Origin of the sequence: Cryobacterium melibiosiphilum (assembly GCF_003602235.1) — a bacterium.
Lineage (GTDB): Bacteria > Actinomycetota > Actinomycetes > Actinomycetales > Microbacteriaceae > Cryobacterium > Cryobacterium melibiosiphilum.
The window spans coordinates 1-43,025 of the sequence record NZ_QZVS01000060.1 but is presented as its reverse complement, the minus strand read 5'-3'; the positions used below and the strand labels follow the sequence as shown (position 1 = coordinate 43,025).

The following is a 43,025-nucleotide window of genomic DNA, read 5'->3' as shown; positions in this document are numbered from 1 at the left end:
AAATGAACCCTAAGTAAGTTCTATTTTTCCTGATCCGAGTGGCATTCTCGGTTTAACGCGCCGCTACAACCTCAACTCGACCGGTGGATCGAGGCTTAGGGCGGGGAATGCCATGGGGGTTCAAGCGCGGCAGCGGAATCCGTGGCAAGGGGTTGGGTGCGTTAGCGTCCAGCCCCGAGGCAGGCTTGTACCTGAGGGATCTCGAAATGCCGCGGGTAGCGTTCCTCAGTCCGAGGATCGGCTCGAGGGGTTTCGACCGGTCGCAAGCTCCCGGCTCAACCAGCGGAAGCTAACCCCCCGCTGGTCGAGGAGCCGGCACGCCTTTCGCCGGCGTCTCGAGACCGGGTGCGCCGACCTTGAGGGTCGGCCTGCGAGGTTTTGACCAGCGCGCTTTGCGCGCAGGCTCAACCAGCGAGATTGGCGCTACTCGCGGAGGGAGTCGGCGTGGGCTCGGTACCAGTCGACCGTGGAGGCCAGTCCCTCGTCGAGCCCGATCTGAGCCGTCCACCCGGCCTCGGCCAGCTTCGACACGTCGAGCAGCTTTTGCGGGGTGCCGTCGGGCTTCGACGTGTCCCACTCCGTCACACCGCTGAAGCCGACCACCCGGGCGATCGACTCCGCGATCTGCCGAATCGTCACATCCGTGCCGGTGCCCACGTTCACCTGCTCCGGCCCGTCATAGTGTTCCATGAGGTGCAGGCAGGCATCCGCCATATCGTCCACGTGCAAGAACTCGCGCCGAGGCGTTCCGGTCCCCCAGTTCGTGACCGATGCCGCCCCCGACCGCGCCGCCTCGTCATACCGGCGAATCAGCGCGGGCAGCACATGCGACCCGGTCGGCGAGAAATTATCCCCGGGACCGTACAGGTTGGTCGGCATCGCCGAGATCCACGGCAGCCCGTACTGCCGCCGCACCGCCTGGATCTGCAGAATCCCCGCGATCTTCGCGATCGCGTAGGCATCATTCGTCGGCTCCAGATGCCCGGTCAGCAGCGAATCCTCCCGGATCGGCTGATCAGCCAGCCGCGGGTAGATGCACGACGACCCCAGAAACAGCAGACGCTCAACCCCGTACTTCAGCGCAGCGTCGAGCACGTTCACCTGGATACGCAGATTGTCGCTCAGAAAATCGACCGGGTAGGTGTTGTTGGCCAAAATCCCGCCGACCTTCGCCGCAGCCAACACCACATACCGCGGCCGAACCGAGCCGAAGAACGCGAACACCGCGTCGCGATCTTTCAGATCCAATTCAGCGGATGTCCGCCCCACCAGATCCGTAAACCCCTCGCCCTGAAGTCGTCTCCAGATCGCCGACCCTACGAGTCCTCGATGTCCGGCCACATAAAACCGGCCATCCCGGTCGAGCGCCGCCGGGGTGAACTCGACCTGGTCCCGAGCATCCACCGTCACTTCGTGCCCCAGCTGGCGAGCGTGACCGTGTCGATCCAGTCCCGTCCGGCATGCTCGAGCAGCTTGATGTCGGCATCCACCATGATCCGGGCGAGCTCGGCGGTGTCCACGGTCGCCTTCCACCCGAGCTTCTCCGCAGCGTGCGATGCATCCCCGACCAGGGCGTCGACCTCGGTCGGACGCAGATACCGCTCGTCGAACCGCACGTGCTCCTCCCAGTCCAGCCCGGCGTGCTCGAACGAGGTCTGCACAAAATCCCGCACCGTGAAGTTGCCGCCGGTGGCGAGAACGAAGTCGTCCGGTTCGTCGACCTGGAGCATCCGCCACATGCCTTCGACGTATTCCGCCGCATACCCCCAGTCTCGAATCGAGTCGAGGTTGCCCAGATACACGTGCTTCTGCGTGCCGGCCTTGATCGCCGCGACCGCGCGGGTGATTTTGCGCGTGACGAACGTCTCGCCGCGGCGCGGCGATTCATGATTGAAGAGGATGCCGTTCACCGCGAACATGCCGTAGGCCTCGCGGTAATTCTTGGTGATCTAGTAGCTGTAGACCTTGGCGGCGCCATACGGCGAGCGCGGGTAGAACGGGGTGGCTTCGTTCTGCGGAGGCGGCGTTGCGCCGAACATCTCCGAGGATGACGCCTGATAGAAGCGCGTGGTGATGCCGGACATCCGCACCGCTTCGAGCAGACGCACGGTGCCCATGCCCGTGGTGTCGCCGGTGTGCTCGGGTTCGTCAAAGGACACCCGCACGTGCGACTGCGCGGCGAGGTTGTAGACCTCGTCGGGCCGAATCTCGGCGAGCAGGGTCGTCAGGCGCGACCCGTCGCTCAGGTCGCCGTAGTGCAGAAACAGCCTCGCTGCGGGGTCGTGCGGGTCCACGTAGAGGTGATCGATGCGCGAGGTGTTGAACGTCGACGCCCGGCGGATCAGCCCGTGCACCTCGTAGCCCTTCGACAGCAGCAGCTCCGCCAGATAGGAGCCGTCCTGCCCGGTGATGCCGGTGATGAGTGCGCGCTTGGTCATGAGAATCCCTGGGTGCAATCGGTGTAAGCGACCCGTCGTCGCCGGCTGCGCTTTCGTGTCCATCGAGCCTAACCGCCGCGACGTGCTTCCCGACAGGGCGATCGCCCACCGATTTGCGCAGCCACCGACGGTGACGGATGCCGCCCTCCGCGTCCATCCCGTTCTGCACAATTCGCGCGAACTCCCCCCGACGTGGCCGATTCAGGAAGATCGCGTACCCGCCACGCACACCGTGGCACAGTTCCGCGCCGACGGATGCCGCCCGGCCACGTTTTGCCTGAATTCGCCACCAACAACGCCCCGACGCGCGGTCAGCCCAGCCCACCGGCAGATTCCTGTCGATGAGTGCTAGCTGTCAGCGCGCCACATCGCTAGACGGGGCTTCCTCGCTCACAGCTGTCACGTATCGACAAGGGGTTCGCATAGACGCGGCGACCTAGGCCCTGAGCCGAAGGCCGTTTCGGGTCTTGTCTGAGTCAAGCGTCGACCCCACAATAGCTGCAGGCCCAGAGAGCTTGTCTGCGACACCGACGACGACTGACCCTCCTCCGGCATTCGCACAACACGCGCCGGCAGCGATCCCGGTGCATCCGGATGCTGAGATGCGGCCGGTCAGGCTTTACCGAACGACCCCGAATTCGGCGCAGACCGCCGAGCCGACTCCGAGGCCGGGTCACCGCGTTTCGACCAGCGCGAGACATCCGCTGGTCGAGGAGCCGGCACGCACTTCGCCGGCGTCTCGAGACCCGTTGGGCCGACTCCGAGGGCCGGGTCACCGCGTCGACCAGCGCGAGACATCCGCTGGTCGAGGAGCCGGCACGCACTTCGCCGGCGTCTCGAGACCCGGTGGGCCGACTCCGAGGGCCTGCCCACCGGGTTCCGACCAGCGCGCTTTGCGCGCAGGGTCAACCAGCGGGTCCGAGGGGCGGCGCGCAGGCTCAACCCGCGGGAGGCCACACCGCGGGGTCGGTGTGGTCCCCCTCTGCGAGGTAGCGAACCCATCCGCCGTAGGCGCTGATGTCTTCAGCGCCATCGGAGTTCGAGCATTGAAACCCCAGAACCTGCTCGCCATCCTCCAGCTGGATCGGCCCAATACTCATTCCCGGGGGCAGACAGGTCAGAAAGTCGGCGAGCGCACTCTTGGTCAGTGTCCACCTCTCGCCCACGAGCGCCGTTCCGCCGCTGCCCACCGGGCTCACACCCGGTCGGGCCGGTTCACCGGGCAGGCGCACCATGCGATAGGCCGTCGCGGTGCGGACGTCGCCGGCAAGCCGTGCGCCGAGATCCGTGAGCTGCCAGTTCAGTGGCTGCCCGCGCAGGTGGGCGCCGAAGACGACCAAATCGAGGGTGTCGGTCGGAAGAAGCGCCGGGCGCGAATCCTGGCCGAGAAATTTGGCCGCAATGTCGATGATCACCTGGTCTGCAAAAGCCGGCGCGATGAAGCTGACGCCAAAGGGCGAGCCGTCTGCCGTGCCGGCGGGCACGGCGATGGCGCTCAGGTCGAACAGGTTCACGAAGTTCGTGAAGGTGCCCATGCGCGCATTGATCGCCACGGGGTCGGCCGCGACGGCGGCCAGGGTCGGATGCTCGGTGGTCGTCGGCAACACAAGCGCGTCGATACCGCTCTTCACGCCCTGGTAGTCGTCGAAAACCCGCAGCGCCTGGGTGCGCAGGGTATCCAGCAGTGCCCGGTCTTCGACCAGGCGATGGGCGGGAATCGTGCCAGCGGCTCGCACGATCTGCGCCACCACGGGGTCCAGCCCGGGTTCGCCTGCCGCAACGGATGCGCCCGCCGCTTCATACCGTTCGGCGACAAGAGCCCCGTCGTACAGCAGCACAGCGGCACGCAGGAACGGGGCCAGGTCCACGGTCACGGTCTGCATGCCGCGCTGCACGACGCTGTCGACCGCGGCGGTAAAGGCCGCCTGGGCGTCGGCCGAAAGAAGTTTCAGATCGGCCGGTGCGGGGATCCCGATGCGCGTGATCCCGCGCGGGGCCAGACGGGTGGTCGACGGCCAGGACCTGCTAGAAGGGTCGGCGCGATCCGGGCCGACGATCACGGCCAGGGCCCGTTGGGCCAGGCCGAGATCCTGAGCAAATACGGTGACGCTGTCATACGAACGGCAGGCAGGAACCACGCCGATGGTCGGGATGAGTCCGAGGGTCGGTTTGATGCCCACCAGTCCGTGCAGGGCCGCGGGCACTCGCCCTGAACCGGCGGTGTCCGTGCCCAGGGCGATGTCCACTATCCCCAACGCCACCGCGACGGCAGAGCCGGAGCTGGAGCCGCCGGAAATGTACTCCGGGCGGGTCGCGTGTCGCACGGCTCCGTACGGGCTTCTTGTACCGACCAGACCGGTCGCGAATTGATCCATGTTGGTCTTACCCAGCACGATCGCGCCGGCGGCCTGCAGCCGTGCGACCGCCGGCGATGACACCGTCGGGCTGAAGACGAAGGAGGGCAGGGCCGCCGCCGTCGGCAACCCCGCGACGTCCATGTTGTCCTTGACGGCGACCAGCAATCCGGCGAGCGGAATCTCGGTGGCCGAGCCCCGTCGCATCCGCTCGTCGAGTACGGCGGCCTGCGCGAAGACCGCGTCTCGATTCTCGAGGGTGATCCAGACTTCGGGTCGATCGACGGCGTCGATGACGTCGTAGGCCGCGCGTACCCGGTCGGTGACGAGGTGCGCCGTCATCGGTCGCCGCCCAGTCCCTCGAGGGCAGCGAGCACATCGTTCGACGTCGCGACGGCGCCGAAGACGCCGCCCTGCATCGTGACCATGCTGAGGGCTGCGGCGTGGTGGCCGGGGTCGGTCGCCCCGGTGCAGGCCGAGAGGATCAGGCATTCGTAGCCGCGGTCGTTGGCTTCGCGCATCGTGGTGGACACGCACACATCGGTGGTGATTCCGTTCAGGATGAGATGGTCGATGCCTCTGGAACGCAACACGAGGTCGAGGTCGGTGGCGTAGAAGGCGCCCTTGCCGGGTTTGTCGATGATCGGCTCTCCCGGCAGCGGAGCGACCTCGGGCACAATCTGCCACCCCGGTTCCTCGCGCACGAGAATGCGGCCACGCGGACCCACGCTGCCGATCTCCGCGCCGGCACGTTCGGAGCGCCATCGTTTGTTGGCCGGCAGGTCGGACAGGTCGGGTCGATGTCCCTCGCGGGTGTGGATGACGAGCATCCCCAGCTCGCGAACGCGCGTGAGCAGGCGGGCCGTGGGCGCCAGGCCCGACCGGGTCAGAGCGAGGTCGTAGCCCATTGCGTGCACGTACCCTCCCTCGCCACAGAAATCGACCTGCCAGTCGACGCAGAGAACGGCCGTGCGAGTGGGATCGATCGAGCCGCCATAGGGCCAGGGATAGGGGCTGGCGGCGACAGTGGATGCGACGGTGCTGGTCACGAGCGGGGTGTTCCTTCGGTTGTGGAGCGGGCAGGGGCGGAGTCTGGGCGGGTGGCGCGTGAGCCGACGTGAAACGCGAGCGTGACAGCGCCGGCGACGACGATGCCGACGACAACGGTAGAGAGGAAGTCCGCATAGGCGCGAGTGAACGCAGACGACGTGGCGCGGCGCATGCAGACCAGTCACATCCCGGTGCGCGAGGCGCTTCGTGCGTTGGAGGCCGAAGGCTGGGTCGTGCATCGCCCGCATCAGGGCGCATCCGTGCGCAAGCGCGAGCTCACCGAACTCGTCGATCTGTTTGAAGCTCGGTCGCTGATCGAACCGCACGCCGTGAGCCTCGCGGCCGAGCGCCGCACTGAGCAAGACCTTCAGGCTCTGAGAACAGTTCTCGCGGAACAGGAAAAAGCGACCTCGCCGGAGATCCTGGCTCGGATCAACTATGACTTTCACGTGTCCCTCGCTGCCGCAGCCCATAACAGCACGCTGCTGGCCACGATCTCTTCGATGAGCAAGAGGGTCCGCTTCTACTACGTGCCCGCGGCCACGGCGCGAAAGGTGGACTCCTTTGCCGACCACCAAAACTGTATGAGCTGGTCGAGCAACGAGACAGCGAGGGTGCGTTTGCGCTTGTCAGTCATCACATCGAGAGCACTCGCGTCGACGCGTGTGCGGCGTTGTCCCGTCTCACTGCCCCCTGATCGCCACCCGTGCCCAGGCCCGAACCTGTTCTGTCGATACGTGATAGCTGGGAGCGCGCAAGACCGCTATACGGGCCTTCCTCGCCCACAGCTGTCATTCATCGACAAAAAGGGGTGCGCAACACGCCTCCTCCCGGCCAAGCTCCGCCCAGCACTGGCGCGTTCTGGCCCGGGTGGGCGCAGCCCGAGACGTTGCGCGGCTTCCCTAAGGTTGAAGGATGACGCTCAACCAACTCCGCGTGTTCCTGGCCGCGGCCCGCCTCGGGTCTTTCACCGCCGCGGCCGATGCGCTGGAGATGGCCCAACCGTCGGTATCCGAGCTCGTCAAGCGCCTCGAGGAGACCTACGGCACCCGGCTGTTCGTGCGCGGCGGCCGCCGCCTCATTCTCACCTCTGCCGGCCGCGAACTCCTCCCGCTCGCCGAACAGACCGTGGCCTGCGCGTCCGCCGCCGATCGAGCCCTGCGCGCCGTGAACGCCCTCACCGGGGGCGTCGCGTCGTTCGGGCTCCTGCGCAATGCGAACTATTACGCGCTCTCCACCCTGTTGACCCAGTTTCACGAGGCACACCCGAGCGTGCGCATCCGTGTGGTCGGCGTGAACTCGGTTGAGGTCGCCCACATGGTGCAGGTCGGCGAGCTCGAAGCCGGCCTCGTCGTGCTCCCGGTCGACACGACCGAACTCACGGTGCTGCCGCTGCGGCGCGACGAGGTGCTCTACGCGAGCACCAACCCCGAGCACGTCGCTCGGCCCGTCACCATCACCGACCTGGCCGAACGCAACCTCATTCTCTACGACGCCCACTACGGCTGGCGTGACCCCACCAGGCGCCAGCTCGCCGACCGAGCCCAGATTGAGGGCGTCACCCTCGAGGCCCGCATCGAAGTCGAACAGACAAGTTCCGCCCTCGACCTGGTGGCGGCCGGCGCGGGCGACACCTTCATCTCCAAGACCATCGTCGACAGCGGCACCTGTCCGAGTGAAATCCGGTTCACCTCATTCGCCGACCCGTTCTTCGAGACGGTTGCCCTCGTTCAGCGCGAGGACACCGTGCTCTCCCCCGCGACCGCCGAGCTGGCACGGCTAGCCCGGCTGATGCTCTCCGATTCCGCCAACCTGTAACCAGACGGTCGTCGACGGCTCGAGCACCGTCGAAGCGGATGCGCTCCCCAGGCACACGCGCCCCTCCGGCAGGGCGATCGCGACGACGCCGAAGTTCGTGACCGAGGTGAACCCATCAGACCGGGTGATGTAGAGCACTTCCCCGTCGGCGCGCACGTCCACGACCGCATCCCGCTGCATCGAGCGCCGCAGGGCCAGGGCCTCCCGGTACATCGACAGCGTCGATCCGTGCACGCCCGACTGGGCCTCGACGCTCAGCGATCCGAACCAGTCCGGTTGCGGCAGCACCGCCGGCGTCACCCCGAAACCGAACGACGGCCCCGACCGTGTCCACGGCAGCGCAACCCGGGACCCGTCCCGGCCCTTACGCACGCCATTCGTACGCGACCAGATGGGATCCTGCAGCGCGGCAACAGGCAGGTCCGCAACCTCGGGCAGCCCCAGCTCCTCGCCCTGGTACAGGTAGCTCGAGCCGGGCAGCGCCAGCGTCAGCAATGTCGCGGCCCGCGCCCGCCGCACACCGAGCCCCAGGTCCTCCACCGGCGTCAGCCCGTTCGACATCAGCCAGGCCGGCAGGTCGGACCCGTTCGGCAGGCCGTAGCGACTGGCATGCCGCACCACGTCGTGGTTCGACAGAACCCAGGTGGATGACGACCCCACCGACGCCGACAGCGCCAGATTCTCGCGAATGGCCGTCTCAAAGGCTGCTGCCGACCACGGTGCCTCGAGCAACGCGAATTCGAACGCCTGCCCCAGCTCGCTGGGTCGCGCGTACAGAGCCCGCCGGTGCGGCGCCACCCACGCTTCGGCGACCGCGCTGCGCGGCGGCGTGTAGGTGTCGAACAGCTGCCGCCACTCGGCGAAGATCGCGTGCACGTCGTCGCGGTCGAAGAGCGGATCGGTGCCGTCCGAGCGTCGCGCCGGTTCGGCAGCGTCCACGGCACCGACCGGCCCCATGCTCACTGCTCCGAGCGATTCCCGGGGCGAGAGATCTTTGGCCAACCCGTGCGCGACATCCACTCGAAAGCCGTCGACTCCGCGATCGGCCCAGAACGCCAGGGTGGTGAGAAACTCGTCGCGAACCTCGCGGTTGCTCCAGTCGAAATCGGGCTGCTCCACCGCGAACAGGTGCAGATACCAGTCACCATCGCCCACCGGCTGCCAGGCGCTGCCGCCGAACAGCGACTGCCAGCCGTTCGGCGGCAACCGGGATCCCTCACCGAGACCCGGCCGAAAGATGTACCGCGCCCGGGCTGCAGACCCGGGAGTCGACGCCAGCGCCTCGCGAAACCACACGTGACGGCTCGAGGAATGGTTCGGCACGATATCCACGATCACACGCAGCCCGGCCGCGTGCGCGTCACGAACGAGGGCGTCGAAGGTCGCGAGAGAGCCGAGTGACGGATCCACGTCGCGGTAGTCGTCCACGTCATACCCGCCGTCGACCAGGCGCGACGGGTAGAACGGGCTCAACCAGAGCGCGTCCACGCCGAGATCGCGCAGGTACCCGATGCGTGAGCGCACTCCCTCCAGGTCGCCGATGCCCGACCCGGTCGAATCGACGAACGCGCGCGGGTAGACCTGGTACACCACGGCGTCTCGCCACCAGTCGGGGTCGACCAGCAAGTCGGGGTCGACCAGAAAAGTGTGGGGGTCAGGGCGCATGGTGGTTCTCCAAACGGATGCGGGCCGTGCGTTTCGTGAAACGCCCGTGGCGTGGGTGGTGGGTCAGGCCGGAACGTGGGAGGTGCGCAGCACGACCGTAGTCGGCACGAGCAGCCGACGCACCGGCGGGATGATGCCGTGGCTGAGCTGCTCGATGCGTTCCACGAGCAGGGCGCTGGCCAAGCGTGCCATCTCGGCGAGGTGGGTGTCGACGGTGGTGAGAGAGAAGACCGGCCAGCCCGAGATGGGGCTGTTGTCGAAGCCGATGACCGCGGGCCGGTGGGCGCGTTCGCCCTGTTCGGCGATGGCGTTGAGCAGGCCGATCGCCACGGCGTCGGCGCTGCAGAACACGGCGGTGGGCCGGTTGCGCATCGAGACCAGTTGCGCCCAGCCCAGGCGCCCGGCCTCATAGGTGAGATCACCGCGGACGACCGGGCGCATCAGTGCTTCGATGCCGTCCTTACGCAGGGCGGTGGTGAATCCGCGCTCCCGATCGGCCGCGCTGCTCAGGTCACTCGGGCCGGCGAGCATGGCTATGTTGGTGTGCCCGTCGCCGAGCAACAGTTGGGCGATTGAACGAGCTCCCCCGGCGTTGTCTGCCGTCACGCTGTCGGCCTCAATGCCGCGAGTGGTGCGGTTGAGAAAAACGAAGGGGATGTTGCGCTTCTGCAGCCGGGCGGGCAGCTCGGAATTCTGGTGCGAGGTCGTGAGAATCACGCCGTCGACCGAACCGTCGAAGAGTATGGCGTGGTCGCTGTCGCGCGTCGGGTGCTCGGAGATGAGCAGCATGCCATAGCCACGGTTGTGCAGCTCGTCGTGCATGGCCGGGATCGTGTCGGGGTAGGTGAGGTTGCCGAGCTCGGTCACGACGGCGATCTGCCCGGTCGCCCGCCGGCTGAGACTGCGTCCCACGCTGCTGGGCACATAGCCGAGGCGTTCCGAGGCTGCCGTCACCCGTTCGATCGTCGCGGCCGAGATCTGCGGGTCCCCGCGCAGCGCACGGGACACGGTGGCCTGCGACACCTGGGCCTCGCGGGCCACATCGTGGCTGGTGATGCGCGACACGGTCACCCCTTGACCGCTCCGCCGCCCAGCCCCGCCACCAGATACTTGCGAGCGAAGATAGCGATGAACACAACGGGAATGACCAACAGGATGCTGGCGGCTGCGAGTGTCTGGTAGGTGGACACGTCGTCGGCTCCCTTCTGTGCGGCGATGAAGACGGGAATGGTGACCGCGCTGTTCTGCGTCAGGGTCAGCGCCACCAGATACTCCTGAAAAGCCACGAGTAGTGTGAACACCCCGGCCGTCACGAGCCCGGGGCCCATGAGCGGAATGATCACGCGGCGGAATGCACCGAAGTGGCTGCACCCATCGATCATGGCAGCCTCGTCGAGTTCCTTGGGGATATCGCGAAAGAATCCGATCAGCAGCAGCAGGGTGAACGGCATGTTCACGGCCACGAGAGCCGCGACCAGCGCGAAGTTCGTGTCGTATATTCCGAGCATCTGCGACGCCTCGTAGAACGGCAGCACGATGGCGAAGCGCGGAATGGTGCGCAGCACGACGGCGAGAATGAGCAGAATCGGGCCGATGACGCCCGCATATCGGGCGAAGGCGTAGGCCGCAGGGGCCCCCACGCAGAGTGCCACGATCACGGTGAGTACCGCCACCAGAAAAGTGTTTCCCAGAACGGATGCGAACTGGGTTCCGCGCCAGAGTTCGACGAACGCGTCGAACTGGGGCTCGAAGACCCAGGTGGGCGGGTTGGTGAATGCGGCCTGGAACGGCTTCACGGCCGTGAGGAAGGCCCAGACGAAGGGGCTGAGCGACATGACGACCACGAAGGTGAGCACCAGACCGAGGGTCACGCTCAGGTTGCGGTCACGGTTCTTCTTCGCCCGGCGGGTGCGTTCACGTTCGGCGGTGCGGGGCGCGCTCTGTCCGGCTGACATGTTGGTGGTCGGGGATTCGAGTGTGGTGGTCATGCTGAGCGCGCCTCTTTCCAGGTCATTCGCAGGAATGGGATGAGCAGAACGACGGTGAGGATGATGGTCAGCACGTTCACGGCGCTGGCGATCCCCAGTCGATACGATTCGCCGAGCGCCACCTGGTAGACGAAAGCCATCAGCGACTCGGTGCCGAGGCTGGTCGCGGCGGGGGTGATGATGCGAATGGAGTCGAAGACCTTGAGGCTGTCCATGATGCTGATCAGCAGCACGAACGAGAAGAGCGGGCCGAGGAGGGGAACCACGACGTAGCGCTGGCGCTGCCACCAGTTCGCGCCGTCGAGCTGCGCGGCTTCCAGCGGTTCCTCGGGCAGGGTGGCCAGGCCGGCCAGCAACACCATGATCACGAACGGTGTTTCGTGCCACAGCGCGTGCAGTCCGATGAGAACGCGGGCGGGGCCCACCTCGGTGAGCCAGTTGATGTTCAACCCGATCAGGGCGAGGCCCTGGTTGACGACGCCGCCGAAGATGTCGTTGAACAGCCAGGAGAAGTTGAGTGCACCGATCACGGTGGGCACGACGTACGACGCCATGAGCAGCCCCAGGATGATCATGCGACCGCGTTTGATGCGATTAAGCATGAGGGCGATCCCGTAGCCGCAGATGATCTTGGCCAGGGTGACGACGATCGTGAACCCGATGGTGAACTGGGTGGCGGCGCCGAAGCGGGGACTGCTGAAGATTTCGGCATAGTTCGCCAGCCCGTTGAAGACGCCGGGTTGGCCGACGGGCACGTTCTGGAAGCTCCAGACCAGGGTTGTGATCAGCGGAATCATGAGCAGACCGAGCATCAACAGCAGGGCGGGCGCCGAAAAGGCGACGAAGTGTTTGAGTTTCATAGAAGTCTCCGGTCGAAGGCGCACGCCCAGGGGGATCGAGATGGTTGCCTGCGTGGGAGGCGCGCATTGGCGCGCCTCCCACGGTCGGCGGCGGGTTACGGCGTGTAACCGGCGGCGGCGATTGCTGTGACGGCGGCGGCCTGTAGCTGCGCCGCGCCCTCGGTCGACGAGATGGTTCCGTTGACGACCTGCGTCAGGATGGGTGCCATCCCCGCGTACACATCGGACATGTACGGGAGGTGCGGCAGACCGTTCGGGCGTTCGCTTTCGAGCACCGCGCGAGCGGCCGGTTCGAACGGAAGGTCGGCGGCCTGGGCCTGGGTGTTGCGGGCCGGGATGGTGGCTCCGGCCGCTTCGGCGGCGGCGTCAGCACCGGTTGCCACGCCGAGCAGTTCGAACATCAGGTCTTTGTCGACCTCGGTGTTGCTGGCGATGGAGAAGCCGTCCACCGAGAGGCTGGTCGACGGCGTGCCGCCGGCGATGACCGACGGGGGAACGGCGAAACCGAAGTCGGCGAAGAGGTCGGTCTGGTCAGCGTCGAGCAGGGCCGAGACGCGGCCGGCGAAGAGCATCGACATGGCGGCCTGGCCGGTCTGCAGCTGGGTGATCACTTCGGGCGACGACCACGAGGTGGACTGCTCGTTCATGGCGAGGTAGGTGGAACGCAGGGTGTCGAGCGCCGCGATCGATTCCGGGGTGTCGATGGTGGGCGTCGCTTCGCCGTCGGCGAACCAGTTGCCGCCGAGCGAACCGAGCGCCTGGTTGTAGGCGGTCGAGATGTCGCCGGCCGAGTTGAAGGGCAGCGCGAGGGGGTCGACCATGCCGGTCTCGGCGGTGATGGCCTCGGCCGCCGCGATCATCTCGGCGTAGGTCGTGGGCACGTCGAGTCCCAGGTCATCGAAGATGTCCTGGCGGTAGACGAAGATGATGGTTCCCCAGAAGGTGGGGATGCCGAATTGCTCGCCCTCGTACTGAAGCTGCTCCATGAGCACCGGGTCGACGTCGTCGAGGCCGAGGGCGTCACCGTTCGCGGCGATCTGGTCGTCGAGCGAGTCGATCCAGCCGTGCTCCGCGTAGAGCGGGTAGACGGTGCCGTAGACCTCGATGAGGTCGTAGCTGGGGCTGGTGCCCGACATCGACTGGGTTGCCCGCTGGTTCTGGCCGGCGAAGTCGGTGGCCGGCGCGTTCACGGTGAGGGTTCCGGTGGTGCATCCGCTGGCGACCGCGTTGGTGAAGGGGTCGGTCGACGGGCTGTTGTAGGAGAGCACGTTCACGGTGGTGTTCGACTCGGGCATCGGAATGTCGCAGGCGACTCCGACGCCACCCATATCACTGCCGGCCCCGCACGCCGTGAGGGCGAGAGCTGCCGTAGCGGTGCCGAGCGCCAGGACCGTGCGCAGATTTCGCCGCGTTCTGGGTGTGGATTGTGGGGCTGTGAAACGTGACATCAAAAAAACTCCTCAACGACCTTGTTATCGAACTTTCGCTTGTTATACGTATACGCGCCCCAGCCTTCGTTTGTCGAGTTTTTTGGCACATTGAAACCAAATCGACTTTTAGAAAGCCCACGTTCGAGGGCGTTCTCGGGCCATCAAAAAGCGGATGCATATAGAGGTACGCGCAGCGCGCCCGACCCCGGTCCAGGCATCCGCCCGGTTGTTATTGTGACGGAAACATACATAGCTAAAAGCTATGGGAGTCACGTCTTATCTGGCATTGTCCTTTGTCTGGGCGGCTTCTAGACTCCGAACCATGCTCTTCACACCCTCAGTCCTCCAGTCCCTCGCCGGTTCGTTCACCACCGTGAAAGCGCCGGCCGTCAACGCACCTGCTGCCCAGCGCGATCCCGCGGTGGCCGAGACCGTCAGCCGCATGCTGCTCGACATCGAAAAGCGCGGCATGGACGCCATCGGCGACTACGCGAAAAAGCTTGACCGCTGGGACGGCCGTTCCTTCGAGCTCGACGCCCAGACCATCCGCACGAGCGGTGAACGCCTCGCTCCCGACCTGCGTGCGGCGATCGACCTCGGCTCCGAGCGCACCCGGGCGTTCGCCCTCGAACAGCGCAACCGCCTGGTCGACTTCGAGACCGAGCCGATTCCCGGACTGGTGACCGGTGTCAAGTACGTTCCGGTCACCCGCGTCGGCGCCTACCTTCCGGCCGGACGCTTTCCGCTCACTGCGAGCGCCTTCATGACCGTCGGCGTGGCCAAGGCCGCCGGCGTCGACACCGTTCTCGCCTGCAGCCCGCCGCAGCCCGATGGCGGCGCCAACGACGCCGTCGTCTACGCCGCCTACGTGAGCGGCGTCGACCGCGTCTTCGTGCTCGGCGGCGTGCAGGCGCTGGCCGCCATGGCCTTCGGCCTGCTCGGTGAACTGCCCGTCGACATGCTCGTCGGCGCCGGAAACGCTTTCGTGGCCGAGGCCAAGCGTCAGCTGTTCGGCACGGCCGCGATCGACCTGCTCGCCGGGCCGAGCGAGGTTGCGGTGCTCGCCGACGAGACCGCCGACCCCGAGATCGTGGCCGCCGATCTGCTCGGACAGGCCGAGCACGGACCCAACTCGCCGGCCGCACTCGTGACGACCTCCCCGGAACTCGCCGAGGCCGTGAACGTCGCGATCCTGCGCCAGATCGCCGGCCTGTCCACCGAGGAGATCCTCACGGCGGCGTGGCGGGACTTCGGTTCCATCACCGTCGCCCAGGACCGCGAGACCGCGGTCACCCTGATGGACGACCTGGCGCCGGAGCACCTCGAAATCATCACGAGCGATGACGAGTGGTACCACGAGAAGCTGCGCAACTACGGCTCCCTCTTCATCGGTGCGTGGAGCACCGTGGCATACTCCGATAAGGGAATGGCGGGCACGAACCACACGCTGCCCACGGCCGGCGGCGCCAAGCACAGCGCCGGCTTGTCGGCGTCACGGTTCGTGAAGCCCCTGACCTACCAGCGCATTTCGAAGGAGGCCACCCCCGAACTCGCCGTTGCGGTGCAGGTCATCAGTGACTCCGAGGGAATGAGCGCCCACAGCGCCACCGCCACGATGCGCCTGGCCCGCTATGAATTGCCGGAGGCGGCACTGCTCGAGCACAGCCTCTGATCGCGTCCACCGGTACCGCACGCTTGAACCGAAAGTAGTCATCCCGCCATGAGTTCCGCTCCACAACTGCCCGTTCCGACGCACACCGACACCAAGCCCGTCGTGAAGTCCCCGGTCCAATCCACGGTGGACTCCCCCGCCTCACGCACCGCCACCGAGTTCCGCCTGCCCGACGTACCGACCACGCTGGTGCAGGCATCCGTACCCACCTGGTCCAGCCAGGCGCCGGCGCCGACGGCGCCCGAGGGTTCAGCGACCCCGCCGCCGCGCACCATGCCGCGGGACTTCGCCATCGCCATCGCCCCGGGCACCGGCAAGCCCAAGCGCGGACTGGTGCCCGGCCGCCGTCGTCAGCCCATGCGCGGTTACGAAGACCGGTTCACCGACATCGTGGACTACTGCATCGACGTCACCGACCGCATCTGGGAAGACCAGGACGTGGGCTACATCTATGACACCTACGCCAATGGGGTGCGCATCCACGACGACCGCGGCTGGAAGTACGGCGTCGAGGCCGTCGTCGAAGGAACCATCGCCACGATCAACGCCTTCCCCGACTCCCGGCACTACGCCGACGACGTCATCTGGGCCGGAGACGAAGACCAGGGCTTCGTCACCTCGCACCGGGCACTCAACATCGGCCACCAGACCGGCCCCTATAAATGGGCGCCCCAGCCGACCGGCAAAGAGATTCGCATCTGGGTCATCGCCAACTGCGTCTCCAAGGAGAACCTCTTCTATGAGGAATGGGTGCTCTACAACACGGCGGCCCGCCTGTTGCAGCTCGGTGTGAACGTGACCGAGGCCGCCCAGACGTACGCCATCGCGGGAGGAGCACGCCTCGACGACCACCAGCTCAGCGAGGTTGACCGTCTGCTCGCGGGACGCAAACCCACCCGCTACGAATTGCCGCCGGCCGGGGCCTTCAACGTGGAGCACGCCGTGCGCGCGTTGTTCCACGACGTCTACAACCGCCGCGACTTCAGCGCCATCGACCGCCTCTACGCGCAGTCGGTGCGCTGGCACGGCACCTCCAACCGCGAGGGCCGCGGCCGTTCCGCGGTGCGCGGCATGGCCCGCAACCTGCTCGCCACCTTCCCCGACCTCGGTCTCTCGGTCGACGAGGTCTACTGGATGGGCAACGACGACGACGGGTACAGCGTCTCCGTGCGCTGGTCTGCCGCCGGCACGCACCGCGGGCTCGGCCTCTATGGCGCGCCCACCAACCGGCGCGCCTTCGTCTGGGGCATCTCGCAGCTCTACTTCCAGCAGGGTCGCATCGTTGAGGACTGGTCGCTGTTCAACGAGTTCGACGTGATCGCCCAGCTGGTGGGCGAGCCCGGAGCCGTCTCCTTCGCATGATGATCGGCCGTGAAGCGGATGCCGTGCCGCTGGCCGATACCGTCATCGTCGCGGCCCCGTCGGTGCGGCCGCGCATCGGCTGGCTGAACGACAATCTGCGCGAGGCGAGCGGGAACATCCGTGCTGCAGCAGCGGCCGGCGCGCGACTCATCGTGCTGCCGGAACTGGCGACGAGCGGCTATGTCTTCGCCAGCCCCGAAGAGGCCCGGGCCTCGTCGATTCGCGCCGACGATCCCCGGCTGCGGGCGCTCGGCCGGCACCTGCCGAGCGACGCGATCGCCGTCGTCGGGTTCGCTGAGGTCTCGGGCGACCGCCTGTTCTCCAGCGCTGCCGTGCTCGGGCGCGCGGGAGTGATCGCCACCTATCGCAAGACGCATTTATGGGGTGACGAACCGCGTTTCTTCACGGCAGGCAGCTCCGCGCCGCCGGTGGTGTCGACGGCGGTGGGGCGCATCGGCCTGGCCATTTGTTATGACCTCGAGTTTCCCGAGGTTCCGCGCTCACTCGCCCTGGCCGGCGCTGATGTGATCGTGGCACCGGTGAACTGGCCGGTCGTCAGCCGCCCCCGCGGGGAGCGAATCCCGGAAATCATGCTGGCGATGGCGGCCGCACGCGCGTCGAGCGTGCCGATCGTCATCTCCGACCGCGGCGACGCCGAACGCGGGGTGGCCTTCGCCGGCGGCAGTTGCGTCATCGGTCATGAGGGGTGGCTGCTCTCGACGGAGCCGCCGCAGGCCGAGACCATGGTGATGGCCACGATCGACCTCGCAGCCGGACGGTCGAAAGCCCTGGGCACGTCGAACAACGTGTTCACCGATCGCCGCCCGGAGCTGTATCGACGTATCGGCGACCGGTAGCCGCCTGGTCTGAACCGTTGATGTGTGTGCGGACGGGGCCACCGATAAACATTCCTCAAAATTTCGCATACGTATGCACTATTTCGGCAAACGGGGTAGGTTTGCAGCATTGATCACACTGGAGGTCTTTCACTCATGACGTTGAGTCCGCAGGCGTACGCACCCTTTGAGACCGTCGAGCAGTACATTCTCGACTGGACCGAGCTCATCTGGGCTGCGGGCGGTATCGGTGCCATTCCCGGCATGTATCACGACGACATCGTCGTGCGTGGGGCGGCCGGGGTCGCGACGGGAGTGGCCGGCGTCGTGCGCGGCTCGCTCGCCAAGAAGGCCTCGTTCATCGACCGCGTCGGTGTCGGCGAAGACGTCATTTGGGAACCCCGCGGTGACTCCTCGTTCGTCAGCCACCACCGGGTGCTGCACTCCGGCGGGCAGAGCGAGGTCTGCAGCTACGGGCCGGCGCTCGGCGAGACCGCCGTCTCGCGCAATCTGCCCGTCTGTCTCGTCGTCGATGGGCTCGTCACCGAGGAATGGGTGGTGCGTGACGAGTGGGCCGTCGTGGCCGGACTCGGGCATGACCCCGCCGCGGTGGCCGCCGCCGCACCCGTCGACCTGTCGCCCCTCGGTGCCGGTGGGCTGTTCGGCCGCCCCGCACCCGTGAACCCCGTCGTCTGTGGTGACTCGGGACCGCGACCCGAGGCCCACACCGAAGAGGCCGAATTTCTGGTCGCGCTCTGGCGCGACGTGATCCAGGCCCGCCGGTTCGACCGCGTGGCAAACTTCTATTCCCGGGACGCGATCGTGCACACCAGCCGGAACCGCACCGTCACCCGCCTCGAGGGAGTACGCGCCGATCTTCTGGGCTTTCTGGCACCCTTTCCCGACGCCACGGTGGAGGTACGCGATATCGCCGTGCACGCGTCGCCGTCGCGGGGGCTGCGCGCATCCGTTCTGTGGCGAATGAAGGGCACCTATTCCGGGTTGCCGCTCTACGGGCCCGTGACCGGTTCGCCGGTCGAAATCATGGGCGTCTCGCAGTATGACCTCGAGGCCGGCCGGGTGCGCCAGGAATATCGCATCTTCGATGAGGTGGCGGTGCTGGCACAGATCGAGGCCGCACGGCAACGCTGATGCGACTCCCTGTCGGTCCGCGGGCCGGGCGCACGACGGCGCTCCTGGGCGTGAGCATCGTGCTCACGGCGATCAATCTTCGGTCCGCGGTGAGCAGCGTCGGAGCACTGCTGCCCGATATCCAGCACGCCCTGCAGATCGCACCCAGCCTCGTGGGTGTGCTCACGGCCCTTCCTGTTCTGGTCTTCGCGATCGTCGGGCCGCTCGCCCCGCGTCTGGAGCGGCGGTGGGGACTGGCCGCCGTGTCGTCGGTCGGACTCATCATGATGGCCGTCGGCACTCTGCTGCGCCCCGTGGCCGCCGAGGCCGTCGCCTTCTTCGCGGCAAGCCTGATGGCCTACGCGGGCTGTGCCATCGTCAACGTGCTACTGCCCGCCATTGTGCAGCGGCAATTTGCGCACCGGGTCGGAATGATGACCGCGCTGTACTCGGCCGCCATCGCCGTGGGCGTGGCCGCCGCGAGCACCTTCTCCGTTCCCCTGGCGCAGGTGAGCGAGTACGCCTGGCGAGCCGGCCTCGGTGTCTGGGCGTTGCCGATGATCGTGGCGGTGGGGGTGTGGCTGGGTGTGCGGCCGGCCGGCGGCCGACGTGACGTGGAGCTTGTGGTCGGTAGCCGGGGCGCCGTTCGGCACCAGAAGACTGCCGCCCCCGCACAGGCCATGCGCCTCTCCCGCAACGCGGGCGCGTGGGCGACCGCCGTCTACTTCGGCACCCAGGGCCTGCAGTCCTATGTCGCCATTAGCTGGCTGCCACGCTTCTTTCAGGACGAAGGCATGTCGGCTTCGGCGGCGGGGGCACTCGTAGGTCTATTGCTCATCATCGCCGTGCCGATCTCCCTGATCGTGCCCTCCCTGGTCGCGCGGATCTCCTCGCCGCGCTCGGCTGTTCTGGTGCTCGCGGGGTCTTATTTTGCCGGCTATGTCTGCCTCGCCATCGACGGTCAGTCCCTCGCGCTGCTCGGAGTCATCTTCATCGGCATCGGTGCCGGAGCGTTTCCGCTGGCCCTGACCGTCATCGGAAGCTGGTCACCCGACAGCTCAGAGACCTCGCGCTTCTCCGGATTCGTGCAGGCGGTCGGCTACCTCGTCGCCGCGTTCGGCCCGGTCATCGCCGGCATCGTCTACGGCGGCACGAGCCCGGCCATCGGCCTCCTGACCCTGCTGCTGTGCGCCTGCGGCGTTCAGGTCGTGGCCGGCCTCATCATGGCGCACCGGGTGAGCGCCCGCTGGCGCGCGGCCTGAACACTGCCGCACGTCAACCTGCAACTCCGGTTCGGTGCTGATGATGCCTGAGCCCGGTGCAGAGTGCCAGAAGATGCGGTCGGGCATGGAGATGATCTGGTGCCGAGATGGTTCGAGCCGGGCCAGAGCAGCGCAGTCGGCGAGGGATTTCCCGACGCTGAGACTGCCGAGTGTCAACACTGCCTCTCGTCATAACTCCTGCTCGCTGTCGTCAGCGTGGCAAGCGTGCCCGTAGTTCCGGGCCGGTCGCCACGATCAGCAGGAGTTGTGCCGGCGCGCTCAGCGGAAGGGTGCATCGGGTCGGCCGGCGGGAGGGCGCGTGGCCCCTGAACTCCGCTCCCCGAGCGGGGCCGGGTCGGTTTCGATGCTTGCTCGTGATGAGCAAAGCCCGTATAGTTGCATTAGGTGCAACGGTGTTGCGCCGTACGCAACATAAACGAAAAGACAATGATGTCAACTCACAAGAGTCGTACGACGCGCACCCTCGGTGCCGTCGCCGTCGTTTCCGTGGCCCTCGCCCTCACCGCCTGCGCCAACCGCTCCGATGTCGCGGCCACGGGCGACGTGTTCCCCAGCAAGACCATCACCTTTCTCACGCCGACCTCTGCGGGTGGCGCAACCGACCTCACGGCCCGCACGCTGGCCAAAGAGCTGGAAGACGAATTCGGCGTGTCCGTCGTCGTCGAGAATCGTCCGGGCGGCGCGGGCAGTGTCGGCATCCAGTACCTGGCCGGAACCGCGGCAGACGGCTACACGATCGCCGTCTTGCCGGTCGAGGTCAGCCTTCTCGGCCATCAGGGCTATGACATCGACCCGGCGGACTTCGATTTCATCGCGCAGGCGAATTCGCAGCCCGGCAGCATCGCGGTTCCCGTCGACAGCCCCTTCCAGACTCTCGACGAACTCATCGTGGCCGCGGAAGCCGACCCGGGCAGCATCTCCATCTCCAACGCTGGTCCCGGCTCGATCTGGAATCTCGGCGCTACCGACCTCGGCCTCGCCGCCGGGGTGGAATTCACCCACGTTCCCTTCGATGGCGGCGCACCGGCTGTCACTGCCGCGGTCGGCGGACAGGTCAATGCTGTCGTCGCCGGAATCGGTGAGACAGCTCCCGCCCAGAAAGACGGGCGACTTCGCGTTCTGGCCGTGCTCACCGACGACCGGGTTCCGGCATTGCCGGACGTGCCGACCGCAACCGAGTTGGGTTTCGACGTGGTGATCGGCAGCTGGGCCGCCATCGGGGCACCTGCCGGTGTGCCCACAGATGTCGTGGCCACGCTGGAAGCAGCGCTGAAGAACGCCATTGCCGCCCCTGCCTATGTCGAGTTCATTGAAAGCGGTGGAAACATCCCGTTCTTCCGCTCCGCGGCGGACACCACCGCGTTTGTGCAGACGGAGAGTGAGCGTTTCGCCTCGCTCCTGGCCGGTTCCTGATGACCCCATACACCACGGGTGACCCAGTAGAACAGGAGGCGACCACGATGGAGCACACCACTCCCGAGCACGACCCCGAAACTCCCGCGCTGATGGTGGTGCCTACCCGGCGCAGCGCTTTTCTCGCAGCTCTCGTCGTGGCATCCGCTGGCGCTGGCGTGATCGTGCTGTCGGAATCGATCACCGTGTCACGCAGCGAAGGGACCTTCGGGCCCACGTGGTGGCCCGCCCTGATGGGAATGCTGCTGATCGTCGGAGGAGCAGCCCTGGCGGTTGCGGCGTTCTTCCACCGGGAACGATCCGGCAATGCCCCCCTCAGCCGACACGGGCTCATGCAGCTCGCTATCGTTCTGCTCCTCATCGTCGGATACGGCGTTGCCTGGCTCTACCTGCACTTCATCGTGGTGACCGTCTTGTTCCTCGCGGCGCTGGTCTTCGTGACCGGCGCTCGCGGGCCGAAGGCCCTGATCGTCTTTCCGATAGTCACAACGGCCGTGCTCTACGGGCTGTTCGGACTCCTGCTGCGGGTACCCCTATGAACGACGCAATCACCGGCTTCGCCGCCCTCATCGACCCGACCATCGGGCTGTGCCTGGTCGTCGGCGTTCTACTGGGAACCCTGGTGGGTGCGGTGCCCGGCATCAGCGCCACGATGGCCGTAGCCCTCGCAGCGGGGTTCACCCTGACCCTTGAGCCGCTTCAGGGGCTCGCCGTTCTGCTCTCCATCTACGTGGCCGCCCAGTTCGGCGACCGTGTTCCCGCGATTCTCATCAACACTCCCGGCACCCCGGCATCGATCGCGACGACGTTCGACGGCTATCCCATGGCCAAGGCCGGTCGTGCCGGGATAGCGCTGACCAGTTCTGCACTGGTGTCCGCCGTCGGCGCGCTGGCCGGCATCCTCATCTTGATTTTCGCTGCGCAGCCCGTAGCCGCCTTCGCGCTGCGATTCGGGCCGGCCGAGATGTTCGCCCTCGTGGTGTTCGGGCTGACCATGATGGTCGGCGTCTCCGGCGGCAATGTGACCAAAGGTCTGATCGCAGGCGCTGTCGGCCTGCTGTTCGGGGCCGTGGGACGCGACCCGATCACGGGTGACACCCGGTTCACATTCGGAATTCCGGAGCTGAGCTCGGGCATCCCCTTCATCGCAGCCATCATCGGGCTATTCGGCATCGCCGAACTGTTCAATCAGATCATCGAGTCCCGCAAGGGCAAGTCGCCCAAGCCCATCACCCAGCTGGGCGAATGGTGGCCGAACCGCGCCCAGCGACGCGAACTGCGTAAGCCCACGGCAATCGGTGTCGGCGTCGGGCTGGTCGTCGGCGTCGTCCCCGCGGTCGGCGGCGACATCGCCGGCATCATCAGCTGGGACCAAGCCCGACGGGCGTCCAAGACTCCGGAAAAATTCGGCACGGGCTCTTTGGAGGGCGTGGCCGCTCCCGACAGCGCCAGCACGGCGACGATGGGCGGTTCGGTCATGACGACCCTCGCCCTCGGCGTTCCGGGCGACTCCGTGATGGCGGTCATGATCGGCTCCATGGTGGTCTGGGGCCTGCAGCCCGGGCCAGGGCTCTTCGTCAACCACCCCGACCTCGTTTTCAGCCTTGCGACCATCATGATCGCCGCCACGATTCTGGCCCTGGGCCTCGCCCTCGTGCGAATGCGCGGCGTCGTGAAACTTCTCACCCTGCCCCAGCGCTACCTCTGGGCCGTGATCATCGTGTTCTGTCTCGTAGGCACGTTTGCCGTTCAGAACAGTGTTTTCGATGTCGGCGTCATGTTCGCTTTCGGGCTGCTGGCTCTGGTCATGAAAAGATTCAATTTTCCGGCCGGTCCCTTGGTTCTTGGACTCATCCTGGGTCCGCTCGCCGAAGGCAACCTGCGTCGCGCGCTCCTCATCGACGAGGGAGCTGCCCTGTACACCAGCCCGATCGCCGTTTTCCTGCTCCTGCTGAGCCTTCTGGCAGTTACGGTCCCGGTGATTCGATCCCTCCTCATAGCCAGAAAGATTCGTGCTCATGCCCATACCCGCACTCACTGATCACGCAGTGACCGGTCGCGCACCGGTGCTCTGCATCGGCGAAACCATGGTCCTGGTCGCCCCCACCACGGCCGACGACCTCGAACACGCCGAGCTGTTCACTCTGTCTCTGGGGGGAGCCGAATCCACAGTCGCCCTCTATCTCAGCGAGCTGGGGCACTCCGCAGAATGGCTCAGCCAGGTGGGCGACGACCCCTTGGGTCGGCGTTTGCTGGCAGAACTCAGCAAGCACAACGTGATCACGTCACGGGTTCGGGTACTGCCGGATGCTCCGACCGGCGTCTACTTCAAGGACCCGGGTCGGGCATCCACTTCGGTCTACTACTACCGCAGCGGATCCGCAGCATCCACGATGACCCCCCACCTGCTCGAAGGCATCGATTGGGCCGCGACACCAGTGGTGCACGTCTCGGGAATCACCGCCGGCCTGTCACCGGAATGCCATGCCATGCTGGATGCCGTCTTCACCGCCGCAGCAGGATTCGCCACCACGGTGTCGTTCGATGTCAATTACCGACCTGGTCTCTGGTCGCCAGAGGCCGCCGCTCCCGCACTTCTGGACCTCGCCCGCCGCGCTGACATCGTGTTCGTCGGTCTCGACGAGGCCCAGGCGCTGTGGGGCATCGACGATCCGCAGCACCTCTTCCGTCACCTCCACGCGCCCGGGGCCCTGGTCATCAAGAACGGTTCAGTGGGCGCCACCCAGGTGACGGCCGACACGGAAACATTTGTGCCCGCTCACACGGTCGAGGTTCTGGAGGTCGTCGGGGCCGGCGACGCGTTTGCGGCGGGCTATCTCGCGGGATACCTGGCGGGCGCATCCGTTGAAGAGCGACTCAGCCAGGGGCACGACCTCGCGGCGCGAGCACTGCGCAGCCTCAACGATTTTGCTCCCGTATGACCGGGGATAAAGCGTCGCACGGCATTCAACGCGCCGTGGAGATTCTGGAATTCGTGTGTGTGCAACCCCGCTCCCAGAGCGAGGTCGCCGTGCACTTCGATATCCACCGCTCGACGGCCATGCGCACCCTGGATTCCCTGGTCGAAACCGGCCTGAGCCGCAAACACGCCGACGGTCGTTACGGTGCGGGCTACCGCCTCGCCGGGCTGGCCCAGCTTGCCCTTGAACAATTCGATCTCGCGCATGTGGCCCGTCCTTTCCTGGAGGAACTGGCGGGGGAATGCCAGCACACCATCCACCTGGCCGCCTTGGACGGTCGATCCATCGTCTATGCCGACAAGATCGACCAACCGGGAATGGTGCGACTGTATTCGCAGATCGGGCAGGCGGTCACGCTGCACACCGCCGGAGTCAGCAAGGCGATTCTGGCCTACCAGCCCCCGTCGATCGTGGCCGAGGTGTTGTCCGGGGCTGATTTCGTGCGCAAGACCAGCAACACCATCACGTCACTCGAGGCGTTCACGGCGCAGCTTGAGACCGTCCGCGAGCAAGGTTTTGCGATCGACGATGCCGAGTTCGAAGACTTCATCAATTGTGTGGCTATGCCCATCCGGGATTTCACCGGTGAGGTGATGGCCGCAGTGTCGATCACAGCCTTGAAGGCCCGCGCCGGACTCGACGATCTGCGGATGCTTCTACCTCGACTGACCGAAATCACTGCAGCGATATCAAAGGAGTTGGGATGGCGTCCCTAGAGAACTGGTTCAACACGCAATTCGATGGCACCCCGGTCATGGCAATCCTGCGCGGGTTTTCACCCGAGCGTACGGTGGAGCTGGCCGAAAGAGCGTGGGATCTGGGCATCCGCTGCGTCGAGGTGCCGATTCAATCGGCACAGGCGATCAACGCGCTGGCCCTGACCGTTGCAGCCGGCGCCCAGCGCGGTCTGAGCGTTGGCGCCGGCACGGTAACCAGCACCACGCACGTGGCCCAGGCGGCGGGTGTCGGCGCGGCCTTCACCGTTTCCCCGGGTTTGGACGAGGTCGTGGCCGCGGCCAGCCTCGCGGCCGGCATGGCTCACCTGCCCGGAGTCGCCACGGCATCGGACATCCAGCGGGCACAGAATCTGGGTCTCACCTGGGTGAAGGCTTTTCCCGCCGCCACGCTCGGTGAAGACTGGTTTCGCGCTATGCAGGGACCATTTCCGCAGCTGAAGATTGTGGCCACCGGGGGAATGAACGCACGCAACGCGTCGGCGTATCTGGCGGCGGGGGCATCCGTCGTCGCCGTGGGATCGGCGCTGGAAGACAGCGCCCAGCTTGATCTGCTGTCACTCCTGTTGAGCCCCGTATGACAACCCGCCTGCCCTCGATTTCAGAAAGAGAACACTCATGACCGCACGGATCACCCCGGCCTACGCCCCCGCCAGTGAACGTTACGACACGATGCAGTACCGGCGCGTGGGCACCAGCGGACTGCGCCTACCTGCCGTGTCACTGGGTATGTGGCACAACTTCGGCGACGATGTGCCCATCAACAACCAGCGCGCCATCATGCAGCGCGCCTTCGACCTGGGCATCACGCACTTTGACCTCGCCAACGGCTATGGACCACCGATGGGGGCATCCGAGCGCAACGTGGGCCGTCTTCTCGAGGAAGACTTCTCGGGTCTGCGCAATGAACTCATCATTTCCACCAAGGCCGGCTACCCCTTCTACCCGGGTCCGTATGGCAGCGGCGGATCGCGCAAATACCTGCTCGGCAGCCTCGAGACCTCGCTGACCAGCCTCGGGCTCGACTACGTGGACATTTTCTACAGCCACCGTTTCGATCCCGAAACTCCAATTGAAGAGACGGCGGGCGCTTTGGACAGCGCGGTGCGGGAGGGCAAGGCGCGCTACGTGGGCATCTCCTCCTACTCGGCGGCCCGGAGCCTCGAAATGATCACAGCCCTGCGAAGCCTCGGAACCCCGCTGGTCATTCACCAGCCGTCGTATTCGCTGCTCAACCGCTGGGTCGAAGTGGGGGAACCGAGCCTGTTGCAGGTGCTCGGCGACGAGGGCGTGGGGTGCATTGCGTTCTCAGCCCTGGCGCAGGGGCTACTGACCGACAAATACCTCAACGGCATTCCCGCCGATTCCCGGGCCACGCAGGGCAAGACGATGAAGGACGGCATGCTGAGCACGACCAACCTCGACCACGTGCGTGAGCTCAACGTGATCGCTGCGGAACGCGGGCAGACCCTCGCCCAGATGGCGGTCGCCTGGCTGTTGAAGGATCAGCGCGTCTCCTCTGTGCTTGTCGGTGCCAGCCGCCCCAGCCAGCTGGAAGATTCGGTTCGAGGCGTCGAGAACACCACGTTCACCGCCGACGAACTCGCCCGCATCAACGTGTCAGCGCAAGACGGCGGCCTGAACATCTGGGCTGCATCGAGCAACGCCTGATGAGCGACATGTCGGGCCCACACGACGAGAGTCTGCATGAACAGATTTTGCGCGAAGAGGCTGAACTGGTCTTCGTGTCCTTCACCCGTGAAGACGCGTGGGTGCTCGGCGCTCAGTTGCGGGCCGCAGCGCATGCTCGATCCCTGCCTCTCGTGATCGGAATCACCCTCGGTCGGCTCTGCGTGTTCCAGACCGCGCTGCCGGGAGCCTCGCGCGACAACGAGGTCTGGCTGGAGCGCAAGACCCGGGCGGCGTTGCATTTCGAGCGTAGCTCGATGGGTGTGGGCGAGCAGTTCCGCGAACTCGGTCGCAATTTTGAAGCGGAGTCGCGGCTCTCCCCCGAGTCATACGCCGCCAACGGCGGAGTGTTTCCGATTCGCCTGATCGATTCGGGCGTGATCGGAGCGGTCGGGGTATCGGGTCTGCCTCAGCTCGAGGACCACGCTTTCGTCGTCGAGCAGCTACGGCTATACCGTGAGCAGGTCGGTGTGGCTCACTAGGCTCGCGACCCGTCGTTGGCGGCTGCGCTGTCGTGTCCCTCAACGGCGGCGCCGCCGTGGTCATCGAATTCATTGGCACGGCGCCATTACGACGATCCTCCGTCACGTCACGCGCCCCGGGGTGACCCTGAGTGCCTGGCCGAGTTCTTGCTGGGATGTGCGCGCGTGTTGCAGAGCCTCCTCGAAAAGATTCCCGCGATGGCACCCCCTCGCCAGCCACCCACCAAACCGCTACGGTAACGCCCATGACCGCTAACCGAGGCCCCGATGTCGCATCTGCCCGGCCCAACCCTGCGCCGCCCGTCTGCGCCGACTGCGAACTGCCCATGGAAGAGGTCACCCACTCCTACACCTTCGAATGGGCCTGCATCAACGACCTCTGCGTCAACCGTTTCTGCCCCACCTTCGAGGAACTCGTCCACCCCGACCTGCTCATCATCTACGGGCAGCCAGACTGCTACCGCTGCCACCAGCGCCGCACCATGACGCAGGTCGGCAACCAAGTGCGCTTCGACTGCCCCAACCCCCGATGCAACGAAGTGCTGCGCCTCATCGTCACCAAGGCCGCCCAGGCCGTGAAGGCGCGCGCCGCGGCCGCCCTCGACAAGCTGAACGCCGAGCCCGAGCCGCCGCGGGTCGAGCCTTCCGCCTCCGCTTGGGCCCACTTCACGGTTTCGCACGTCGAGCCACACGAAACGAACGGTCGAGGCCTCAAGAGAATACGCACCGAGGAGCTCGACCGCCCGCGCCACCTCCACGCCTTACCTCCGCTGCCGCCCAACTAGCACGACATGAACGACGGATGCTCCACCGCCCCGAGTGACGCTCCGCAACTTTCAGCACGAAACCCCTTCGCTGGTTGAGCCACGACGAAGGAGCGGTCGAAACCCCGCAAGCCGGCCTCAAGACCCGCTCACCCCGTGGCGGTGACGGATGCCACCTCCCGGCCCGATCCTGTTCATCAACAGTCCATAGCAGAGCCATGGGCAACCCACAGGATGTCACTGCGTACTCGCTCGCACGCCGTCTCTTGGGGGAATCATCATGTCTGCACTGATCGCGCACGAACGTAGTCGACCGATCGCGCTGCGACGACGAAGTCTGAGTGCGGTAGCCCTCGTGGCCACGGCCGCCGTGGCGTTCAGCACCTTCTGGGCCGAGCCGGCAAGCATGGCCTTCGCCGCGACATCCGCATCGACGACCACCGCGACCCCGCTGGTCGTCGATGGCATGAACCTCGACGCCGGCGGCACCGCCATCGTCAACGAGCTCGAGCGCACTCAGGTCGCGCCCGGCCTGGTGCACGTGAAGTACGAACGGCTCGATGCCCAGGGCTGGCAGCAGGTCAACATTCTGAAGGCCGAGCTCAGCGCCGAAACCGTGCGGGTGGGCTATCTGACCCCACCGACCGTCGCTGGCACCGGCGGCACGGTCACCGAGATGACCGACAGCGTGGGCGCTCTGGCCGGAATCAATCTCGACCGCTTCGACATCAACAACTCCACGGCCGCGGCCGGCTGGGGTGTGCGCGACGGCGAAATTCTGAAATCGGGCAACTCCGACGCGGCCCCGTCGATCGTCATCGACGAGAACGGCATGGGCTCCCTCGTCGACCTGCTGTTGCAGGGCACCGCCGGTTTCGGCGACCAGTCCCTGCCGATCACCGGCGTGAACGTCTTCTCGATGCCGACCGACGGCCTCACCCTGTTCAACACGCAGTGGGGTAGCTATTCCCGAACCCGGGTGCTCGCCGCCGGCGCCGGCATCGAGGTTCAGGTCTCGGCCCTCGACGGCTCGGTCGTCTCCGTCTCCGATACCGTCGGCGACGGACAGCTTCCAAACGATGTGATCGCGCTCGTCGCGAACGCCGGCACCGCCGCCGCCACCCAGATGGCCACCCTCGAGGCCGGTGACACCGTGCTCATCGACTACGCAATCGACGCGGGCGCCCTCGAGGTGTGCGAAGCCGCCGGAGCCTGGCACCGCATCCTCACCGACGGTGTCGTCGAGCAGATCAACAACAGCGAACTGCACCCCCGCACGATGGTCGGTTTCAGCGCCGACGGCGCCACCGCCTACTTCGCCGTGCTGGGCGGCCGCAGCGCAACCGCACGCGGCATGACCCTCACCGAGCAGGGCCAGTTCATGAAGGAGCTCGGCGCCGCCAACGCGACCAACGCCGACGGCGGCGGATCGAGCCAGATGAACGTGCGCGAAGCCGGCGACGACTTCTCCACCATTCAGAACACCCCCTCCGATGGCTTTCCCCGCCGCGACGGCAACGGGCTCGGCTTCTTCCTCTCCCAGCCCAGCTCCGGCACCCTCACCGGCTTCAACGTCACCGCGCAGACCACCGGCGACCACGCCCTGCGCGTCTTCCCCGGGCTGCACCGCACCCTCACCGCTGACGGCCACGACGAGGCCAATGCGCCGGTGGACACCACCGGCACGAACTGGGCGACGGATGCCGACACTCTCGCGACCGTCTCCGCCGACGGCATCCTCACGGGAGTCACGTCGGGCCAGACCGTGGTGACGGCGACCAGCGGGGCCGCGACGGGTGAGGCATCCGTCGACGTGCTCGGACCGATCTCGCGCATCACCACCGACACCCAGGTCCTCACCCTCGAAGCTCAGGGTTCCACCACCGACGTGGAACTGGTCGGCCATGACGCTCAGGGTTTCACCGCCCCGCTCGAGGCCGCCGACGTGACCGTCAGCAACTCGAATCCGGCCGCGTTCTCGGTCGAGGCCCAGACCGACGGCAGTTTTCTGGTCTCGGCGACCGCCACCGACGGCACGGCCACACTCGTGTTCACCGCCGGCGGTCAGAGCGTCGAGGTGGCCGCCTCCGTGCCGCTCGAGGTGCGCGTCATCGACGACTTCAGCGACATCTCCGGGTGGACCACCGCGCAGGACCGGGCCCCGGTGGGGTCGATCGAAGCGGGGGAAGGACACGAGGGAAGCGGCAGCATCCGTCTGAATTATGACTTCACCGATTCGACCGGAACCCGCGGGCGCTACGCCGTGGCACCCGGCGCGGTCAGCGGGGGCACGGGCGGCATTGACATTCCGGGCCGTCCGCAGAAGCTGTCGGTCTGGCTCAAGGGCGACGGCAACGGGTCGTGGCTGCGGCTGCAGGTGATGCAGGCCAACGGGGTGCGCAACTGGATCGACGGCCCCGAGGGATCGGAGGCACGGCACATCACCTGGACCGGCTGGAAGCGGGTCGAATTCAGCGTGCCGGAGACTTTCAGCTTTCCGCTGAAGCTCGAGCGCATCCGTGCCCTCGAGACCGTCGCCGCCAAGCAGTACACCGGCGCGCTCGAATTCTCCAAGATCTACGCCTACCTGCCGCCCGAAGGCATCGTGGCGCCCGAGGTGGAACGCCCGACCGACGCGATCGTGACCGAGACCGGCGGCACCGACGATGAAGACCTGCGGGTCGCGGTCATGTCCGACGCGCAGTTCGTCGCCCGCGACCCCGAGAGCTATCAGGTCACGGGCGCCCGCAAGGCCCTGCAGGAGATCGTGGCCGAAAAGCCCGACGTGCTGCTCATCAACGGCGACCTGGTCGACGAGGGCTCGGCGGCCGACTTCGAACTGGCCCGCGAGATCCTCGACGAGGAACTGGCCGGCGTCGAGTTCCCCTGGTATTACGTTCCCGGCAACCACGAGATCATGGGCGCCTCGATCGAGAACTTTCGGGCCGCGTTCGGCGCCACCAGCAACGTCTTCGACGTGCAAGGCACCCGGTTCATCACGACCAGCTCGGCGACGGGCCTGCTGCGCAGCGACTTCGCGCAGGTGAAGGAGACCCGCGACCAGCTCGATGCGGCGGCCGCCGACCCGAGTGTGACCGGCGTGCTCTTCGTCTCGCACATGCCCACCAATGATCCGCTGGCCACCAAGAGCAGCCAGCTCTCCGACCGCAACGAAGCCGCGATGATCGACACCTGGCTGCAGGACTTCCGTGCGGAGTCCGGCAAGTCGGCGGCCTACATCGCCGGCCACGTCGGCGCCTTCCATGCCTCCAGCATCGACGGCGTGCCGTATGTGATCAACGGCAACTCGGGCAAGGGCCCGGCCTCCTCTCCTGACAACGGCGGCTTCACCGGCTGGACCATGCTCGGCATCGACCCCGCCCAGGGCGCGTGGGCCGGCGCCACCGAGCCCTGGCTCGAGGTCGAGACCAAGCCCCGCATCGACGTGGGCACCCTGGCGCTCACCGCGCCCGAGACCCTGATCGTGGGCGATACCGCCGAGATATCGGCCGAATTCGGCCAGGACGCCGGCCACGACGACCGCACGGTGCCGGCGGCCTGGCCGGTCTCCACCAAGTGGGCCGGAGCGGGCGTCTTCGTCGGAACGGCGGCGGATGCCCCCACCGGCACCATCGTCGCCGCCGACCCCGAGACCGGCACGGTGACGGCAGTCGCCGACGGCACCGCCGAACTGCGGGTGACGGTGCGCGCCGAGACGGTCAGCCAGCAGATCACGGTGGCCCTGCGCGACTTCGACCTCGCTGACGCGCAGGTCGAGGTGACGGGCACGCCGAAGGTCGGCGCCACCCTCACCGCCGCGCAACAGGGCTGGACCACGCCCGACGGCGCCGAACTCAGCCTGCAGTGGCTGCGCGGCGACGACGAGATCTCCGGCGCGACCGGGCCCACCTATACTCCGACCGCGACGGATGCCGCCCAGACCCTGGGCGTGCGGGCCACGGTCACGCAGTTTGGCTACTCCCCCGCCGTCTTCGTGTCGAATACCGTGACCGTGGGCACGGGCGACCTCGAGCTGCAGACCGCCCCGGTGCTCAGCGGTGTCGGAGCGTTCGGCGCCACCCTCACCGTCACGCCGGCGGTCTGGAACATGGCGACGAACGCCCGCTACCAGTGGCTGCGCGACGGCGAGGTCATTGCCGACGCTGACACGAACACCTATCTGGTGACCGCAGCCGACGCCGCGCGGGCCCTGTCGGTGCGGGTCACGTCCACCGCCGCGGGCTATGGCTCGGCGACGGCCACGACCCCCGCCTTGACGATCGATCAGCAACCGGTCGTCGCCCAGCCGCAGTCGCCGCTCATCGACGCCGAACTCGTCGACGACAACGCCGGCGGCGTGACCGTCGCGGTCGTCGACGGCCGGGCCACGCTCGATCTCACGGGCTCGAGCGCACGCGAAGACGACTGGCTCTCGGCCCAGGGCTTCTCGGTGGCCACACCGCTCGGCTGGCGCCAGGTCACCGGCGGCGCCATCACAGTGGATGTCTCGGCCTTCGCCCCGGGCTCCCACAAGATCGCGGTCTTCGACCTGCAGAACAAGCTGGTGGGCTGGGCGCCGTTCGAGGTGGCCACGCCCACGACTCCCTCGACCCCCGGTAGCGTCGGCAACGCCACCAGCGCAGATGCGACTCCCGACGAGCTCAGCTCAACCGGGTTCGAAGCGGGCGGCGCCCTGGCAGCGCTGGTGCTGCTCGTGCTCGGCGGTGGGCTGCTGCTCGTGAACCACCGCCGCCGCTCGACCGCACTGTAATGAATCGGCAACGCGATGTTGCCAGGGCCTGTGCCGTGCTGGCGACGCGCTTCCGCGTCATCCGTGATGACCGCTTGCCCTCGACAAGCCTGATCAGAGTCCGAGAAAGACTTTCGTGAACGAGAACGTCAAAGCCCTCGTACCGTCCTCCACAGACGAGACCTGTTGAGGGGGTCGTAGTTTGAGTCGTTGGCGAGCATCCATCGGACTTGCGGGTATGCACCTGAGGGCGCGCGATCTAACTCTTTGGAGTAAGCACGCACGCGACATTGTCGGGCAATTTCGTTTTTCCAAAAGCTCCAAATGACAGTGACCCTCCCGACAGCCCGTAAACCAAGCTGGTCTTCACTGAGTTGTAGGTACGCGCGGATCACCATTCTGTCAGCGCGCCCAGGAACGCCCTGGCGCGCGAACTTTGTCGGGCGTCGGCCCATCAGAACCCAATAGCGTTCGAGATACAAGGACTCGAGTTCACGATGAATCTGCCGATTAAGAAACATGACCGGAACAAGTGCGAAGATCACTGTCGCGAATGTGAGAAGCGAAACAAGCGCAGTAACGGCCTCCGCCCAGTTAGGAAGGGTGCGTTCGTCTCAGTCGGGTCAAAATCTGCTTCGTGCCCCGCCTTGCGCAGATAGTCCAACAGCCGACTCTTGGCGACCCGGTCCTTGGCGAGCATCGGGTCGACGGCCCTACTCCGATCCCCGATTGCATCCCGTGGAGCCATTGCAAGCGTGGCGACGACTTTGCTCTGAGCGAATGCGGCACGGCACGGCACGGCACGGCACGACACGACACGACACGACACGACACGACACGACACGACACGACGACAACTTACAACGTGCGACTCCGAGAAGCGCAATCGCTTAGGTCCACGCTCGGCAACACGGCACCTCGACTCGACAACGACGCGCTCGGGCCTGGCAAGGCTGCTGATATACATAATTATGACCGCGGATGCAAGTATTTGGTATGACCGGCTAAAATCCTCCGTTGAAGCCGGGTCGCTCCTGGACCTTGCTCCAGGGATCGATGACGATGATGTTACCGCCCTCGCCTCCGATTCATGGCTGGAAGAGCGCAAGCTTCCCGCCGAAATCCTCCGAGAATTGCTGGTCACAGCAGGCTTGGTTGCCGACCCACGCGGCCTGCAGATCCGTGGAGCGCTTATTATCGGAGCGCTTGACTTGAAGTACGCAAAATTGGTCTGTCGCCTGATATTCGATCGATGCCGTTTCGAGCAAATACCCGAATTCACACATTCCGTAATTCCCGGTTTAAGCCTTGCGAATTGTGTGGTTCCAGGTATGCAAATTTCCGACGCACAAATAAAAGGTGATCTCGAAATGTCCGGCGTGCGTTCGGAAGGAAGCGTTGAGGCCGACGGGATTCATATTGAAGGAAACTTCACTCTGGCAAAGGCGGTTCTAGCCGACCCCGATGGAGATGCTCTGAGCTTGGACGGGGCCAAGATCGACGGAGGGGCGTTCATGAACGAGCTGGCTGCGATAGGAGAAGTCCGTGCTCTCGACGTTCAGGTTAGCGGCCAGCTTTCCCTGAAAAAAGCGGTCTTGTCTAACCCTGATGGGAACGCCCTAAACCTGGACGGGGCCAAGATCAATGGCGGCGCGTCCTTTTCCGAACTGACCGCAAGAGGCGAAGTCCGAGCGCTCGGCATTCAGATTGGTGGGCAGCTCACGCTGAGAAAGGCAACCTTGGCCAATCCTAATGGGGACGCGCTTAGCCTAGATGCGGGCCATATCGCGGGCGGCGCGTTTCTCAACGAGCTGACCGCAACAGGGGGAGTTCGGGTCTTGGGCCTTCACGTCGGCGGGCAACTCAGCCTTATCAAGGCGAATTTGTTCCACACTGATGGGACGGCTTTGAACATGGACGGGGCCAAGATCGACGGGGATGCGTACCTAAACGAAATTACCGCAACAGGAGAGGTTCGCGGCCTAGGGATGCATATCGACGGACAGCTTGCCCTGCTCAAGGCGACTTTGTCCAATCCCGCTGGGAAGGCCCTGAGTTTGGATAGGGCCACGATCAACGGGGGCGCGTTCCTGCAGGAATTGACGTCGACAGGGGAAGTCCGAGCCCTCGGCATTCATATTCGCGGCCAGCTAACCCTGACCAAGGCGACTCTGTCCAATCCCGACGGAAATGCTTTGAGCCTTGATACGGCCACGATCGACGGGGGTGCGTATCTGGACGAACTGACAGCGACCGGGGAAGTCCGAGCCCCGAGCGTTCACATTGGCGGGCTTTTTACCCTTGAAGAGGCGACTTTGTCCAACCCTAACGGGCACGCTTTGAGCCTGGACAGGGCCACGATTGACGGGAATGCAGTCCTGAGCGCGCTGAGCGCGACAGGGCAAGTCCGCGGCATTGGCCTTACGGTTGGCGGACAGCTCGTCCTGGTCAAGACGACTTTATCCAACGCCGGCGGGGTCGCCCTGACACTGCAAGAGGCCACTGTTGGCGCTTTTTTGCTCGACAATAGGTGTGTTTTTGTTGGTCGCATCAATCTCGCGCACACGACGATCAAAGTTCTGGTGGTCGAGGACACCAAACCCGACGGGGGGCTTCCGCCGCTTTCTTCCGCTCAGGGTTGGAGCATAGGAGCCGTGAGTGGCTTCCTCCGCAACGATCGCAAAAGTGCCGCTGAATGGCTGAGCACCATCGAAGGACCGGGCCTCGCCGGTGACAAGAAAGAGTTTGTCGCTCAACCTTGGCACGAGCTCGCTAGGACGTACGATCAAACCGGGCAGCCAGAAGACGGTCGTTGGTTGCGCTACCAGGCGGCGAAGACGACTACGCAGGCAATGCCTTGGGCGTCAAAAATCGCCCGCTGGGTGTACGGGGCACTCGTCGGCTACGGCTACAAACCGGGTCGCGTCCTGATATGGATCGCAGTGTTGTGGTGCACTGTTTTTGCGGTGAGCACGGTAAACGCCTCAGCGTTTACGCCTAGCGCATCCGGCGCCCAGACAATCGAGGCCAGAACTATGAACGGCCGTTCAGAGGCACTGCGGGTTACTGGCGCCACGACGAGCCCGCCCAACTATCCCACTTTTCAGCCTGTCCTGTTCGCCGTGGATATAAGTCTTCCAGCAGCCACCACCGGCCAGAGCGCCGCATGGCAGGTCACGGGGAACGCTTGGATCGCCATCTTGTTTGCCGCTATCAAGGGCTTCTCCTGGATATTGACCGCGCTCCTGCTGGCGGGGGTAACGGGATTGTTGCGCAAGTCCTAGGTCTGACCATGATGCACGAAGGGGACGGCCGCTGCCGTGCCGGGGCAGCGGTCCAGACGCTCATGACTTTCAGTAGGATCGGGATACTGCCCAGCGGTCAGGCCTGTTGTTTTAGGATTAGACAAGGCGCTCCCTGCGGGTCCCTCCCTCGCCCCTCCGAAGTCTCATCATTACTCGCCTCGATGCGCAGCACCTGTCGGGCGAGCTAGCCCTACTGTTCAGCTGAGCGACTTGTACCGTGCGGCCCCACAACCGGCCTGGATAAATCCCACCTAAAAAGCTGCTCTGGCGCGTTGATGTTGTTGTTCCGCGAGTCCAGAGGTCTGGTAGCGCGGTTCTGACGAGGTGGTAGTAGCCCAAGTCACATTCGCGCGCACCGCACCATCGGCTCGTGGCGGCGTCCATTCCGACGCCATCCGCGACCGCATCAGCGACAGCACCACCTGGGCCCACCCTGGCACCTGCAACGAGGGAACAAACCGCCCCACGTAATCCGTGACGGGGAAGACCAGCGGTGCTGAGCCACAGCACCACGGGCGCTCTTCGGCACGACCGGTGAGGCTCACCTGCACGATCGGGTGGGACTCAGAGGCTCGAATACTCAGTTTCAGGCCGCAAGCCCCACACGGGCCACCCGACAAATGGACCCACCCCAATCCTCCCAATCCCTTCAGCCTCATCGATAACCCGGAATTGGCGATACCGACGCCACTGCCCGAAGCAGTGTTCCCTTCACAAGAAAACGTCCTGGAATTCAGACCACGACCGCGCCCCGTGCAGCTCGGCCCTCTCACCTTGAGCGACTCACTGGCACACTTGCAGCGGCGGGTGTCCCCGCCGCCGACACCCCGGCCATGGCCCATTTCCTGACCGCCCACACCCGTTGCCGGGCTCAGCGGGTTTCGTGGGCCATAGCCGAGATCCACGCAAGCGCGCACTGCCGCGACTCTGCCTCACTAGCTAGCTCGCAAAACACGGTCGCGTCTCAGGTGCCGGCGACCCACCCTTTCGAACGTGCCCCGGCACCAAACCGTCGAACTACTCCCGCAGCGATTCCACGTTCTCGCGGTACCAGGCCACGGTCGACGCCATGCCCTCATCCAGCCCAATCCCCGCAGTCCACCCGGCGTCAGCCAGCTTCGACACATCAAGCAGCTTCTGCGGCGTCCCGTCCGGCTTCGAGGTATCCCACTCGGTCGCGCCGGTGAATCCGACAACCCGAGCGATCGACTCCGCGATCTCGCGGATCGTCACGTCACTCCCGGTGCCCACGTTGACCTGTTCCGGCCCGTCGTAGTGCTCCATGAGGTGCAGGCAAGCCGCAGCCATGTCGTCCACGTGCAAGAACTCACGGCGGGGAGTGCCGGTGCCCCAGTTCGTGACCGAGGCAGCTCCCGATTGGGCCGCTTCATCATAGCGACGGATGAGCGCGGGCAGCACATGAGACCCGGTCGGCGAGAAGTTATCCCCGGGCCCGTACAGGTTCGTTGGCATCGCCGAAATCCACGGCAAACCGTACTGGCGACGCACCGCTTGAATCTGAAGAATCCCGGCGATCTTGGCGATCGCATAGGCGTCGTTCGTCGGCTCGAGGTGTCCGGTCAGCAGCGAGTCCTCGCGAATCGGCTGCGGCGCCAGCCGCGGGTAGATGCAAGACGAGCCGAGAAAAAGCAGGCGCGCCACGCCGTACTTCAGCGCAGCGTCAAGCACGTTGACCTGGATGCGCAGGTTATCGCTGAGAAAATCGACCGGGTAGTTGTTGTTGGCAAGAATGCCGCCCACCTTCGCTGCGGCCAGCACAACGTACTTCGGCTTCGTTTCGGCGAAGAACGCGAAGACCGCGTCGCGGTCCTTTAGGTCCAGCTCAGCGGAGGTGCGGCCAACGAGGTCGGTGAACCCTTCCGCTTCGAGCCGGCGCCAGATCGCGGAGCCGACGAGGCCGCGGTGGCCGGCGATGTAGAACCGGCCGTCGCGGTCGAGGGCTGAGGGGTTAAAGTCGACCTGGTCGCGCTCGTCAGCGCTCACGCACCAACCGCCGCGGGCTCCAGGGTGCCCCAGCTCACAAGCTTGACCGTGTCGATCCAGTCGCGGCCAGCGTGCTCGAGCAGCTTGATGTCGGCATCGACCATGATGCGGGCGAGCATTGCGGTGTCGACAGTGGCCTTCCAGCCCAGCTTTTCCTCAGCGTGAGACGCGTCGCCGACCAGGGCGTCGACCTCGGTCGGGCGCAGGTAACGCTCGTCGAAGCGGACGTGCTCTTCCCAGTTCAGCCCCACATGCTCGAACGAGGTCTGCACGAAGTCGCGCACGGTGAAGTTGCCACCGGTGGCGAGCACGAAGTCGTCAGGTTCGTCGACCTGCAGCATGCGCCACATGCCTTCGACGTATTCGGCGGCGTAGCCCCAATCTCGGATGGAGTCGAGGTTGCCGAGGTACACGTGGTCCTGCTTGCCGGCCTTGATAGCGGCGACGGCGCGGGTGATCTTGCGTGTGACGAAGGTTTCACCGCGGCGGGGCGATTCGTGGTTGAAGAGGATGCCGTTGACGGCGAACATACCGTAGGCCTCGCGGTAGTTCTTGGTGATCCAGTAGCTGTAGACCTTCGCGGCGCCGTAAGGCGAGCGCGGGTAGAACGGAGTCTCCTCGTTCTGCGGAGGCGGCGTGGCACCGAACATCTCCGACGACGACGCCTGGTAGAAACGGGTCGTGATGCCGGACATACGAACAGCTTCCAGCAAACGAATGGTCCCCATGCCAGTCGTATCGCCAGTGTGCTCGGGCTCGTCGAAAGAGACCCGCACGTGGGACTGTGCGGCGAGGTTGTAGACCTCATCGGGCTGGATCTCAGCGAGCAGAGTCACGAGGCGCGAGCCGTCGCTCAGGTCTCCGTAGTGCAGAAACAACTTCGCGGCAGGGTCGTGAGGGTCGACATAGAGGTGATCAATTCGAGAAGTATTGAACGTCGATGCACGACGGATGAGGCCGTGCACCTCGTACCCCTTAGCCAGCAGCAGTTCGGCAAGATACGAGCCGTCCTGTCCGGTGATCCCCGTGATGAGCGCGCGCTTAGTCATAAATTCCCCCGAGTGGCAATGGGCAGGGGCCGGCCGCGCTTGCGACCGCCCAACGATGCAAGGCCCCTTATCCAAAGAGCATAACGGTCAAGGGCAGCATCTTCACCGAGCACTTCCTTGCGGTAGCGAAATCCGTTAGCCCCCAACGCAGCCGCTCGCGCCCGGTCGAGACTGAGCTCGACAACTGCGTCCAGCAAAGCTTGAGGGTCTCCTGCTTGTACGACAACACCACCCGCAGCGGCCGCAATCTCAAGAGCTGTAACTCCCTTCGGATCTGTGGCTGCCAGAACGGGCCGGTGCGCATTGAAGTAAGAGGTGAGTTTGCTGGGTACGGCCATCTCCGATACGCCGGGGAGTTCGTTTACCAAGAGGATGTCGGCAGCTCCCAAGGCGCTCTGAAAACCCACATCATCCAGCGAGTCAATGAATTGCAGTCTCTTTATATCAGCACCACGGGCAATCAAGCCTGCCTTCTCACTTCCGTTCCCGAGAAGTACGAACCGAACGCAGGCCCCCTGCTCATCAGCGAGGCGCGCCGCACTGAGGACATTGTCGAGCCCCTGTTTCACACCCATATTTCCGGCATGCAACACTACGGTCTCAGCCTCGCTCCAACCGTGCTGGCCTCGCGTCTGCGAGGGATCAAGAGGCGAGGTGGCTTCAAGATGGGTCCAGTTTCTAACCACTCGAACTCGCTCAGCATCAACACCAAGAACATTGGTTACATAAGATGCGAAACGATCATGGATGACTACAACCCCGTCAGCGGAATTTAGTGTCTGCTTCTCCACCCAAGTCACGAACTTAGTCACGCAGGTGCCTCCAGAGCCAGTCTCGGAGAGACCTAAACTATAAAGATCTTGAACCCAAATGTTCATGGCCGGCCTGTTCGAGCCAAACCGTGCTCGCAGCGAGACGAGTGCACACGAGAATAGCGCGGGAGAAATCAGCACGACCACATCAGGGTTGTCCCAAGGAGCGATCAGGAGACGCAGACCGAAACTAACCTCTGATAGAAGCCGCTTAACACCCTTCGGCGACTTGGGCACATAATGCAGTTTGCGATCCACTGGAACATTGCCGACGATCTCAGATGTGGACCATTTGCCATATCCAGGTCGTACTCTCCACTCCGGATAATGCGGATGTGACGTGAGAACTCGCACGTCAAAAGCGCGGACGCGCAGTCCACGAGCCAGAGCAGAGGTGTAGGGGGCAATGCCAGTTATCTCAGGGGAGAAATTTATTCCCATGATGAGGACGACAGGTGTTGTCGTAATGTCTGCTAACTCCATGGCCGACGGGGAAGCTATGCCATTCATGAATATCTCCGCTGAATCACTCTGAAAACGCTGGGCCTGAAGCGTCTTCGGATTTTCAAATAAAGGCACGCACAAAGATCTCTCCTGAAGCGAAATCCTGACCAAACAGGTCGATGGCCGAGCCGCGCGTAAATTCAGATCTTGTTTCAAACGACAGGTTACCTTGGCATAGGAACGCAGCAGACCCAATTCGGCTTGATAACCCCAGAAATCAAATACGCTTACCTCCGATACGATGGAACTGCTCTTATGACCTGTTCGGGTTGCACGGGTCGTGAACATTTGTGGGGGATGGTCTGGAAATGGCATTGAAAAAACCTGGCTCGACCGAGGGTCGCGAGAACTTCATCACTCCTGTGATCAATTTAGCCTCAGCGCCCGGCGAACGTGCAGCTTGGGACCGTTCGAGATTTACGGTTTATCTTTGGGCCGCGGCCGAGTTGATCTTCGTCACAAATGCCTGGCAAGTCAGCTCGAAGGTGCGAGTTGCGGTGCTCCGCCTATTTGGCGCGGACATCGGACCGGGCGTCGTGTTCCGACCTCGTACACGGGTCAAATTTCCATGGAAGTTGCACATCGGCGCAGACTCATGGATCGGCGAAGGCGTCTGGTTTCACAATCAGGATCACATCTATATCGGTCATGATGTCGTCGTCTCTCAAGAATCGTTCCTGACAACTGGCAGCCATGCCCACCGGGTGGATATGCGTTTACTGACGCGTCCCATCCATGTCCATTCCGGCGCCTGGATTACCTCGAGGTGTATCGTCCTAGGCGGTGCGAATATTGGACGATCTGCTCTCCTCCAACCGATGACTGTTGTTGCGGGTGACGTCAAGGCCAACGCGATTGTACGAGGTCCGCAAGCCGAATTCGTCGCGTTTCGCTTCCGAGTCAAAGAAGGTAACGAATGAAGATTCTCCACATCGCTCCCTTGTTCACACCCGATGGCGCATTCGGTGGTCCGACCAGAGTAGCCTTGCGGCAAACTCGCGAACTGAGGTCCCGCGGGCACGACGTCTTACTGGTCGGCACTGCGATGGGATATGGTCGAATTCTTCCCGCAGACATCGACGGCGTCCCTGTGAAACTATTCCGAGCACACAAATTACTCGGGACTTCGGGGTACGGGGGATTGTTTTCTCTCAAGATGCTAGCTTGGACTCTTTGGAAGAGCCGCAGGGCTGATGTCGTCCACGTTCACTTGGCGCGCGATCTGTTAACAATGCCTACGGCGTTACTGCTCACATGTCTCCAGGTACCGCTTCATCTCCAGTTACACGGGATGATTGGGCCGTCAAGCAAGTTGACCTCAAGAATTATGGACATGCTTGCGACTCGTCCAGTGCTCAATCGATCCGCCACAATTTTCTACCTGTCGAACATGGAGAGAGATGGGCTGAAGGGCGTCCTTCCCGTTGAAAACCTCCCCGTACGAGAGCTGCCGAATGGAGTTCCGGCAGCACCTTACGAGCCACGACCTGACATTGTGGAGGTGTTGTTCCTCGCGAGGTTGCATGTGAGGAAAAGGCCTGTGGCCTTCGTTGAAATGGCCGAGATTCTGAAGGATGAGTTCCCAGACGCTAGCTACGCGATCGTCGGGCCTGACGACGGAGAGCGCGTCAATGTCGAACAAACGATTGATAAATTCAATCTGAGCAACCGGGTACACATGGAACCAGGGCTTGCCCCGTCACAGACGCAAAGTCGAATGGCGTCCAGCGCCATATACGTGCTCCCATCAGTCGAAGAGCCATTCGGAATGACAATTATAGAGGCACTCGCGATCGGGCGACCGGTCGTAATCACAAACTCGTGTGCATTAGCGCCATTCGTGGAAATGAATCGCTGTGGATTCGTCACAGATGGGTCCCCGGAGGACCTAGCTCGCGCAGTTTCTAAACTTCTTCGCGACCCTAAGGCAGCGACAGATATGGGGCTCCGAGGAAGATTGGCCGTCCAGAAGGAATACAGCATCCAACACGTCGTGGACGTCCTGGAAGCCCGGTATGGAAACCCCAGAACCCTCAATGAAGAGTCCGCAGCGCTGTTAGCACCGGCCGCGGAAGACAAATAAACAGTGTGAGGCTTCCACGAACAAAGGAGTTGCGCTCACAGAAATGCGGCAAGTCCTGACTTCAGTCTCTTTGAAAGTATCCGCGATCGACATTTTGCGGCGGAGCGATTGGACAAGAAAAACCGAGCCTCGGTGACGAAAGATTTATCCGACTGCGGACAACAAGATCGAGCGTTTCGAACCCATTATCCACCGGAGAAAATTTCGTGATGCGAATTGGAGACAGACACCGCTCCCTGCGTCGGATCGTGTGGCTGCAGTGAGGGCATCGCATGAATATTTGCGGTGTGGGGGCCGTTCAATATTGTCGTCGGGGGCCACGTTCATTGCGCCGAGGTGCCGGGCAGTCGTGCGGTCGGGGGCCACTGGTGCAACGACCGAGCAACGGGTCCGTACTCGACCTGGTCGGCGTTAACACGGCGGCGAGTTCGAGCACATCGTGGCCCCTGGTCTCGGCCCGGAGCGTACCGTGAGTATTAGAGCCCGTGAGCCCCACCCGATCGTGCGGTTGAGCCCCACTGATCGTGCGGAAGAGCACCAGTGGTGGTGCGGCTCAGCACCACTGGTG

Annotated in this window: 30 protein-coding genes and 2 pseudogenes; 20 read left to right on the top strand and 12 right to left on the bottom strand. The window is 64.8% G+C overall.

All coding sequences use genetic code 11. The features are described 5' to 3' along the window. Positions 1-423: 423 nt before the first annotated feature. The 4 genes and pseudogenes from D6T64_RS04035 to biuH form a co-directional block, all read right to left on the bottom strand. On the bottom strand, positions 424-1,410 hold the full coding sequence (locus tag D6T64_RS04035) for a GDP-L-fucose synthase family protein (protein ID WP_325049764.1): 987 nt from the start codon (positions 1,408-1,410) through the stop codon (positions 424-426). Then, positions 1,407-2,438, bottom strand: a pseudogene (gmd, locus tag D6T64_RS04030) (GDP-mannose 4,6-dehydratase). Before gmd (D6T64_RS04030) ends, D6T64_RS04035 begins: the two are co-directional and overlap by 4 nt. A gap of 938 nt (positions 2,439-3,376) precedes the next feature. Then, on the bottom strand, positions 3,377-5,134 hold the full coding sequence (gene atzF, locus D6T64_RS04025; protein ID WP_119971981.1) for an allophanate hydrolase: 1,758 nt from the start codon (positions 5,132-5,134) through the stop codon (positions 3,377-3,379). Next, positions 5,131-5,841: a biuret amidohydrolase gene (biuH, locus tag D6T64_RS04020; RefSeq protein WP_119971978.1), complete on the bottom strand. Its 711-nt coding sequence runs from the start codon at positions 5,839-5,841 to the stop codon at positions 5,131-5,133. The genes atzF and biuH overlap by 4 nt, the downstream gene beginning before the upstream one ends. A 171-nt stretch (positions 5,842-6,012) precedes the next feature. Between biuH and D6T64_RS04015 the strand changes: the two are divergent. Then, positions 6,013-6,363: pseudogene (locus D6T64_RS04015) on the top strand (GntR family transcriptional regulator); the annotation flags it as partial. A 394-nt stretch (positions 6,364-6,757) separates the two neighbouring features. After that, positions 6,758-7,660, top strand: coding sequence for a LysR family transcriptional regulator (locus D6T64_RS04010; RefSeq protein ID WP_119971975.1), 903 nt, complete (start codon positions 6,758-6,760; stop codon positions 7,658-7,660). Here the strand turns inward: D6T64_RS04010 and D6T64_RS04005 are convergent. From D6T64_RS04005 to D6T64_RS03985, 5 genes are all read right to left on the bottom strand, one after another. After that, entirely contained in the window at positions 7,622-9,325 is a 1,704-nt protein-coding gene (locus D6T64_RS04005) for a glycoside hydrolase family 13 protein (RefSeq protein ID WP_119971972.1), read from the bottom strand. The genes D6T64_RS04010 and D6T64_RS04005 overlap by 39 nt on opposite strands. A 63-nt stretch (positions 9,326-9,388) precedes the next feature. Further along, complete coding sequence (locus tag D6T64_RS04000) at positions 9,389-10,390, bottom strand: LacI family DNA-binding transcriptional regulator (RefSeq protein WP_158594794.1); 1,002 nt, start codon at positions 10,388-10,390, stop codon at positions 9,389-9,391. A gap of 2 nt (positions 10,391-10,392) precedes the next feature. Continuing rightward, on the bottom strand, positions 10,393-11,313 hold the full coding sequence (locus D6T64_RS03995; RefSeq protein ID WP_119971965.1) for a carbohydrate ABC transporter permease: 921 nt from the start codon (positions 11,311-11,313) through the stop codon (positions 10,393-10,395). Beyond that, on the bottom strand, positions 11,310-12,173 hold the full coding sequence (locus tag D6T64_RS03990) for a carbohydrate ABC transporter permease (protein WP_119971962.1): 864 nt from the start codon (positions 12,171-12,173) through the stop codon (positions 11,310-11,312). The genes D6T64_RS03995 and D6T64_RS03990 overlap by 4 nt, the downstream gene beginning before the upstream one ends. A 95-nt stretch (positions 12,174-12,268) precedes the next feature. Beyond that, entirely contained in the window at positions 12,269-13,621 is a 1,353-nt protein-coding gene (locus tag D6T64_RS03985) for an ABC transporter substrate-binding protein (protein WP_119971959.1), read from the bottom strand. A 304-nt stretch (positions 13,622-13,925) separates the two neighbouring features. On the opposite strand from D6T64_RS03985, the gene hisD reads away from it, so the two are divergent. The 16 genes from hisD (at position 13,926) to D6T64_RS03900 (ending at position 35,984) form a co-directional block, all read left to right on the top strand. Beyond that, the gene (hisD, locus tag D6T64_RS03980; RefSeq protein ID WP_119971956.1) at positions 13,926-15,275 is read left to right on the top strand and encodes a histidinol dehydrogenase; all 1,350 of its coding nucleotides are present in this window, start codon (positions 13,926-13,928) and stop codon (positions 15,273-15,275) included. 48 nt (positions 15,276-15,323) lie between these two features. Then, positions 15,324-16,637: a nuclear transport factor 2 family protein gene (locus tag D6T64_RS03975; RefSeq protein ID WP_119971953.1), complete on the top strand. Its 1,314-nt coding sequence runs from the start codon at positions 15,324-15,326 to the stop codon at positions 16,635-16,637. Then, entirely contained in the window at positions 16,634-17,494 is an 861-nt protein-coding gene (locus D6T64_RS03970; protein WP_199719046.1) for a nitrilase-related carbon-nitrogen hydrolase, read from the top strand. Before D6T64_RS03975 ends, D6T64_RS03970 begins: the two co-directional genes overlap by 4 nt. A 135-nt stretch (positions 17,495-17,629) precedes the next feature. Further along, entirely contained in the window at positions 17,630-18,625 is a 996-nt protein-coding gene (locus D6T64_RS03965; RefSeq protein ID WP_119971950.1) for an ester cyclase, read from the top strand. After that, a complete protein-coding gene (locus D6T64_RS03960) occupies positions 18,625-19,866 on the top strand; it encodes an MFS transporter (RefSeq protein WP_119971947.1) in 1,242 nt (413 codons plus the stop codon). The genes D6T64_RS03965 and D6T64_RS03960 overlap by 1 nt, the downstream gene beginning before the upstream one ends. A 447-nt stretch (positions 19,867-20,313) precedes the next feature. Next, positions 20,314-21,300 (top strand): tripartite tricarboxylate transporter substrate binding protein, encoded by a 987-nt coding sequence (locus D6T64_RS03955; protein ID WP_233550818.1) that lies wholly within the window; start codon positions 20,314-20,316, stop codon positions 21,298-21,300. A 47-nt stretch (positions 21,301-21,347) separates the two neighbouring features. Continuing rightward, positions 21,348-21,839 carry a tripartite tricarboxylate transporter TctB family protein gene (locus D6T64_RS03950; RefSeq protein ID WP_158594793.1) on the top strand — a complete coding sequence of 164 codons (492 nt, stop codon included), beginning with the start codon at positions 21,348-21,350 and terminating at the stop codon, positions 21,837-21,839. Beyond that, positions 21,836-23,341, top strand: a complete 1,506-nt coding sequence (locus D6T64_RS03945) for a tripartite tricarboxylate transporter permease (protein ID WP_119971941.1) — start codon at positions 21,836-21,838, stop codon at positions 23,339-23,341. The genes D6T64_RS03950 and D6T64_RS03945 overlap by 4 nt, the downstream gene beginning before the upstream one ends. Then, positions 23,319-24,242 carry a sugar kinase gene (locus D6T64_RS03940; protein ID WP_119971985.1) on the top strand — a complete coding sequence of 308 codons (924 nt, stop codon included), beginning with the start codon at positions 23,319-23,321 and terminating at the stop codon, positions 24,240-24,242. The genes D6T64_RS03945 and D6T64_RS03940 overlap by 23 nt, the downstream gene beginning before the upstream one ends. Then, positions 24,239-24,997, top strand: coding sequence for an IclR family transcriptional regulator (locus D6T64_RS03935; RefSeq protein ID WP_119971938.1), 759 nt, complete (start codon positions 24,239-24,241; stop codon positions 24,995-24,997). Before D6T64_RS03940 ends, D6T64_RS03935 begins: the two co-directional genes overlap by 4 nt. Further along, positions 24,985-25,596 (top strand): bifunctional 4-hydroxy-2-oxoglutarate aldolase/2-dehydro-3-deoxy-phosphogluconate aldolase, encoded by a 612-nt coding sequence (locus D6T64_RS03930; protein ID WP_119971934.1) that lies wholly within the window; start codon positions 24,985-24,987, stop codon positions 25,594-25,596. Before D6T64_RS03935 ends, D6T64_RS03930 begins: the two co-directional genes overlap by 13 nt. Before the next feature lie 37 nt (positions 25,597-25,633). Beyond that, positions 25,634-26,686, top strand: coding sequence for an L-glyceraldehyde 3-phosphate reductase (gene mgrA / locus D6T64_RS03925; protein WP_119971931.1), 1,053 nt, complete (start codon positions 25,634-25,636; stop codon positions 26,684-26,686). Continuing rightward, on the top strand, positions 26,686-27,186 hold the full coding sequence (locus D6T64_RS03920; RefSeq protein ID WP_119971928.1) for a heme-degrading domain-containing protein: 501 nt from the start codon (positions 26,686-26,688) through the stop codon (positions 27,184-27,186). The genes mgrA and D6T64_RS03920 overlap by 1 nt, the downstream gene beginning before the upstream one ends. A gap of 245 nt (positions 27,187-27,431) precedes the next feature. Next, a complete protein-coding gene (locus tag D6T64_RS03915; RefSeq protein WP_147364452.1) occupies positions 27,432-27,971 on the top strand; it encodes a hypothetical protein in 540 nt (179 codons plus the stop codon). Positions 27,972-28,230: 259 nt separating this feature from the next. Continuing rightward, complete coding sequence (locus D6T64_RS03910) at positions 28,231-32,721, top strand: phosphodiester glycosidase family protein (RefSeq protein WP_119971921.1); 4,491 nt, start codon at positions 28,231-28,233, stop codon at positions 32,719-32,721. A 950-nt stretch (positions 32,722-33,671) separates the two neighbouring features. Continuing rightward, positions 33,672-35,984, top strand: a complete 2,313-nt coding sequence (locus D6T64_RS03900) for a hypothetical protein (protein WP_147364451.1) — start codon at positions 33,672-33,674, stop codon at positions 35,982-35,984. Between the two features lie 1,038 nt (positions 35,985-37,022). Here the strand turns inward: D6T64_RS03900 and D6T64_RS03895 are convergent. From D6T64_RS03895 to D6T64_RS03885, 3 genes are read right to left on the bottom strand one after another with little or no spacing between them, the layout of a single operon-like run. Beyond that, entirely contained in the window at positions 37,023-38,009 is a 987-nt protein-coding gene (locus D6T64_RS03895; RefSeq protein ID WP_119971912.1) for a GDP-L-fucose synthase family protein, read from the bottom strand. Then, complete coding sequence (gene gmd / locus D6T64_RS03890) at positions 38,006-39,058, bottom strand: GDP-mannose 4,6-dehydratase (RefSeq protein ID WP_119971909.1); 1,053 nt, start codon at positions 39,056-39,058, stop codon at positions 38,006-38,008. The genes D6T64_RS03895 and gmd (D6T64_RS03890) overlap by 4 nt, the downstream gene beginning before the upstream one ends. Continuing rightward, positions 39,055-40,689 carry a glycosyltransferase family 4 protein gene (locus tag D6T64_RS03885; RefSeq protein WP_233550817.1) on the bottom strand — a complete coding sequence of 545 codons (1,635 nt, stop codon included), beginning with the start codon at positions 40,687-40,689 and terminating at the stop codon, positions 39,055-39,057. The genes gmd (D6T64_RS03890) and D6T64_RS03885 overlap by 4 nt, the downstream gene beginning before the upstream one ends. On the opposite strand from D6T64_RS03885, the gene D6T64_RS03880 reads away from it, so the two are divergent. Continuing rightward, the gene (locus D6T64_RS03880) at positions 40,683-41,294 is read left to right on the top strand and encodes an LbetaH domain-containing protein (protein WP_119971903.1); all 612 of its coding nucleotides are present in this window, start codon (positions 40,683-40,685) and stop codon (positions 41,292-41,294) included. The genes D6T64_RS03885 and D6T64_RS03880 overlap by 7 nt on opposite strands. Continuing rightward, the gene (locus tag D6T64_RS03875; RefSeq protein WP_119971900.1) at positions 41,291-42,457 is read left to right on the top strand and encodes a glycosyltransferase; all 1,167 of its coding nucleotides are present in this window, start codon (positions 41,291-41,293) and stop codon (positions 42,455-42,457) included. The genes D6T64_RS03880 and D6T64_RS03875 overlap by 4 nt, the downstream gene beginning before the upstream one ends. The last annotated feature ends 568 nt before the right edge of the window (positions 42,458-43,025 follow it).

Coding starts and splice junctions, on each gene's coding strand:
- D6T64_RS03900 (WP_147364451.1), top strand. CDS start 33,672: ATGACCGCGGATGCAAGTATTTGGTATGACCGGCTAAAATCCTCCGTT.
- D6T64_RS03985 (WP_119971959.1), bottom strand. CDS start 13,621: ATGTCACGTTTCACAGCCCCACAATCCACACCCAGAACGCGGCGAAAT.
- D6T64_RS03940 (WP_119971985.1), top strand. CDS start 23,319: ATGCCCATACCCGCACTCACTGATCACGCAGTGACCGGTCGCGCACCG.
- D6T64_RS03960 (WP_119971947.1), top strand. CDS start 18,625: ATGCGACTCCCTGTCGGTCCGCGGGCCGGGCGCACGACGGCGCTCCTG.
- D6T64_RS03880 (WP_119971903.1), top strand. CDS start 40,683: ATGGCATTGAAAAAACCTGGCTCGACCGAGGGTCGCGAGAACTTCATC.
- D6T64_RS03920 (WP_119971928.1), top strand. CDS start 26,686: ATGAGCGACATGTCGGGCCCACACGACGAGAGTCTGCATGAACAGATT.
- D6T64_RS04005 (WP_119971972.1), bottom strand. CDS start 9,325: ATGCGCCCTGACCCCCACACTTTTCTGGTCGACCCCGACTTGCTGGTC.
- D6T64_RS03915 (WP_147364452.1), top strand. CDS start 27,432: ATGACCGCTAACCGAGGCCCCGATGTCGCATCTGCCCGGCCCAACCCT.
- D6T64_RS03935 (WP_119971938.1), top strand. CDS start 24,239: ATGACCGGGGATAAAGCGTCGCACGGCATTCAACGCGCCGTGGAGATT.
- gmd (WP_119971909.1), bottom strand. CDS start 39,058: ATGACTAAGCGCGCGCTCATCACGGGGATCACCGGACAGGACGGCTCG.
- hisD (WP_119971956.1), top strand. CDS start 13,926: ATGCTCTTCACACCCTCAGTCCTCCAGTCCCTCGCCGGTTCGTTCACC.
- D6T64_RS03885 (WP_233550817.1), bottom strand. CDS start 40,689: ATGCCATTTCCAGACCATCCCCCACAAATGTTCACGACCCGTGCAACC.
- D6T64_RS04010 (WP_119971975.1), top strand. CDS start 6,758: ATGACGCTCAACCAACTCCGCGTGTTCCTGGCCGCGGCCCGCCTCGGG.
- D6T64_RS03930 (WP_119971934.1), top strand. CDS start 24,985: ATGGCGTCCCTAGAGAACTGGTTCAACACGCAATTCGATGGCACCCCG.
- D6T64_RS03990 (WP_119971962.1), bottom strand. CDS start 12,173: ATGAAACTCAAACACTTCGTCGCCTTTTCGGCGCCCGCCCTGCTGTTG.
- D6T64_RS03970 (WP_199719046.1), top strand. CDS start 16,634: ATGATGATCGGCCGTGAAGCGGATGCCGTGCCGCTGGCCGATACCGTC.
- D6T64_RS03950 (WP_158594793.1), top strand. CDS start 21,348: ATGGAGCACACCACTCCCGAGCACGACCCCGAAACTCCCGCGCTGATG.
- D6T64_RS03910 (WP_119971921.1), top strand. CDS start 28,231: ATGTCTGCACTGATCGCGCACGAACGTAGTCGACCGATCGCGCTGCGA.
- D6T64_RS03965 (WP_119971950.1), top strand. CDS start 17,630: ATGACGTTGAGTCCGCAGGCGTACGCACCCTTTGAGACCGTCGAGCAG.
- mgrA (WP_119971931.1), top strand. CDS start 25,634: ATGACCGCACGGATCACCCCGGCCTACGCCCCCGCCAGTGAACGTTAC.
- D6T64_RS03875 (WP_119971900.1), top strand. CDS start 41,291: ATGAAGATTCTCCACATCGCTCCCTTGTTCACACCCGATGGCGCATTC.
- D6T64_RS03975 (WP_119971953.1), top strand. CDS start 15,324: ATGAGTTCCGCTCCACAACTGCCCGTTCCGACGCACACCGACACCAAG.
- atzF (WP_119971981.1), bottom strand. CDS start 5,134: ATGACGGCGCACCTCGTCACCGACCGGGTACGCGCGGCCTACGACGTC.
- D6T64_RS03955 (WP_233550818.1), top strand. CDS start 20,314: ATGATGTCAACTCACAAGAGTCGTACGACGCGCACCCTCGGTGCCGTC.
- D6T64_RS03995 (WP_119971965.1), bottom strand. CDS start 11,313: ATGACCACCACACTCGAATCCCCGACCACCAACATGTCAGCCGGACAG.
- D6T64_RS03945 (WP_119971941.1), top strand. CDS start 21,836: ATGAACGACGCAATCACCGGCTTCGCCGCCCTCATCGACCCGACCATC.